Here is a 57124-nt window from a genome sequence, read left to right on the forward strand (position 1 = left end):
ACAGGACCGTGAAACAACTCTGCGCCGATGATAGTGCTGCAACCAGTGTGAAAGTAGGTTATCGTCAAGCTAGTTATTATGAAAAAACCCCGCTGACTTTTGTGTTGGCGGGGTTTTTTTTCGTCCCGACATTGCCGGGACGAGGTCTCTTGATCAGAACTTGAAGTTGCCGTCGTTCCGAGAGATGGTGCCGCTGCAGCTGGCCGGCGTGCTGAACTCGCGATTACCCGAACTGGTGCCCTGATTGCTCTCCCAGGTCGCGGTCGAGCCATTCCATTTCACGAACTTGTATTGCACCGCCGTGTTGGCCGGCATGGTGACGGTGCCGCTCCATGGCTCGTTGGCGCCACTGCCCTGGATCGTCAGCGCAAAGCCGCTCGCCGGCGACCAGTTGCCTATCGTGGTCTGGTTGCCCACCACGTACAGGTTCTGGCCCATCACCGTGTTCGCGTTGGCGATCGTGAACGCGATCTGGCAGGCGCCGTCGGCGGGCGTCGTCGTGACGGCCAGCGCCGTGCTGGCGGCGGAGACGTTGGCGGCGGCATCGAACGCCATCACCGTGTACCTGTAGCTGGTGGACGCCGCGACAGTGCTGTCGGTGTAGCTGGTGCCCGTCGCCACGCTGGCGATTTGCACGCCGTTGCGATAGACGTAGTAGCCGGTCACGCCAACGTTGTCGGTCGATGCGGTCCAGCTCAGCGTGACAGCGTTCGCGCCGATCGCGCTGGCCGTCAGGCCCGCCGGTACGGCAGGCGCGGTGGTATCGGCGTTACACGGCGTGACGCCAACGGACACCGTGCCATCCGCCACGTCCGAGGTTCCCGTTCCCAGTGCGTAGTTCTTGCCGCCGTTGTTGTCCCAGGTGCCAGAACCGTTGTTGAACACGGCCTGCAGCCCGGTCGCGCTACCCAGATTCGCCGTATAGACGGTCCAGCCGGCGCACGCCGACGACATGGCCACACCGGGCACCGTGGTCCACGTGCCGCCGGTGGGCGAATAGTGGATGTTGGCCCCGCTCCAGCCGGAAGGCAGCTTGTAATACACCTTGGCCACGTTGCCGGCCGCCGTGGTGACGGCGCGCACCGGCGACAGCGGCGACAAGTTGCCGGCCGCATCACGCGCCTTGACCGTGTAGCTGTAAGACGTCGATGGCGACAGCCCGCTGTCGTTGAAGCTGGTGGTGACGCTGCCGCCGACCTGCACGCCGTCGCGGTAGAGCAGGTACTGCGCCACGCCGTAGTTGTCGGTGGCCGCGCTCCACGTCAGCGTGAGCGTGGTGGAGGTGATGGCCGAAGCGGCCGGTTGTCCCGGCGCCGTGGGCGCCACGGTGTCCGGCGCCTGCGTCGTCACGGTGGCGCTGGCGGACATGGCCGACAAATTGCCCGCCGCGTCATAGGCTTGCACCGCGTAGGTGTAGGCGGTGGAGGCGGCCAGGCCGCTGTCGCCGTAGCTGGCCGACGGCGTGCTGCCCACCATCACGCCGTTGCGATAGACCTTGTAGCCGGTGACGCCGACGTTGTCGGTGGCGGCGGGCCAGTTCAGTTTTGCCGAGCGGTCCGTGATTTGCGTGGCGCTGATGGCACCCGGTGTGCTGGGTGCCGTCGTGTCGCTCACGAGGAACGGATAGACGCCCTTGACGGCGCCGTTGCTGTCCTCTACGAAGCCCGAACCGGTGGCCGATGGCGAGTAGGTGCCGGCGCCCACGTAGACTTGCTGGATCTCGGAGCGGGTGACGTTGCCGGCGTTGTCCGTCATCTCGACGTAGTAGTCCAGCAGCTGATTGCGGTAGTTGGACAGGTAGGCGTAGTACAGATCGCCGATCTCCTGCGCCGGCAGCACCGACAGCGTGTCGCGCGTGGTCGGGATCCAGGCCACGCCGTTCATGTCCGGCTGCAGGTCGCGCACCTGCATCGGATATTCTTCCCACGCGCCCACGTTCGACGGTGTGATCGACAGACCCGCCACGCCCGTCATGGCGGCAGGATCATAGACCTTGTAGGTGTCGTCGCTGGCGTCGATGTTGTTGCTGGTGTGGACGCGCACCATGACCTTGGCGCTGGCGATGCCGGAGACATCGTAGGCGTAGGTGTAGATGGCGAAGTCCTTGCTGTAGTGCTGCACGGTCCAGCCCTCGGCTTTCGATGCGTTCACGGAGCCCGGGTTGTAGGGATAGCGCTGCGGCCACCAGACGGACGGGCCGGTGCGGTCCTGCGCCAGGTTGGCCTGCACATAGGGCTTGGAGAATGCCAGCGAGTTGTTGAACGCCAGCGTGGGCTTGACGTCGTCGTCCTTGTTCTCGTCGTAGTAGCCGAAGCCGGAATCCATGGCCGGCAGCAGGAAGTACCACGCCAGTTCGGCCGGGTTGGCGCCGCCCGCGTAATCGGCCGCCGGGTTGCCCTTGACGGGATAGGACATCATCCACGGATTGAGCTGGTTGCCGTTGTAGGTGATCTGGTGATCGAGCGTGGTGCTGGGCGACCAGTAGTTCGGATGGCCGTCGAGCCAGATTTGCTCGGCTGTTTTGGCGTAGTTCATGGACGCCTGCAGCAGCGCGAAATTGCGCTCCAGGTAGTGCCAGCCATATTCGAACGACACGGTGGCGCCTTCCTGCACGCCCTTCAGGTTGGTCTTGGGCGCCAGGTTCAGGCCATTGATGCGGTTGAAGTCGGCGAACTGGCCCTTCCAGATCATGAACGGCAAATGCCAGTGATACCAGGTGGGGTCGGACGAGGAATCGCGCGTATCGACCCACGAGCCATCCTGCACGTGCTGGACGTCGGCTGCGGGGATGGGGAACTGGTGCAGGTATTCGTCGATGCCGAGGCAGTAGCCGTTGCCGGTGCAGGTGGTGTTGTAGCCGGCTTGCCAGGTGCTGAGCGCGCCGGCGCGGCCGCCGGAGTTGTCGCCGTCGTGGGCGACCACGAAGAACTGGCGCGGCTCCAGCGCCGCGTAGGGCGCGATTTCATCGACCGTGGTCGAGCCTTCCCAGCCTTCGAGCCAGGAGCCGTTCTGGCTGACGGGCACCCCGGCCAGTTTGCTGACGGCGCCCGTGGCCGGATCGACGTAGCGCACCCAGTGCGGCGTGGCGGCGAACGGGAATTTGTTGACGATCACCTGCTGCTCGTGTGCCATGCCGTTGGCCACCCAGCTGCCGCTGCCGGACGTGTTCTGCAGGTCGGCCCGGTTGGGCGGCGAGACGATGGTGTCGCCGGCGGCGTCGTAGGTGGCGTAGGGGTAGTCCTTGAGCGTGCGCGAATAGTGGTTGTTGCCCAGCACGGACCACTGCACGCCCAGTTTGGCCAGCGTGGGGATCAGCCGTTCGGAAAAGCCCAGCTCGGTGGGGAAGTAGCCTTTGGACGAGACGAAGTTCCCGCCCAGGAAATAGGACTGCGCCAGCGTGGCGTTCTGGAACAGCAGGTCCTTGAGGAAGTAGTCGGCCCCGACCAGTGGCCCCATCGAATGGTGGCCGCTGAAGTGGATGGTGTCGAGCGTGCGGAAGTTGTTGGCCGTCTTCAGCGTGCTGAAGGTGTTGGCCCAGCTCTGGCCCCAGTTGGGGTTGGCGTAACCGGCCACGTTCTGCAGCGTCTCCAGGCTTTGCACGTTGTTGATGACGGCGCCCGACATCGTCACGTGCACCTGGCCCTTGGCGCCGGACCAGTTTTGCAGCTCGTTCGCCACCTGCATCGGCCAGTACTGGTAGGCGCCCGTCTTGGCGTCCGGGGTGTAGTAGGTGGCCAGGTCGTCGTGCGGCATGATGCCGCCGCCCAGCGACGCCGGCAGGTAGTAGCTGTAGCCGGACGGCGGGCTGTTTTTCATGTTGATCACCTCCGCGTCGTACAGGTAGCGGATCGGCGCGCCGACGGCGGTGGCGTTGTACCTGGCCTGCACATCGACCGCGTAGAACGGCCAGAAGTTGGGCATGTGGTTGTGGTAGACGTGGGCGGCCGGGATGGTGCCGGCCAGCGGCGCGCCGGGCAGGCCGGCGGCGCACAGGGTGGCCAGGCAGACGGCCAGCGGTTTTCTACGCAAATGCATGGGTGTATCTCCTTGCAGGTTGAGGTTGCGGTGGGACTGCGGGGATGACAGCGCAACGACGCCACCGCGCATCGGTCGCACGGACGGATGCGCGCCGCCGCGCCGGGCCTTGCCGGACCGGTGCGGAGGACTGCGGTGACGATGGTTGCGGGACTGCGTTTGGCGTGGCCGCCGCACGACGCTGCGCGGGCGGCGCGTGCGGCGGGTGGCCAAGGGTGAAGCGAACGTCTGGAACGCCGCGATGGAATGGCCTGACTACGCCTCAGGCCGGCGGCGGAACTACCTCGATCCTATTTGGCGATCAGCACCAGGGTGCCGCGGCCGCACACGCCGTAGGACGTGTTTTCGCCGCCGATCACATCCTCCGTGCCGGGCGCGCGCACCTGGTTGGCGCCTTCGGCCCAGCCGCAGGTGTCGGTGACGCGGTACCAGATCTTGCCGGCGCCCGGCCACGGCAGCACGAAGTTCACCGGCGAACTCCAGGCGTTGTAGGCCACGTAGATGGCCGGGGCGCTGTCGCCGAACTCGGTGCCGTCGATGCGCCAGGCGATGGCGTGGTTGCCGCCGTTGTCGAAGTAGTTGGCGTCGGCCACGGCGCCGCTGGGCTGGAACCAGCGCAGCTGTTCCATCACGTTGCCATTGTTGTCCACGCTCGAATAGAAGTTGGTCGGCCGCAGCGCCGGGTGGGCCTTGCGGAACGCGATCATGCCCTTGGTGAAGGACTGGAAGTTGCTCTGGTCCGTGGTCCAGTTCCAGTTCAACCAGTTGCCGATGGAGTCGAGGTTGTACGGGTTGTTGTTGCAGTTGATCGTGCGCAGCATCTCGTCGCCGCCCGTCATCATCGGCACGCCGCCCGACAGCATCATCAAGGCCAGGCCGTTGCGGGCCGCCTTGCGCTGGTCGGCCGCGATGCCGCCCTGGTACCAGCTGTCGTTATTGTCGTTGCCGCCGTCGCTGGGGCCGTAAGGCCAGGCCTGGTTGTTGTTCTTGCCGTTGCAGCTATACACGTCCTTGAGCGTGAAGCCGTCGTGCGCGACGATGAAGTTGACCGAGTTCCACGGCTTGCGGCCGTCGTCCGCGTACAGGTCGCTGGAGCCGGCGAAGCGGGTGGCCATGGTGCCGGTGGTGACGGTGACCGAGCCCAGTCCGTTCTGGCTCTGGCGCACGGTGTCGCGGTACAGGCCGTTCCACTCGGACCAGCCGCTGGGGAAGCCGCCCACCTGGTAGGAGTTGCCGCCGATGGCCCACGGTTCGGCGATCAGCTCCACGCCGCTGCCGCCCGTGGCCGGGCGCGGCGGCAATTCGTTGACGATGCGGTTGAGGGCGTTGGCCGGGTCCATCTTGTCGAAGTTGTAGCAGCCGTTCTCGCAGGTGTTGCCGAGCACGGAGGCCAGGTCGAAGCGGTAGCCGTCCACGCCCAGCGTGTCGCGCCAGTAGGCCAGCGAATCGACGATCAGGTTCTGCGCCACCGGGTTGTGGGTGTTGTAGTTGCCGCCCACGCCGGTGTTGTCCCACGAGGACTGGTTGTCCGAGGTCAGCTCGTAGTAGGTGGGGTTGTCCAGGCCGCGCATGCCGTACAGGTTGTAGGTCGAGGTGTCATTGGCGTTCCACGCGCCGCCTTCGCCCGTGTGGTTGTACACCACGTCGATCAGCACCTTGATGCCCTGGTCGTGGAAGGCCTTGACCATGGCCTTGAATTCGCGCGTGGGGCCGCCCGGCGTCTTGTCGGCCGCGTAGCGGCGGTCGGGCGCGAAATAGTTGAGCGTCATGTAGCCCCAGTAATTGTCGCCCGTGTCGTTGGCGCCGTTGACGTCGTTGGTGTCGTTCTGGGTTTCCTGCACCGGCAGGAACTCGACCGCCGTCACGCCCAGGCTGGCCAGGTAGGCCGCCTTCTCGCCGGCGCCCTTGTAGGTGCCGCGGTCGGCGGCCGGGATGCTGGCGTCGTTCATGGTCAGGCCGCGCGCGTGCACCTCGTACACGACGTCGTCCTTGAACGCGCGGGTCGGCTTGACGCCGATCGACTGCGTGTCGCCGGCCAGCACGATGCCCTTGGGCGCGACGGCGCCCGTGTCGAGGTTGCGGTACAGGGCGCCGCTGGCGTACACGGTGCCGTCCGTCATGGCCGGGTTGAGCGGATCGTGGCTCAGTTCGAGCGCGTACGGGTCGGCCAGCAGCTTGTTGGGGTTGAAACGGTTGCCGGCCGCGTCCACGTCGCTGATGAAGCCGGTGGCGCTGCCCTTGGTCCAGGCGGCGTCGTAGGGCCAGTTCGGGCCCCAGGCGCGGTAGCCGTAGTAGACGGTGCCCGCGAGGCCGTAGCCGCTCAGCGCGCTGGACGAGACGGTGCTGCTCCACACGCCGCCTGCGCCCTGGGTCATGACGATGCGGGCCAGTTCCTGGCTGCCGCTGGCGCTGCCGTACAGGTACAGCTCGATGCGGGTGGCGCGGCTCGAATAAATCCTGAAGTTGATGTTGCTGTGGGTGGCGTCATAGCTGGCGCCCAGTTGGCTGGCATTGATGGCGGCAGTGGCGGGGGCACCGGCCAGCGAACAGGTGAACAGGGCGGCGAGGGCGAGGCGGCTAAGTTGCATGAATGTCTCCGGTCGTCTTTATCGTGTGTTTATAGTCGGGAACGCGGGATGGGGGCGGCGAGGGCGGCGGACGATGTGACAGACGTGACGCGGCCTCGCGCGGGGCGATAACTTTTTTCGGTGGGTGCTGATCTCCGTTGTGCTTGCCCCTGTGCGGGGTCATGCATTCTTTTTATGTACTTTTACTACCAGTTGATTTCGAAAATGCCTGAAAGTGTGCTGGTGTGGAGGGAATCTACGCCGATGTGTAGTGGATGTCAACGAGTGCGCACTCTATTTAACGTAGTTTTGTTACTTCACTGGGTGCTAGTCAGTCGGCCCGAGGCGCTGATGTGACGCAATGCAACGTCCAGTCACAATTGCCGCGCATGCCGGCCCGGGCGGTTGTATGATGCAGCAGGGCACCGTGCAAGGTGTGGCGAGTACGTACTTTCTACAAAGGGTCTTTCCATGTCAGCTGAAGTAAAAAAATATCGTCTGGTAACCCGTAGCGACTTCGACGGGCTGGTGTGCGCCGTGTTGTTGAAACACCTGGATATGATCGACGACATCCTGTTCGTGCATCCGAAGGACATGCAGGACGGGAAGATTGCCATCAGCGCCAACGACATCACCACCAACCTGCCGTTCGTGGCCGGCGTGCACCTGGCGTTCGATCACCACCTGTCCGAGACGATCCGCAACACGGGCGAGCGCCCCAACCACATCATCCATCCCGAGGCGCCGTCGGCCGCGCGCGTGGTGTATGACTATTACGGCGGCACCAAGGCCTTCCCGGCCGGCTGGGCCGACATGATGGCGGCCGTGGACAAGGGCGACGCCGCCCGCTTCAACGAGCAGGAAGTACTCAACCCCGAAGGCTGGGATTTGCTCAACTTCCTGATGGATGCGCGCACCGGCCTGGGCCGCTTCCGCGAGTTCCGCATCTCGAACTACAACCTGATGATGGACTTGATCGACTACTGCAAGAACCACACGATAGACCAGATCATGGCGCTGCCCGATGTGAAGGAGCGCAAGGACCTGTACTTCGAACACAGCGAGCAATGCAAGGAGCAGATCCGCCGCTGCGCCACCGTGCACGGCAACCTGGTGGTGCTGGACTTGCGCAACGAGGATGTGATCTACGCCGGCAACCGCTTCATCATCTACGCGATGTTCCCGCAGACCAATATCTCGATCCACGTGCTGTGGGGCCTGAAGAACCAGAACACGGTGTTCGCCACCGGCAAGTCGATCCTGAACCGCAGCTCGCGCACCAACATCGGCGCGCTGATGCTCGAATACGGCGGTGGCGGGCATGAGAACGCCGGCACCTGCCAGGTCGACAACGAGCGCGCCGACGAGGTGCTGGGCGCGCTGATCGCCCGCATCAACAAGGACGGCTGAGCGCGGCGCGGCGCAAAGCAAAAACGGCGCAGTCCGCGTGGACTGCGCCGTTTTCATTTCCGCTTGGAAATTGTCAAGACTGATTAGAATTCTTTCTCAGGCAAGGCAACTTCATTGTTGACGCTGAACTGGTAGTCCTTGAACACGTGTTCCGCGCTCAGCAGCTGGTACTCGCCGTTCGGCATCTTGTGCGTGGTGTCCTTCAGGCGGTAGGTGTAATGGCCGCAGGTCCAGCAGTTGAAGTTGCGCATGTGGGTGCACAGGCAGGTCTTGTCCATCACCACGATGTTCTTCTCGTCCGGATGGGCCGCCACTTCGCGGTTGTAGGCGTTGATGTAGGCGCAGTTGCCGGTCGCGTCGAGCAGGTAGCCGTACGATTCGCAGCCGGGACGGATGCCCGAGCCGATGGCCGGCGTGTTCTTGAGCATGCGCATCGGGTAGCCGGTGGGCGAGATGCCGTTGACGATGATGTCGTCCTCGGTGGCCTTGATGTATTCCTGCTTGACCTTGTCCGGCAGGCCGCATTCCTTGGCGATGGTGAAGCGGGTCGCCACCTGCACGCCGGCGCAGCCCGCCTCGAGGAAGCTGACGGCGTCCGAGCCGGTGAAGATGCCGCCGGCCGCGATCAGCGGGATGTCCAGGTTCTCGGCCTTCAGGTAGGCCAGCACCTCGGCCACGATGGTGTGCAGGTCGTACTCGGCCCAGTCCATGCCGAAGCCCAGGTGGCCGCCGGCCAGCGGGCCCTCGACGATCACGTAGTCGGGCAGGCGGTCGAGCTTGGCGTTCTTGCGCAGGAAGATCTGCAGCGCGCGCACGGACGAAACGATGATGCCCAGCTTGGCGTCGCGGAAGCGCGGGTGGTCGGCCATCAGCGCGAACGAGCCGAAGTGCAGGCCGGCCGACAGCGTGATGCCGTCCACGCCCGCGTCCAGCGCCGCGTTCAGGCGCACGCGCAGGGTTTCCTTGGGGCCGTTCATGGTCAGCTTTTCCATGCAGTTCACGAAGATCAGGCCGGGGCCTTTCTTCGCTTCCATGGTCCTGCCCACGTGCAGGCGCTGGGCCTCGGCCAGGCGGCCCAGGTCGAACTGGACCACGGCCTTGTCCATGTTGTTAATGTTGAACTTGTAGAGCTTGGTCTTTTCCTTGACGAAGCTGGTATCGAAGCGGCGGTCGGACACGTCCTCCACCATCGCGTCCGAGATGTGGCCGATGCCACCGAGGCGGGCCGCCTCCAGCGCCAGTTCCGAAGTCGAAATATCGACACCCATTCCGCCGACCATGATGGGCACGTACTCGTTTTTGCCAAATCGCAGGCGGAAATCATCAACACGTTTCATTGCTATCCTTAGACTACCGAGGTTGGTCGCTGGGCTGAGCGCCCAGGGCTGTTGCGGTCGCGCGGCAGTACCGGCATGGAGCTCCATCCATTCTACTCCATGCGTACTACAGCTTTGTGACGGCGCGCGCGGGCGCCGGAGGGCAGGGATCAGTCGCGGAAGTTGTTGAACTCGAGCGGCATGTCGGGCACATCCTTGCGCAGCAGGGCCATGGCCGCTTGCAGGTCGTCGCGCTTGGCGCCCGTCACACGCACCGCATCACCCTGTATACTAGCCTGCACCTTCATCTTGCTGTCCTTGATGACACGCACGATTTTCTTGGCGGCATCAGATTCAATCCCGTTCTTGATCTTGATCACTTGTTTGACCTTGTCGCCGCCGATCTTCTTGACGTCGCCATCCTCGAGGAAGCGCACGTCGACCTTGCGCTTGGCCAGCTTGTTGGTCAGCACGTCGCGCACCTGGCTCAGCTGGAACTCGGAATCGGCGAACGCGGTCAGCTCATTTTCCTTCTGTTCGACGCGCGCATCGCTGCCCTTGAAGTCGAAACGGGTGGAGATTTCCTTGTTGGATTGATCGACAGCGTTCTTCACTTCGATCATATCGGCTTCGGAGACTACATCAAACGACGGCATGGTTCATTCCTCAATGGTGTGGCGGGCCGCGCACGGCCTCAAAGACTGACATTTTAACGGACAAAGCGGGATGCGCCCCCATACAGGCGCTGGTTTTTTGTCCGTTTCGCTCTATAATCGTCCAAATTGTCCGGTTTTCTTCATGTATCCATATCCCGCCCTCGAGCACCAGTTTCCCCTGCAGTCCCTCAACACTTTCCGCATCGCCGCCCGTGCCCAGGCTTACCTGCGCGTGGAGGCGCTCGACCAGCTGCGCGCCGCGCTGGCCGATCCGGCCGTGGCCGCGCTGCCGCGGCTGGTGCTGGGTGGCGGCAGCAACGTGTTGTTGACGGGCGACGTGGCCGGCCTGGTGCTGCACATCGCGCTGGCCGGACGGCAACTGGTGGACAGCGACGCCGGCCACCATTACGTGAAGGCGGCGGCCGGCGAGAACTGGCATGACTTCGTGCAGTGGACGCTGGCGCAGGGCTGGGGCGGGCTGGAGAACCTGTCGCTGATCCCCGGCACGGTGGGCGCGGCGCCGATCCAGAACATCGGCGCCTACGGCGCGGAAACCAAGGACCTGTTCCACAGTCTGACCGTGTTCGACCCGGCCACCGGCCAGACCCGCGTGATGGACGCCGCCGCCTGCCGCTTCGGCTACCGCGACAGCGTGTTCAAGCACGCCGAGGGGTGCGATCTGATCATCGTGGATGTGACGTTCGCGCTGCCGCGCGCGTGGCAGCCGAATCTGCGCTATGCGGAGCTGGCCCAGGCCGTGGCGGAGCAAGGCCTGGCCGCGCCCACGGCGCGCCAGGTGGCCGACACCGTGATCGCGATCCGGCGCCGCAAATTGCCGGACCCGGCCGAGATCGGCAATGCCGGCAGTTTCTTCAAGAACCCGGTGGTCGACGCGGCGCGCTGCGCGGACCTGCTGGCCCGTTTCCCCGCGCTGGTGCACCACCGCCAGCCCGACGGCAGCGAGAAGCTGGCCGCCGGCTGGCTGATCGACCAATGCGGCTGGAAGGGGCGCAGCCTGGGGCCGGCCGGCGTGTACGCCAAGCAGGCGCTGGTGCTGGTCAACCATGGCGGCGCCACCGGCGCCGACGTGGTGCGGCTGGCGCAGGCCATCCAGGCCGACGTGCAGGCGCGCTACGGCGTGCTGCTGGAGCCGGAGCCGGTGTTCGTGTGACGGCGTGGCCCGGCGCAGGCCGGGCAATCCCGGCGGCGTCGTGTCGGCCGCCGGATCAGCCGCACGGTATCAACCGAAGTGGCAGACGTAGTCCAGCGTTTCCACCGTCTCGATGTCGAAGTGGGTGTTGGCGCCCACCTGGAACTGCTGGCCCGCGCCATAGGTGTTCCATTCGGTGGCGCCGGCCTGGCGCACCTTGCACACGCCGCCGAGGATTTCCATGGTCTCGGGCGCGCCCGTGTTGAAGGTCAGGCTGGACGGGAAGATCACCCCGATGGTCTTCTTGCTGCCGTCGGCGAACAGCACCGTGTGCGACACGCACTTGCCGTCGAAGTAGATGTTCGATTTCTTGATGACGCTGACCTGGTCGAATTGTGCACTCATTGCGGTATTCCTTAAACGTTGGGGGAGACGCCTTGCAGGTCGGCCGCGCTCACGACGCGGTTGCGGCCGGACCGCTTGGCGGCGTACAGGGCCTGGTCGGCCAGTTCCAGCAAGCCCTCGGCGCTGCTCAGCGACGACGGCACCAGGCAGGCCACGCCGGCCGACAGGGTGACGCAGCCATAGTTCGGCGCTTGCGGGCTGGGGATGGCCAGCTGTTCCAGATGGCGGCGGCATGATTCGGCGACGGTCAGTGCGCCGGTCAAATCCGTTTCGGGCAGGATAATGGCGAATTCTTCGCCGCCGTAGCGCGCGACCAGGTCGGCCGGGCGCTTCAAATGTTCGGTCAGGACAGCGGCCACCTTCTTCAGGCACAGATCGCCGGCGGGGTGGCCGTGGCTGTCGTTGTAAATCTTGAAGTGGTCCACGTCGCACATCATCAGCGCCACCGGTTGGCGGTCGCGCTGGCTGCGCAGCCATTCCAGCTGCAGGGCCTCGTCGAAGCGGCGCCGGTTGGCGATGCCGGTCAAGCCGTCCAGCGCGGCCAGCTTCTGCAGCTCGACGTTGGCCGCCGCCAGCTGGCGCTGGCTCTCGCGCAGGAAGCGGAACGCCTGGTCGCGCTGCAAACGGTTGATGTAGCCGCTGGCGTGGTAGCGCACGCGCGCCAGCAATTCCAGCCGGTCCGGCAGCTTGACCATGTAGTCGTTGGCGCCGGTGGCGAAGCTGTGGGCCTTGAGCTTGGGATCCTCCTTGGCCGACAGCACGATCACGGGCACATGGCGCAGCGTCTCGTCCTCGCGGTACTGGCGGATCAGCGTGAAGCCGTCCGTGTCGGGCATCACCAGGTCCTGCAGGATCACGGTCGGCTGCAGCTGGCGCGCCACCTCCAGCGCGCGCGCGGCGCTGACCTCGTGGTGGAGTTCGACGTCGGGCTGGTCGCCCAGCATGCGCCGCACGGCTTCCGCGATGATCAGCTGGTCGTCCACCAGCAGCACCCGCACCTTGTAGGCGGTGAGGGCCGGTTCCTGTTCTGCGGCGGGTGGGATCACATCGGACATTGTCTATCTCGTGGCGGTTCTGGTTGCGGATCCATGGGTTACGGCCGGGCGCCGGTGGTGCTGCGCAGCAGGGCGCCGATGCGGTCCAGCGGCAGCACCAGCTGGGCCGCTTCCAGTTCGGCCGCCGCGCGCGGCATGCCGTACACGGCGCTGCTGGCCTGGTCCTGGGCCACGGTGGCGTGGCCGGCGCGGCGCATGGCCAGCAAGCCCTCGGCGCCATCGCGCCCCATGCCCGTCAGCAGCACGCCGATGGCCGCGCCGCGCCAGTGCCGGGCCACGCAGTGGAAGAACACATCCACCGAGGGGCGGTAGGCATAGTCGCGCGGAGCTGCATCGTACCCCAAGCGTCCGTTTTGATCCAGCGTTAAGTGGTCGTTGCTCTTGGCGATGTGCACGGTGCCCGGCTGCAGATCGTCGCCATCGGCGATCACGCGCACCGGCATGGCCAGCTGCTCGCCCAGCCATTTGGCGAAATTGTCGGCGAAATTCTGGTCGATGTGCTGCACCACCACGATGGCGCAGTTGGACGGCGCCCGCCAGCCGGCCAGCATCGCGGCCACCGCCGCCGGGCCGCCGGTGGAGGCGCCGATGGCCACCAGCGTGGTGATGGCCGCCGGCGCGGCCGGCTGGCCGTTGACGATCTTCGGTTGCATGGCCTGGCTGCCGCCGCTGTGGCGTATCAGTTTGTCCATGGTGTGGATCTTGGCCAGCAGCTGGGCGTCGCCGCCCGCGCCGCCCTGCAGCACCGGGGTGGCCGTCACGTCGAGCGCACCCGCGCCCAGCGCGCGGAACACCTGGTTCACGTTGTCCTGCGGCTGGCTGGTCACCACCAGGATGGCGCACGGCGACTGTTCCATGATCTGGCGCGTCGCCTCCACGCCGTCCAGTTCCGGCATGTTCAAGTCCATCAGGATCAGGTCGGGGCGGCTGGCCGCGCACAGCTGCACCGCCTCCAGCCCGGTGCGGGCGATCCACAGCACCTGGTGCTCGGCCGTGCTGGCCACCACGCGGCGCAGCGCCTCGGCCGCCATCGGCACGTCGTTGGCGATGGCGATCTTCATAGCGGCGCCTCGCCGATCAGGTCCGCGACGGCGTCCAGCAGCGTCTCGTCGTGGAAGCTGCCCTTGGTCAGGTAGTAGTCGGCGCCGGCAGACAGGCCGCGCGCGCGGTCCTCCGGCCGGTCCTTGTAGGACACGATCATCACGGGCAGCCTGTGCAGGTGGACGTCCTTCTTGATCAGCGTGACCAGCTCGATGCCGTCCATGCGCGGCATGTCGACGTCGGTGATGACCAGATCGTATTCGCCGCTGCGCACCACGTTCCAGCCGTCGATGCCGTCGATGGCCACGTCGACCAGGAAGCCGCGCCCCAGCAACAGCTTGCGTTCCATCTCGCGCACGGTGAGCGAATCGTCCACCACCAGGATGCGCTTCATGCGGCGCCGGCCCGCGTGGTCGGCCCGCGCCAGCTGGTGCAGGCCGCCCTCGTGCAGCAGTTTGTCGATCGACAGCAGCAGATCCGGCACGTCCAGGATCAGCACCGGCTCGCCGTCGTCGAGCAGGGCGGCGGCCGAGATGTCGCGCATCTTGCCGAAGATGGGATCGATGGCCTGCACGGCCAGGCTTTGTTCGCCACGGATGGCGTCCACCACCAGCGCGTAGCGGCGCGCGCCGCTGCCGACCACCACCACCGCCAGGTCGCCGCCGCCGGTCTCCATCTCGCCCAGTTCCAGCACCTGCGCCGCCGACACCAGGCCCAGGTGCTCGCCGCCGAAGTCGAAGAACTGCTTGTTCTCGAGCGTGTGGATGGCCGCCGGCGGCACCTTGAGCACGCGCTCGACCTTGACGATGGGGATGGCGTAGGCCTCGCCCTTGATGTCGGCCACCAGCGCGCGCACGATAGACTGCGTGAGCGGCAGCGTGATCGAGGTGCGGAAGCCCTGGCCCAGTTCCGATTCCAGCCTGACGGTGCCGTTCTGCTCGCGGATGGTCTCGTGCACGATGTCCAGCCCCACGCCGCGGCCCGAGATTTCGTTGGCGCTTTCCTTGAGGCTGAAGGCGGGCAGGAACAGGAATTCCAGCAGTTCTGACGGCGACAGGGCGGCCGCCATCTGCGGCGCGGCCATCTTGCGGGCGATGACGGTGGTGCGGATCTTTTCCAGGTCCACGCCGCGCCCGTCGTCGTGGATTTCGATGCTGAGCATGCCGGCGCGGTGGCGCGCCTCCAGCACGATGGTGCCGGTGCCGGGCTTGCCGGCGGCGATGCGCTCGGCCGGCGTCTGCATGCCGTGGTCGACGGCGTTGCGCAGGATGTGGTTGAGCGGGCTTTCGATGCGGGCCAGGATGTCGCGGTCCACCAGCGTGTCCTCGCCGACGATCTCCAGGTGCACCTCCTTGCCCATGCCGCGCGCCAGGTCGCGCACCATGCGCGGGAAGGCCTGCACCCCGTCGCGGAACGGGCGCATGCGCAGCGTGAGCACTTCGTCCACCATGTTCTGCGACACGGCCAGCATGCGCCGCTCGTAGGCCTCGATGTCGGCGATGTGCTCGAGCAGGAACTGCTTGAGCGGGTGGGTCTTTTGCAGCGCCAGCAGCGACTTTTCCTTCAGGCCGGCGTCGCTGCTGTTGGCGATGGCTTCATGCAGTTGCTCCACCAGCGAGAACAGGCTGCTCTGGTTGCGCTTGAAGCGTTGCAGGTCCTGGATGAATGGATGCAGCTGGTGCGCGTTGATGCGCGCCTCGCTGGCCAGCGACAGCAGGCGGTCGAAATTCTGGGCCGCCTTGAGCGTGGCGGGCAGGCGCGTGGCGGGGAGGGCGGTGCCATCGTCCTGCGGCAGCGGAGGCGCGGCGCTGGCTGTGGATGCGACCGCCGCCACAATTTCTGCGTGCGCGGTGGAGGTGGCGATGGCGATGGCGTCCGGCCTGGCCGGCGCTGGCGCTGGCATCGGCGTCGGCGCTTGCGTGACCGGGGGCGCTGGCGTGGCCAAGGGCGCTGGCGCGGCCATGGGCGCGGCGACTGCCGGCGGCGTGCCAGCCGGCTCGGGCAGGAAGGCGATGTTGGCGATCAGATCCAGCGTGGTCCTGATCGGGGCGCCGTTGGCGGCCAGCCAGGTGTCGGCGTTGGCATCGTCGAGCCGCGCGATTTGCAGGATCAGGTCCACCCCGGCCAGCAGGGCGTCGACCCGGTTCGGCGTCAACTGCATCCGGCCCTGCTGGGCGGCGACGAAGCTGTCCTCCATGCCATGCGCCAGCTGCACCACCAGGTCCAGCCCGACGATGGCGGCCGCGCCCTTGATCGAATGGGCGGCGCGCATCATGGCCTCCAGCGCGCCGGCGTCGCCCTTCAGGCGTTCCACCGCCAGCAGACCGTCCGTCAGGATCTGGGTCTGGGTGTCGGCCTCCATGCGGAACAGGTCGCGCATGGAGAACTGGCTCAAATCGCCTTGCTGGTCGTGGCTCATCGTAGCGTCCTTGCGAGTTGGTGGCCGATCAGGGGCGCGTCCAGGCAGCCGATGTGCAGGTCGGCGTGGGACAGCACACCGGACAGGTAGCGCTGCAAGCCCTTGTTGATGGTGGCGGCCGGCGGCTGCACCGTGGCCGATGCGTAGCGCACGATGCCGTGCAGGTCGGCCACCGGCAGCGCGAACGATTGCTCGTCCCAGCGCACCACCAGCAGCCGCGGGAAGATGTGGCGGCCGGCGGCGGCCACGGTTTCCGATTCGTCGATGCCCAGCAGGGCGCCCAGCGACATGCACGGGTGGAGCGTGCCCCCGACGTTGACGATGCCGCGCAGTTCGGGTGCGTGGCGGTGCGGCAGGCGGTGCGGGGCGGCTTGCGGCGCCACCGAATCCAGCATGGCGGTGGGCAGCGATAGCCATTCGCGGCCGATGCGGAACACCAGGCACGAGGCGTCGAGCAGGGCGCTGTCGTCGTCGATGCGGCGGAAGTGCTCGGCCCATTCGCGCTTGTAGTCGTCGCCCACGGCGCGCTGCATGTTGGCCTGGGCCGCGTCGGCATAGACTTCGCAGTTGCGGCAGTGGACGTGGCGCGCCAGTTTGTCGCAGCTCTGGTCGCCGGAAACGCCGATGCGGTTCCAGCAGTTGACGAGGATGGGGCTGTTCGGGGTCATCGTGTCTCCGTCAAGACGCTTGCTGGCGCTGGTAGACGCGCGCCGCGCGGGCCTTCAGCGCGGGGGCGGCCGGGTCGCCAATGTGCTCGGCCAGCAGGGCCAGATGGCACAGCGCTTCGTAGTGGTCGGGGCGCAGGTAGATGCAGCGCCGCCAGTGCTGCTCGGCCTTGGACAGCTGGCCGGCCTGTTCGCCCAGCAGGCCGAGGATGAACCAGGCGTCGGCCGCGTCGGGCGCTTGCGCCAGGCAGGCCTGGCACGCGCTTTCCGCTTCCGCGAAGCGGCCCTGGTCGGCCAGCGTGCGGGCTTGTTCCAGCAAGGCGGCCGTGGCGTCGGCTGCGGACGGCGGCGGTGGCGCTGCCGCAGTTGCAGGTGCCGGTGCCGGTGCCGGTGTGTTGGGCAGGCCCGGGCCAGATTGCGTGGCGCCTGCAGGCGTGCGTTCAGCGACTCCACGCCGCGCTGGCGCTGCTGCTGCCGCGCGCGCAGGCGCAGGCGCAGGCACATGCGTGGGCGTGGGCGTGGGCATGCGCGTGCGCGTGCGCGTGGGCGACGTCACCTCGGACGCCGCGACCGGACCCGCCGGAACCGATGCGGTGCCTTCCTTCTTCAGGCCGAACGCGCGCGGGAACTGCAGCGGCGCGAAGCCGTGCTGGCAGAACGCCGGCACTTCGGCGTAGCCGGCGAACAGCAGGCCGTCGTCGGCCAGCAGGGCGTTCAGGCGGACGGCGGCATCCCTGGTGGTCGGCTTGTCGAAATAGATCAGCAGGTTGCGGCAGAAGATGATGTCGTATTTCGGCAGGCGGCCCGCGTCGAGCGCGAACAGGCTGGCCTGGCGAAAGCGCACCCTGCCGCGCAAGGCCGCGTTGATGGTGTACTCCTCCTCGCCCGTGCGGATGAAGTGGCGCTCGCGGAAACGCAGGTCGTCGCTGCGGAAGGCGTTGCGGCCGTAGACGCCGGCCTGCGCGCGCGCCACGCACACGGGGCTGATGTCATACGCGTCGATGGTGTAGCGGTCGGCGTCCACGCCGGCGTCGCTGAGCGCCATGGCCATCGAATACGGTTCCTCGCCGCCCGCGCACGGCACCGACAGGATGCGCGCCGTGCGGGCCGCGTCGGCGCCCGCCAGGATCGCTTTCACATGGACGACGGCGGCCTGGAACGCCACCGGGTCGCGGAACAGCCACGATTCGGGCACCACCACCAGTTCCACCAGCTGCGCCAGCTCGTCCGGCGACAGCGTGGCCAGGTAGGCGTCGCGTCCGGTCACGCCCAGCCGTTCCATGCGGCTGGCCATGGCCCGCTCGGCCACGCTCTTGGTCAGGTTCAGGCCCGTGGCCTGGCGCAGGATGGCGTGCACGTTCATGGCGCGGCGGCCTCCGGCTGGAACAGGATGGCGCGCAGTTCGGGCGACAGCAGCTGGTCCGGCTCGACCAGCTGCACGATGCCGGCCGCGTCGCTGGCCACCTGGCCGAGGAAGGGCGCGGCGCGCACGCCGCTGTCGGCCAGCGCGGCCGCGTCCACCTCGGCGATGCCCAGCACGCGCTCGGCCTGCAATCCCAGCAGGTGGGTGGCGCCGTCCGGTCCGTGGTGGTGGACCAGCAGGATGCGGGTGTCGAAATGCTGGCGGCCCGGCGCCGCGCCGGCCAGCAGGCTCAGGTCGATCACGGGCACCGACTGGCCGTGGAAATCCATCAGGCCGGCCACCGCGTCCGGCGCCAGCGGCAGCCGTTTCAGTTCCAGCAGCGGCAGCACCCGCACCACGTCGCGCAGGCGCAGCGCGTAGCGGTCGGCGCCGATGTGAAAGAGCAGCTGTTTCATGGCTGTCCGTTCCCGCCTCAGGCGGCCAGCGTGAAGTTGCCCACGCCGGCTTGCAGGTCGCCGGCCGCGTACTGCAACTGGCGCACGGCCTCGCTGGTCGCCTTCAGCGATTCCACGCTCTGCTGGGTGGCGTCGTTGAGCTGGGCCATGGTGCCGGAGATCTGCTCGGCGCCCACGGCTTGCGACTGCATGCCCTGCAACACGGCGTCGAACTGGGGCGCCAGCTTCCGCACCTGGTCCATCACGCCCGACAGCTGGTCCGTCACCTGCCGCACCTCGCCCACGCTGCGCCGGATCTCCTCGGAGAATTTGTCCATCCCCATCACGCTGGCCGAGACGGCCGACTGCATCTCCTTGAGCATCTGCTCGATGTCCCAGGTGGAGACCGAGGTCTGGTCGGCCAGGCGCCGGATCTCGGTCGCCACCACCGAAAAGCCGCGCCCCGCCTCGCCGGCCTTCTCGGCCTCGATGGCCGCGTTCAGCGACAGGATGTTGGTCTGGTCGGCCACCTTGGTGATGGTCACCAGCACGCTGTTGATGTTGCTGGCCTTCTCCGACAGCGCGGCCAGCTTGGCGTTGATGGAGTCGGTGGCGGCCACCATGTGCTGCATGGTGCCGTCCATGCGCTGCAGGTTGGCCTGGGCGTCGGCCGTGGCGCTGGTGGTGTAGTCGGCCACGGCGGTGGCCTGCTCCATGGTCTTGAGCAGGGCGCTGGTGTTGGCCGAGATCTCCTTGGTGGTCGACAGGATCTCGACGCTGGTCTGGGCCTGCTCCATGCCCGTGGCCTCCTGCTGGCGGGCCGATGCCGCGATCTCCGTGGCCGAGCTGGCGACCTGGATGCCGGCCTTCTGCACGTTGTTGATCAGGGCGCGCAGGTTGCCCAGCATGGTGGCGACGCCGTGCCCGAGCTGGCCCACGGCGTCGTCGCCCGTGACGCCGACCTGGCCCGTCAGGTCGCCGGCGGCGGCCTTGGAGACCACGGCCAGCAGCGCGTCGACCTTGGCGCGCAGCGCGTTGGTGGTGGCCAGCTCGCGCGCCAGGTTGTCCTCCACGGCTTGCGCCATGCGGTTGAATTCCTGCGTCACCTGTCCCAGTTCATCGCGCCCCAGCACGGGCGCGCGGGCGCCGGCCTCGCCGGCCGCGATGCGGCCCACCACCGTGGTCAAGCGGCCCAGCGGCGTGAGCAGGGCGCGCGCCAGCAGCCACGCCACCAGCGCGGACAGCGCCAGGCTGGCCAGACCGCCCAGCGTCAGCACCAGCGCCATCGCGTGCTGTTGGCGGGCCGCGTCCTGCGAGCGTTCGGCCAGCAGGCGCTTTTCCTCGGCGCGGGCCTTGTCGAGCAACAGGTTCAGGTTGACGGTGAGGGGACTGCCGTGCGCCAGTTCCGGCATGCGGGCGATGGCGAGCGCGGCGTCGGGCCGGTCGCCCAGCGCGCGGCGGCGCTCCAGTTGCGGTTCCAGCACGTCCCTGAACCACGCTTGCAGCGACGCGTCGAACTGGTTCATGTGGGCTTGCTGGCCGGGGTTGTCCGCCGTCAGCGCGCGCAGCCGCTGCACCGAGGCGGGCAGGTCGGCCCGCTCCGCGTTGGCGCGCACCAGGCGCTCCTCGGCGCCGGTCAGGTAGTAGCCGCGCGCCTCCACCTGCACCTGCAGCAGGTCCGTTTGCAGCCGGTCCAGTGCCTGCAGCACCTCCATCGAATGGCGGTCCAGCCGGCTCGCCTCGGACAGGCCGATGAAGTTGACGTAGGCCGTGGCCAGCAGGGCCAGCACGATGGCGACGATGGCGCCCAGGCTGATATACAGTTTTTTGCGGATGCTCAGGTCGTTCAGCATGCTCGGCATGAATTGCTCCAGGAGGGGGAAGGGCGCCGCGTCAGGCGGCGAGGGCGAAGCTGGCGACGCTCGATTGCAGGTCGCCGGCCGCGTACTGCAGCTGGCGCACGGCCTCGCTGGTCGCCTTCAGCGATTCCACCGTCTGCTGGGTGGCGTCGTTGAGCTGGACCATGGTGCCGGAGATCTGCTCGGCGCCCACGGCCTGCGACTGCATGCCCTGCAACACGGCGTCGAACTGGGGCGCCAGCTTCTGCACCTGGTCCATCACGCCCGACAGCTGGTCCGTCACCTGCCGCACCTCGCCCACGCTGCGCCGGATCTCCTCGGAGAATTTGTCCATCCCCATCACGCTGGCCGAGACGGCCGACTGCATCTCCTTGAGCATCTGCTCGATGTCCCAGGTGGAGACCGAGGTCTGGTCGGCCAGGCGCCGGATCTCGGTCGCCACCACCGAGAAGCCGCGCCCCGCCTCGCCGGCCTTCTCGGCCTCGATGGCCGCGTTCAGCGACAGGATGTTGGTCTGGTCGGCCACCTTGGTGATGGTCACCAGCACGCTGTTGATGTTGCTGGCCTTCTCCGACAGCGCGGCCAGCTTGGCGTTGATGGAGTCGGTGGCGGCCACCATGTGCTGCATGGTGCCGTCCATGCGCTGCAGGTTGGCCTGGGCGTCGGCCGTGGCGCTGGTGGTGTAGTCGGCCACGGCGGTGGCCTGCTCCATGGTCTTGAGCAGGGCGCTGGTGTTGGCCGAGATCTCCTTGGTGGTCGACAGGATCTCGACGCTGGTCTGGGCCTGCTCCACGCCCGTGGCCTCCTGCTGGCGGGCCGAGGCGGCGATCTCCGTGGCCGAGCTGGCGACCTGGATGCCGGCCTTCTGCACGTTGTTGATCAGGTCGCGCAGGCTGGCCAGCATGGTGGCGATGCCGTGCCCGAGCTGGCCCACGGCGTCGTCGCCCGTGACGCCGACCTGGCCCGTCAGGTCGCCGGCGGCGGCCTTGGAGACCACGGCCAGCAGCGCGTCGACCTTGGCGCGCATGGCGTTGGTGGTGGCCAGCTCGCGCGCCAAGTTGTCCTCCACGGCTTGCGCCATGCGGTTGAATTCGCGGCCCACCTCGCTGTACTCGTCGTTGCCGCGGACGTCGGCGCGCACGCCGGCCCGGCCGGCCGCGATGGCGCCCACGGCCTGGATCAGGCGCGCCAGCGGATCGAGCACGGCGCGCGCCAGCAGCCACGCCACCATGAAGGCGGCGGCCACGCACAGCACGCCGCCGGCCGTCAGCGTCAGCTGCATGTTCTGCTGCAGCCGCGCCGACTGCTGCGCGCGCACGGCCAGCAGCTTTTCCTCGTCGCCGCTGAGTTCGGCCAGCAGGCCTTCGATGGCCGTCACGTGGCTCAGGCCGGCCGCGATCAGGGGCGCCACCTGCTTCTGGTCCAGCGTGACGCCGCTCTTGTCGGCCTCCGCGCGGCGCGCCACGACCGGCCGCACCACCTCCGTCAGCCAGCCATCGAACAGCGTGGTCAGCTTGGCGATGCGCTCCTGCTGGACCGGATTGTCGGCCGTCAGCGTGCGCAGCTTGTCGAGGTGCTGGCGCAGTTGCGCCTCGTTGCCGGCGCTGTCGCGGAAGCGCTGTTCGCCGGTCAGCAGGTAGCCCCGTTCGTTGACCTGGATTTCCAGCGCGAGGATGTCGACCTTGTCGCTCTCGTGCAGCACCTCCAGCGTGTGGCGGTCCCACCCGTTGGCCTCGGACAGGCGCTGGAAATTGGCGTAGGCCATGATCAGCAGAATCAGGATCACGCCGAGGATGGCGGCAAAGCCCAGATACAGCTTGCTTTTGATGCTCAGGTCTTTGGTCACGATGGCTCCGGTGCGCGGCAGGGGGGAAGATGATGGCAATGTAACATTTTGCCGGGCGCGGCGCGAGGGGCGCGAGGACCGCGCAGGTGCGCCCGCGTGCGCGGCGCAAAAAAAAACGGGCCGCTGCGATAGCGGCCCGTGGTGGCGGGAGCGCGTGGCGCTCCGCAGCCCGGCGGCGGCTTACTGGCCGCGCTTGAGGCGGGCGTTGGCGGCGATGCGCATGCGCAGCGCGTTCAGCTTGATGAAGCCGCCGGCGTCGGCCTGGTTGTAGGCGCCGCCGTCCTCGTCGAAGGTGGCGATGTTCATATCAAACAGGGAGTCGGTCTTGGAGTCGCGCGAGACGACGATCACGTTGCCCTTGTACAGCTTGACGCGCACCCAGCCGTTGACGGTCGATTGCGTGTGGTCGATCAGCGTCTGCAGCGCCACGCGCTCGGGCGCCCACCAGTAGCCGTTGTAGATCATCGAGGCGTAGCGCGGCATCAGGTCGTCCTTCAGGTGCGCCACTTCGCGGTCCAGCGTGATCGATTCGATGGCGCGGTGCGCCTTGAGCATGATGGTGCCGCCCGGCGTCTCGTAGCAGCCGCGCGACTTCATGCCGACGTAGCGGTTCTCCACCAGGTCCAGGCGGCCGATGCCGTGCTTGCCGCCCAGGCGGTTCAGCTCGGTCAGCACGGCGGCCGGCGACAGGCGCACGCCGTTCAGGGCCACGATGTCGCCCTTCTCGTATTCGATGTCCAGGTATTCCGGGGCGTCGGGCGCCGCTTCCGGGCTCACCGTCCAGCGCCACATCGATTCCTCGGCCTCGGCGCTCGGGTTCTCCAGGTGGCGGCCTTCGAACGAGATGTGCAGCAGGTTGGCGTCCATCGAGTAGGGCGCGCCGCCGTTCTTGTGCTTCATGTCGATCTCGATGCCGGCGTCCTCCGCGTACTTGAGCAGCTTCTCGCGCGACAGCAGGTCCCATTCACGCCACGGGGCGATGATCTTCACGCCCGGTTTCAGCGCGTAGGCGCCCAGCTCGAAGCGCACCTGGTCGTTGCCCTTGCCGGTGGCGCCGTGCGAGATGGCGTCGGCGCCGGTCTCGTTGGCGATCTCGATCAGGCGCTTGGCGATCAGCGGACGCGCGATCGAGGTGCCCAGCAGGTATTCGCCCTCGTACACGGTGTTGGCGCGGAACATGGGGAACACGAAGTCGCGCACGAATTCCTCGCGCACGTCGTTGATGTAGATGTTCTCGGGCTTGATGCCGAACTTGAGCGCCTTGGCGCGGGCCGGTTCCAGCTCCTCGCCCTGGCCCAGGTCGGCCGTGAAGGTGACGATTTCACACTGGTAGTTATCCTGCAGCCACTTGAGGATGACGGAGGTGTCGAGGCCGCCCGAATAGGCCAGCACTACTTTTTTGATGTCGCTCATTTTCGATTCCAATCTACGGTTCTACGGTTATTCTTTGCTGTCCAGGCGGCCCAGCAGCAGGTATTCGATCAACGCCTTCTGGATGTGCAGGCGGTTCTCGGCCTCGTCCCACACCACCGACTGCGGGCCGTCGATCACGTCGGCCGCCACCTCCTCGCCACGGTGGGCCGGCAGGCAGTGCATGAACAGCGCGTCGGGCGCGGCGCGCGCCATCTTGGCCGCGTCCACGATCCAGCCGTCGAAGGCGGCGATGCGGGCCGCGTTCTCGGCCTCGTAACCCATGCTGGTCCACACGTCGGTGTTGACCAGGTGCGCGCCCTCGCAGGCGTCGGACGGGTTGGCGAAGAAGGTGTAGCGGTCGGTCGACACCAGCGACATGTCCATGTCGTAGCCCTTGGGCGTGGACACGTTGACGTGGAAGCCGAACACCTCGGCCGCCTGCAGCCACGAGTACAGCATGTTGTTGGCGTCGCCGATCCAGGCCACGGTCTTGCCGGCGATCGGGCCGCGGTGCTCGTAAAAGGTGAAGATGTCGGCGAACACCTGGCACGGGTGGTGCTCGTTGGTCAGGCCGTTGATCACCGGCACGCGCGAGTTGGCGGCGAAACGCTCGATGATGTCCTGGCCGAAGGTGCGCACCATGATGATGTCGCACATGCGGCTCATCACCTGGCCCGCGTCCTCGACCGGCTCGCCGCGGCCCAGCTGCGAGTCGCGCGTGTTGAGGTAGATGGCGGCGCCGCCCAGCTGGTGCATGCCGGCCTCGAACGAGAGCCGGGTGCGGGTGGAATTCTTCTCGAACACCATCACCAGCGTGCGGTCGATCAGCGGGTGGTAGATCTCGTAGTTCTTGAATTTCCGTTTGATCAGGTGCGCCCGCTCGATGACGTACTCGTATTCGGCCAGCGTGAAGTCGGAAAACTGCAGATAGTGTTTGATCGGTTTTTGGATAGACATAGTCACAACGAGTCACAACGAATTGGGGCGTGGCGCGGGGCGGTGTGCCTGGGCGGCCAGCATAGCCGATCCATTATAAAGGGAATTTGGTGCAACGGTCTAACGGCGGCAGATTATGCTGTCTATACAGGTTGCGGCCGTCAGTGGTAGATGCGCTCGGCGCTGGCCGCGTCGTGCTGGGGCGCCGTCAGGGGCAGGTCGAGGGTGAACACGGTGCCGCCGGCGCCGCTGGCCACGCTGATCTGGCCGCCCAGCAGCGAGGTGACGATGTTGTAACTGATCGACAAGCCCAGGCCGCTGCCGCCCTGGCCCAGCTTGGTCGTGAAGAACGGGTCGAAGATGCGCGACAGGTGCGCGGGCGCGATGCCGCCGCCGTCGTCGCCGAAGGTGACCAGCACCCGGCCCTCGACGGGCGTGGCCGCGCGCAGCCACATGCGGCCGGTCTGGCCGCGCCCGAACGCGTGCAGCAGGGCGTTGTTGATGAAGTTGGCGATCACCTGGCCGAACGGGCCGGGGTAGCTGTCGAGCGCGATGCGCGCCGGCACGTCCGACTCGATGCCGTGGCCGGAGGCGCGGATGCGGTTCATCATGGTGGCGATCAGCTCGTGCGCCACCTGGTGCAGGTTGAACATGCGGCGCTGCTCGGTGGTGCGGTCCATGGCCACCTGCTTGAAGCTGTTGACCAGGTCGGCCGCGCTGGTCAGGCCGCGCATCACCAGCTCGGACGCCTTCCTGGCGTCGGCCACGTAGGCGCCGAGGTCGGAGCGGCGCAGGCCGGGGCCGTTCATGCGGCGCTCCAGTTCGTCCGTCTTCTGGGCCATCGTGCTGGCGATCAGCAGGCTGTTGCCGATCGGCGTGTTCAGTTCGTGCGCCACGCCGGCCATCAGCGAGCCGAGCGCGGCCAGCTTCTCCTGCGACAGCAGCTGGGCCTGGGCATCCTTGAGCTGGCGGTAGGCCTGGGCGTTGTCGATGGCGATGGCGCCGTAGGCGCACAGCGTGCGGAAGATCAGCCGTTCCCGCTCGCCATAGGCGCACGGGCGCAGCGCCTGCACCGTCATCACGCCCAGCGCCCGTTCGCCCACCAGCATGGGCGCGAACAGCGCCGACAGGTTGGCCAGGGTGCCCGGCGTGAGCGTGCTGGGGCCTTCGCTGGGCACGTGTTCGATCACCACCTCGCGCCGCTCGCGCAGGCTGCGCACGGAATGGGCGTGCGGGTGGTCGAGCGGAATGGTGTTGACGGGCAGCGGCCGGCCCGACTCCACCCCGAACGCCCGGCTCAGCGAGGCGCCGCCCGGATCGGTCAGGTAGATGGCGAAGGTGTCGGCCGGCAGCAGCGCCTGCACGTGGCGGTCCAGCGCCTGGAACACGGCCTGCGCGTCGAGGTGGGTGGTGATCTCCTGGCCGATGGCCGACAGCCGTTCGAGCGTGTCGCTGGTCTGCTGCAGCACCTCGGCCCGGCGCGCCTCGGAGGCGGCCAGTTCGCGGTGGTGCTGGCCCTCGGCCCGCGCGTGCTCGGTCTGGTGGTGCACCTGCATGGCGATGGCGCGGTTGGTGGCCTCCTGGCTGTGGGTCTTGTCGCGCGCGGCGCTGGCGCCCAGCGCCGCCTCGTAGGCCTGGGCGTAGTTGCCCACGCGCGCGTACTCGCGCGCCAGCGCGTCGAGCAGGTCGCCGGGCAGGGTGTAGCCGTCGATGGTGGAGGCCACGGCCAGAGCCTGGTGCAGGTAGTGCAGGGTGGCGTTCTGCTCCGTCATGCCGTCCGGCGCGGGCAGCCGGTGCTGGCTGTGGATCAGCGACAGCACGCGCAGCGCGGCGATGTGGTGGTAGGTGTTGGCCTGGGCGGCGGCCAGCGCCACGGCCTGCTGCGCCGTCGCCAGGGCCGCCTCGCCCTGGCCGAGGAAGCACAGCGCGTGCGCCTGGCCGCGCCGGGCCACGGTCTGGAAGTCGGCCTGCCGCAGGGCGTCGGCCCGTTGTTCGAGCTGGCGGAAGGTGTCGAGCGCGCGCTCGTAGCGGCCCTGGTCGAGCGCCAGCTCGCCCAGGTACAGCAGCGCCACCGCGTAGCTGCGCGCGCCCGACAGCGGCGCCAGGATGGCCAGCGCCTCCTGCAGCAGTTCCTCGGCCGCGTCCAGCCGGCCCAGGCGGCGCATGGTGTCGGCCGTGTGCATCATGCACGCGCCCACGCTGCGCGGCCAGCCGGTGGGGCGGGCCAGATCGAGCGCGCACTGCATCCATTCGAGCGCCGCGTGGTGGTCGTTCAGGTTGGTGAAGTCCTCGCCGATGTTGGTGGCGGCCGTGATGGCGGCGCGCACCTGGCCCGTGCGCAGGGCCGCCTCGTAGCACTGGATGTAGTGGCCGGCGGCCGCGCCGAACTGGCTCAGCAGGCTGCCCGACAGGCCGTGGAAGTCGCTGATCCAGGCGGCGGCGGCCGGCGCCGCGCCGGCGCCCAGTTGCGCCATGCGCTGGCCCCAGCGCCGCTGGGCGGCGCGGGCGTCGCGCAGCACGTCCCAGCGCGCCATGGTCGCTTCCAGCACCGTGGCGCGCACCGCGTCGCCGGCCTGCCGGGCCGCTTCCAGCCCCTGGTCCAGTTCCTCGTCGCAGCGCAGGTGGTCGCCGCGGTCGATGGCGATCCAGGCCCGCAGCCAGTGGGCGTCGGCGCAGCCGGCCCGGTCGTCCAGCGCGCACAGCGTGGCATGGGCTTCGTCGGCCAGCGCTTGCGCGCCTTCGAGGTCGCCCTGCAGCCACAGGCTCTCGCCGCGCACCAGTTGCAGCCGGGCCAGGCCGGCACGGGCCGGCTCCGGGGCGGCGCCGGCCAGCAGGTCCTCGGCTTCGTCGGCCAGGATGGCGGCGCGGGCCGGGTCGCGCTGGCGCAGGTGCCAGGCCAGCCGCAGCAGCGGCAACAGGCGCGCCGGGCCGCGCAGGGGCAGCAGGGCCACCTCCCATTGCGCTACCGCTTCATCGACCGCGAACATTTCCATCGTCTACCTCGGACCGGGGGGATTCATTGCCTCAAGGCATTGTAATACCGAGTGGTGGCGTTTGTGCAACCGGCAATGATGATTTTTTTACGGGACTGGCGCCCGGCCGCCGGGCCGCTGCCGGCCATGATCGGGCATGCGGTTCTGGCTGGCAATCCTGCGATTTTTACGTTCTGTGCCGCTCATCGTGCAGGCTGTCTGAAACCGGGGTGGTCTTGCCGGCCTGCCGCGTACACTGGCCCGTCTGGTTTGATGCGCGCGGCGCGGAAAGGTGGGGCGGATGGCGGAGGGGCGAACTTTGCGGCGGCTGGCCGCGTGCTTGCGGTGGCTGGCGCCGCTGGCCGGGGTGTTGGTGGTGCGGCTGGCGGCGGCGGCCGCGCTGGGGCCGGAGCTTGGCCCGGAACCGCGACCGGAAGCGGGGCCGGAGCCGCGACCGGAAGCGGGGGCGGACGTGGACGCCCTCGTGCTGCGGGCCGCCGCCCGCTTCATGGCCGCGCCGCAGGCGGTCGGGCTGTCGGTCGCCGTCATCCACGCGGGCGGCGCGCACCGTTACCACTTCGGCACGGTCAGCAAGGCTCGCCCGCGCCGTCCCGACGACGCGACGATCTATCCGATCGCCTCGCTGACGAAGACGTTCGCCGGCGCGCTGCTGGCGCAGGCCGCGCTCGATCACAAGCTGGCGCTGGACGACGACGTGCGCCGCTATCTCGATGCCGGCTACGACAACCTCAGCTACGGGCAGCAGCCGGTGCGGCTGTACCACCTGCTGAACCACCGCTCCGGGCTGCCCTTCGTGCTGCCCAACAAGCCCGAGGCCGCGCCAGGCTACGGCCATGACGCCGTGCCGTTCCCGCAGCGGATAGACGCCATCATGGCCGGCAGCAGCCGCGAGGAGTTTTACGCCGACCTGCGGCGCGTCCAGCTGACGGCCGCGCCGGGCAGCCACTTCCAGTATTCCAACGCGGCGGCGCAACTGGCCGGCTATATTCTGGAGGGCGTCTACGGCAGCAGTTTCGAGGCCTTGGTCCGGCAGCGCATCGCCATCCCGCTCGGCATGCGCGACACGGTCATCGTCCCGGACAGCGGCCAGCAAGGCCGGCTGGTGGTCGGCTACGACGAGGCCGGCGCCGTCCAGCCGTACGGGCCGGTCCAGGCGCAGGCGGCCGGCGCGCTTAAGTCGAGCTTGCCCGATATGCTCGCGTATGCCCGCTGGCAGCTGGCCGAGCGCGATGCGGCCGTGGTGCTGTCGCATCAGCCGACCTTCGCCAGCGATGACTATGCGGTCGGCCTGAACTGGCAGATGCTGCGGCGGGGCGCGCAGCGCGTTATCTGGCAGGATGGCGCCATTCCCGGCTTCGCCAGTTTGCTGGTGCTGCAGCCGGAGGCGGGCAATGCCATTGTGCTGTTGTCCAACGAGCTCGATAGCGGCACGCTGGGCCGCCTGCGCACGCTCGCCAACAGCATCGCCCTGGGCCTGGATCCGGGCAGTCTTGCTGTTCCCTGATGGATAGGGCGGGCATCCAACGCGGCGTCAGCGGGCAAATAGTTGCAAAGCGCCGAGCAGGCGGCCAGTGGCACGGCCGTTTGGCCCGTTTTAACTTCCCTATTCATTCTCCCTTCCGGAGTTGTCTCGTTTTGTCTCGTTCTGTCTCTTGAGGCACGGAAATTCGTGTCGAGTTCAAACGAGACAAAAAGAGATAGAACGAGAGAGGCAAATGAATAGCGTAGTAAAAAGGGGCCGGACGCGCCTACCATAGCTCCCATGGACGGCAGTTCTTTGCGGTATTAGCCGGGCCGGCGATCAATACAGGGTCTGCGACGATTCGTGCAGCAGTTGCCCGTACAGCGTATGGCGCATGCGCGCGATCTTGCCTTCCTCGACGGCGGCCAGCACCGCGCACTGCGGCTCGATCAGGTGCCGGCAGTTGTAGAACTTGCAGTGGCCGAGGTAGGGCGCGAACTCGACGAAGGCCCGCTCCAGCATGCCTTCGGTCAAATGGTATAAACCGAATTCCTGGAAGCCGGGCGAGTCGATGATGGACGAGCCTTCCCCCAGCGCCGGCAACTGGTACAGGCGGGTGAAGGTGGTGGTGTGCTTGCCCGTGTCGAGCGCGGCCGAGATTTCGCGCACGGCGATGTCGGCGTCCGGCACCAGCAGGTTGATCAGCGACGATTTTCCCATGCCGGACTGGCCGATCAGGATCGACGATTGCCCCGCCAGCAGCGGCGTGAGCATGGCCACGGTTTCCTCGGGCCGGCCCTTGGCCGACACTTCGTGCACGGGATAGCCGAGCGCCGCGTAGGGCCGCAAGCGGTCGCGCGTCTTGTCCAGCGAGGCCGTCACGTCCGTCTTGTTGAGGATGAGGCGGGCCGTGATGCCGGCCGCCTCGGCCGCCACCAGCGCGCGCGACACGAGGTCGTCGGCGAAGCCCGGCTCGGTGGCCACCACGATGAACAACTGGGTCACATTGGCCGCCAGCAGCTTGGACTTGTACTGGTCGGAGCGGTAGAGCAGGGTGTCGCGCTCGTCGATGCGGTCGATCACGCCCTGGTCGGGCGAGGTCAGCGTGACCTGCACATGGTCGCCCACGGCCACGTTGGTCTTCTTGCCGCGCGTGACGCATTGCAGCCGCAGGCCGTCCGCGTCGGCCAGGTAGTGGCGGCCGTGGGCGGCGATGATGGTGGCGCGGACGGTGGTGGCGCCGCGGCTCATGGCTGCACCGCCCCGGCCTGCGCCGTCGCGTCCTGCGCCAGCACGCTGGCCTTGGCCGCGCAAATGAAATCGTTGTGGGACAGGCCGCCGCGCCCGCCGTTGACGGAATGGGTGTGGTAGCGTACCCGGCAGTTGTTATAGGTCACGGTCAATTCGGGGTGATGGTCTTCGTTGTGGCTGAGCCAGGCCAGCGCGTTGACGAAGGCCATGGTGCGGTAATAGTCGGCGTGCGGGAAGTCGCGGCACAGCCGGCCGTCCTCCAGCCGCCAGCCGGGAATCTGGGCCAGCAGGCGCGTGACGTCGGCCGCGTCGAGCGCGTCCGTCTTGTGGGCGCAGCGCGCCTGCAGCAGGTCGGCCGTGGTGAGCAGGGCGTTCTGCATCATGCCGCCTGCTTCAAGTGGCGGATGCGCACGCTGGCCGGCGGGTGCGAATCGTAGAACGCCGAGTGCAGCGGGTCCGGCGTCAGCGTCGAGGCGTTGTCCTCGTACATCTTGACCAGCGCCGACACCAGGTCGTTGGCGTCGGTGTGGCGGGCCGCGAAGGCGTCGGCCTCGAACTCATGCTTGCGCGAGCTGAGCGAGGTCAGCGGCCCCAGCAGGAAGGTGAACACGGGCAGCACCAGCATGAACAGCAGCAGCACCATGGCGTCGTTGTTCTGGCCCGGCAGCAGCAGCGGGTCCACGCCCAGGCCCGTGTAGAACCACAGCTGGGTCTTCAGGTAGCCGAGCAGGGCCAGGAAGGCCAGCGACAAGGCGAACATGATGGCGATGCGCTTGATGATGTGCTTGAGCTTGAAGTGCCCGAGTTCGTGCGCCAGCACCGCCTCGATCTCCTGCGGCGCCAGCCGGGCCAGCAGCGTGTCGAAGAACACGATGCGCTTGTTGGCGCCAAAGCCCGAGAAGTAGGCGTTGCCATGCGCGCTGCGCTTGGAGCCGTCCATCACGAACAGCCCTTTGGAGGCGAAGCCCACGCGCGCCATCAAGCCTTCGATGCGGGCCTTGAGCGCCTCGTCGGCCAGCGGCGTGAACTTGTTGAACAGCGGCGCGATCACGGTCGGGAACAGCACCATCATCAGCAGCTGGAAGGCGCTCCACACGAACCACGCGTACAGCCACCACAGGTCGCCGGCCTTGGCCATCAGCGTCAGCACCACCCACACCAGCGGCAGGCCGATCGCGGCGCCCAGCGCCACGCCCTTGAGCAGGTCGGCGAAGAACAGGCCGGGCGTCATCTTGTTGAAACCGAAACGCTGCTCCATGCCGAATTGCTTGTAGTAGTCGAACGGCAGGTCGATCAGGCCCGAGATGATGGCGAAGCCGGCCATCAGGGCCAGCTGGTAGGTCATGCCGGGGCCCGTGTGCTGGTACACGGCCACGGACAGCCATTGCAGGCCGCCCAGCAGCGTGAAGCCGACCAGCACCAGGGTGTTGACGAGCAGGCCCAGCAGGCCGAACTTGGTCTTGGCCACCGTGTAGTCGGCCGCCTTCTGGTGGGCCGCCAGCGGGATGGTTTGCGCGAATTCGGGCGGCACGGCGGCGCGGTGGCGCAGCACGTGGCGGATGTGGCGCGAGGCGAGCCAGAAGCGCACCGCCAGCGTCAAAATGAGGAAGGAGACAAACAAAATCGAAAACGCGAGTGAATACATGCTGGGCCTGTGAGAAAATGGCGGATTGATTTCGCCACAAGAGAGAATTATGTCACAAGCTACCGCCTCCGCAGCAACCCAAGGTGTCGCCCCCGCGCCCCAGCGTCCGAATGAACTCAACCTGGTGTGGGTGGACATGGAAATGACGGGCCTGGAGCCGGATACCGACCGCATCATCGAGGTGGCCGTGGTCGTCACGGACATGCACCTGAACGTGCTGGCCGAAGGCCCCGTGTTCGCCATCCACCAGAGCGACGAGACGCTCAACAAGATGGACGCCTGGAACAAGGGCACCCACGGCCGTTCCGGCCTGACCGAGCGCGTCAAGGCCTCCACCGTCACCGAAGCCCAGGCCGAGGCCGACCTGATCGCCTTCCTCAAGCAGTGGGTGCCGGCCGGCAAGTCGCCCATGTGCGGCAACACCATCGGCCAGGATCGCCGCTTCATGGTACGCTACATGCCCAAGCTGGAAGCGTTCTTCCATTACCGCAATGTCGACGTGTCGACGCTGAAGGAGCTGTGCAAGCGCTGGAAGCCCGAGATCGTGTCGGGCTTCAAGAAGCACCAGATGCACACGGCCATGGCCGACATCATCGAGTCGATCGAAGAACTCAAATACTACCGCGAGCACTTCATCAAGCTGTAAGCGGACCTTCATTCAAGGAGCGCCATGCAAGCAGAGAACTTCGTATTGCAGGATTACCTGGACCGCATCGGCTACGCCGGCGCGGCCAACGCCGACCTGGCCACAGTGACGGCCATGATGCGGCGGCAGTTGTTCACGGTGCCGTTCGAGAACCTCGACGTGCAGGCCGGCAAGATCGTGTCGCTGGTGCCGGAGGAGATCGTGGACAAGATCGTGGCGCGCCGCCGCGGCGGTTATTGCTACGAGGTCAATGGCATCTTCGCCATGGCGCTGCAGGCGCTGGGCGTGCCCTACCAGCTGGTGGCGGCCCGGCCCATGTTCTATCCGGCAAGGCGGCCGCGCACCCACATGGTCATCGTCGTCACGCTCGACGGCGTGCAGTGGTTGTGCGACCTTGGCTTCGGCAGCTACGGCATCCGCGCGCCGATGCGGCTCGACCTGCTCGACACGGAACTGGTGCAGGATGACGATGTGTTCAAGCTGAGCAAGCCCAACGAGCGCGAATTTCTCGTGCAGGCGCGCGTGGGCGGGGAGTGGATGAACCAGTTCGGCTTCGACCTGTCGCATCAGGAGTGGATCGACTTCATGCCGGCCAACTACCTGAACTCCACCCATCCCGAATCGATCTTCGTCAAGACGCTGCTGCTGGTGCAGCACCGCGCCGATGGCCGTTCCATCCTGTTGGGCGACACCTTGAAAACCATCACCCGTGGGGTGGTCGAGCAGCGCAGCATGGGGCCCGAGGAGCGGGGCGCTGTGGTGCGCGAGGTGTTCGGTTTGACCTTGCCATCCTCCGGCGCGACGGCCTGAGGCGAGGCGGGCGGGGGCGCGGCATTGCGCGCCGCCCGCTGTGATCAGCCCGCACGCGCGGGCTGATATCTTCTCTTTAATGCTTACTCGGCGGCCGTGTCGGCGGCGCCGTGGCACTTCTTGTACTTCTTGCCGCTGCCGCAAGGGCAATCGTCGTTGCGGCCCACTTTCGGCTCCTCGCGCTTGACGGTGGTGACCGGCGCTTTGCGGCGCGGCACCCAGAACTTGTGGATGGCCGGCAGGTTGGCCTCCAGTTCCAGCGCCAGCTTGTGCGCCAGCACCGGGTCCTCCACCAGCGGCAGTTCGTCCTCCTCGATCTCGTCGGCGCCCAGCAGGTAGACCGGGCGCATCAGGTCGCCCACCTCCGAGTCCCAGATCTCGTCCCACGAACCGGGGCGCAGCTCCATGCCTTCCCAGAAGCCCCAGCACCAGGCCTCGGCGTCGATCAGGGTCTGGCCCTCGTGCTCGTGCTCGACGAACAGCGGCTCGAATTCCTTGGGCGCCACCTCGAACGTCACCAGCACCTCGTTCATGAAGCGCATGATCAGGTTGACGATGCGTTCCTCTTCCTTGGCGTTCTTGAACTTGGGCACGTCCTTGCCGTCCTGGCCCCAGATCTTGGGCAGCCATTCGGCCGGCATGATGGTTTCCGGGCCGATCGCGATGGCCGTCAGGAAGCCGTGCAGGGTGTCCATCGTCATCGCGTCCTCGGGGGCGCGGTCCGACAGCAGGAAGTTATCGAGTTCGTTGAATTCTTTTTCGCTCAGAGGCTGATCGAGTTGCATATTTAGCTCTTTTTATGGGGTTGAAGGCGACAGTATACGCTGCGCGGCGCCGCGCCGCCCAGTTGTTTGCGCGGGGTGGAGGAGGGCCACGTACAATGGCGCCACGCACTTCAATGAACGGATTTCGCTGTGAACACCCAAGCCATCGACCACGACACGCCCTACGCCGACCTGACCCCCGAGTCGGTGCTCAACGCCATCGACAGCCTCGGCTGGTATTGCGACGGGCGGCTGCTGCAACTGAACAGCTTCGAGAACCGCGTGTTCCAGGTCGGCCTGGAGGATGGCGGCCTGTGCGTCGCCAAGTTCTACCGGCCCGGCCGCTGGAGCGACGCGGCCATCCTCGAGGAGCATGCGTTCACGCTCGAACTGGCGGCGCAGGAGATCCCGGCCGTGCCGCCGCTGCGGATCGACGGGCAGACCCTGCACCGCCATGGCGAGCACCGCTTCGCCCTGTTCGAGCGGCGCGGCGGCAGGGCGCCCGAGCTGGACCGCGAGGACGTGCTCGAATGGATGGGGCGTTTCCTCGGCCGCATCCATGTGGTCGGCGCCGGCGCCGCCTACCAGGTGCGTCCCGCGCTCGACGTGCAGAGCTTCGGCGTCGATTCGCGCGACTTCCTCGTCCAGGGCGACTGGCTGCCGCTGGAGTTGCGCTCGGCCTGGATCAGCGTGGCCGACCAGGCGCTCGACGCCGTGCGCCATGCGTATCAGCGCGCCGGCGCCGTGCAGACGCTGCGCCTGCATGGCGATTGCCATCCCGGCAACGTGCTGTGGACGGACGACGGTCCCCACTTCGTCGACTTCGACGACAGCCGCAGCGGGCCGGCCATCCAGGACCTGTGGATGCTGCTGTCCGGCGATGGCGCGGCCATGCGGCGCCAGCTGGCGGTGCTGCTGCGCGGCTATGAAACCTTCCGCGACTTCGATGACCGCGAACTGCAGCTGGTCGAGGCGCTGCGCACGCTGCGCCTGCTGCACTACAGCGCCTGGATCGCGCGCCGCTGGCACGACCCGGCCTTCCTGGCCGCGTTCCCGTGGTTCGGCAGCGTGCGCTACTGGCAGGACCGCGTGCTGGAGCTGCGCGAGCAGGTGGCGATCATGCAGGAACCGCCGTTGGGCTGAGCGGCGCCGGCGGGGTTGTTGAAATGAATAATATTTAATGAAATTGATTAAATTGATTTAAGTTAAATTTAAGCAAATTTAACGAAAGACCCGCATGGAATCAGGGATTTGTCGTGTTGCCTCCATGCTTACAGGAAAAATATTTTGCATTTGGCTAATTTAAAATCGTCAAAATCGGTATAATTGAGTTCATTGATCACGCTGTTGCCGGAGCCGACGATGAACATGCTGCGAAAAATCCACACCGACCAGGTGCGCACCGGGATGTATATCCATCAGATCGGCATGTCCTGGCTCGACAGTCCGTTCTGGAAGACGTCCTTTCTCGTTGACCGGCCGGAGACCGTCGACAAGGTGCGCAGCTGCGGTTACACCGAGCTGTGGATAGACACCAGCAAGGGTGTCGACGTCGAGCCCGCCAAGGGCGGCGCGCCGCAGCCCGGTGCGGCTGGCGCGACCGCCGCGGCCGATGGCGCCGCCGCGCCGTTCCGCTTCACGCCGGCCGCGCCCGTTTCCGTCGGCGAGGAATTGCAGCGGGCGGCCCGGCTGGTCGACAAGTCGCGCAAGGCCGTGGCGTCGATGTTCCACGAGGCGCGCATGGGCCGGCTGGCCGACATGGCCACGGCCTTGCCGGTGGTCGACGACATCGCCGGGTCGGTGCTGCGCAATCCGGGCGCGCTGATCAGCCTGGTGCGCCTGAAACAGGCCGACGACTACACGTATATGCACTCGGTGGCCGTGTGCGCCATGATGGTGGCGCTGGCGCGCCAGCTGGGCCAGGACGACGCCGGCGTGCGCGCCTGCGGCCTGGCCGGCCTGCTGCACGACGTCGGCAAGATGGCCATCCCGGCCGAGATCCTGAACAAGCCGGGCAAGCTCAGCGACGCCGAGTTCAACACCGTCAAAGGCCATCCGGCGGCCGGCCACGCGCTGCTGCTGACCGGCAGCGACGTGCCTGCCACGGCGCTCGACGTATGCCTGCACCACCACGAGAAGTTCGACGGCAGCGGCTATCCGCACGGCCTGAAAGGGGAGGCCATCAGCCTGCAGGCGCGCATGGGCGCCGTCTGCGACGTGTACGACGCCATCACCTCGAACCGGCCGTACAAGGCCGGCTGGTGCCCGGCCGAGTCGCTGCGCAAGATGGCCGAATGGACCCGCAACGGCCATTTCGACCCGGCCGTGTTCGACGCCTTCGTGCGCTGCATCGGCATCTTCCCGATCGGCACCTTGCTGCGCCTGAGCTCGGGGCGCATGGGCGTGGTGGTCGACAACAGTGGTTCCTTGCTGCAGCCCAAGGTGCGGGTGTTCTTCTCCGCCAAGTCGATGAACTACATCATGCCCGAGACGGTGGACCTGGCCGCGCCGGGCGCGCGCGAGACGGTGGCCGCACGCGAGGACGCGGCCAAATGGGGCCTGAAGGACATCAGCCGCCACTGGGCGGAATGAGTTCTGCCATTTGAACTTTGTATCACCGTCGCTGGGTGATATGTTTTATATTGCAATGCATAACAGGGAAATAGCGGGTATTTCCCGCTCTCCTTGCCGCTCTGCTTGTCCGGGCCATGTTTGATAATGGCAACTCAGAAGTCCCGGTTGGTGCCGGGACGCAGCGGAAAGCGAGAACTCTCATGCAAGCACAACTGGCTCAGCGCGAAGGCGCCAACCTCACCGTCGCATTCTCGGCCGATGACGCGCCAGCGTCGGCGGCGCACGACCACGACCAGTTGAGCGCCACGCCGCCGCAGCCGCCGCGCGCCGCGCTGGAGATGCGCGCCATCCAGGAAGCCATCGCCCGCGTGGAGGCGGAAGCGAAAGCGGCGTGCGCCGCCGAGAGCCGGGCCCACGCCGAGGCGCGCGCCCGCGCCCTGGCCGAGGACCGCGCCGCCATGGACGCCGCCGCCGCCGCCGTCGCGCTGCAAAACGCCCAGGCGGCCGAGGAAGCCATCGCCGCCAACCGCGATCGCCTCGAATCGCTGCGCGCCGCCGCCCAGGCCAGCGTGGCCCGGCTGGACGCCGTCAAGCAGGAGACGGCCGAACTGCGGGCCCGCGTCGAAGCCGACAACGCCATCCGCCAGGCCGCCGAGCAGCGCGCCCGCGCCGAGGAGGAAAGCCGCAAGCGCGCCGCCGAACAGATGGCCGCCGAATCGGAACTGGCCGCCCAGGCCGCCCGCGCCGCCGAGGAACTGCAGGCGCAGACGGAGCAGGCCCGCCTGCAAGCCGTCGAGCGCGTGGCCGCCGTGCAGGCCGCCAAGGAAGAAGTGGTCGGCATCGCCGAGGCGGACGCCCGCGTGGCCACGCTGGCGCGCGAGCGCGAGCGCCACGCCCACGCCGCCCGCCAGACGGCCGAGAACCTGGCCAAGGCCGAAGCGGAAGCGCTGGAGCTGACCATCGAGCGCGAGCGCGCCGACCAGATCGCGCTGGAATCGGCCTTCAACCGCGCCGCCGCCGAAGTGCGCGCGCTGGAGGAAGCCCGCGCGCTGGCCCACCTGGAGCAGGAGCGCGAACAGATCGCGCTGGCCCAGGCCGAATCGCAGCGCAGCGCCGCCCAGTCGCTGCACCTGCGCCTGCAGACCGAAAAGGAAATCCGCGACGCCGCCCTGCAGCGCGAACGGCTGGAGATGATGGCCGCCACCACCGCCCAGGCCCGGCGCGACGCCGAAGCCCGCATCCTGCAGGCGACCGAGGCGCGCATCGAAGTGGACCGCCAGTTGCGCGCCGTGGCCGAAGCCCGCGTGCAAGCCGAGGAGGAAGCCGAGCTGAAGACGCTGGCCAAGGTGGAAGCGGAAGCGCACGCGCTGGAGCAGACCAAGCTGCGCCAGGCCGCCGACGAGGCGGCCGCCGAAGCGGCCCGCGCCGACAGCCTGGAACAGCAGCGCGCCGCGCAACAGGCCGACGAGCGTGCCGCGCTGGCGCGCGCCGCCGCCGAACTGGCCGCCAGCCAGAACGCCGCCGAGCAGCGCGAGGTCGCCCTGCTGGCCGAGCACGTCGAGGCGCAAAGCCAGGCCCAGGCCCTGGCCGAGCGGAAAGCGGCCCGCGCCGCCGAACTGCTGGCCGCCGAGCAGGCCCGCGCCGCCGCCGAACAGCAAGCGCTGGCCGCCATGAAGGACAAGATGGAGACGGAGCGCATCGCCGCCGCCGCCGCCGAGCACCGCATCGCCGCCGAGCAAGCCCAGGCCGCCGCGCTGCGCCAGCAGCACGACGCCGACGCGCGCCTGGCCGCCGCCGCCGAGCAGGAAGCGGCCGCCGCCCGCATGGTCGCCGAGCAGACGGCGCAGGAAGCCGAACACAAGGCCGCCGCTGCCGCCGCGTTGACCGCGCAAGCGCGTCTGGCCGTCGAGCTGGGCGTGGTGCAGGCCGAGCGCGCCCGCGTGGAACAGGAGAAGGCCGCCGCCGCCGAAGCGCTGCTGCAGGCCGAGCGTGAATTCGTGGCGGCGGAGCGCGAATCGCTGGCGCTGATCGACCAAAAGCTGGCCCAGCAGCGCCAGGCCACGGCGGCCGAAGCGCGCGCCACCAAGGCCATCGCCGGCCGTCTGGAAACGGAAAAACAAGTGGCCGCCGAAGCGCGCGCCCGCGCCGAAGCGGAGCAGGCCGCGTTGGAAGCGATGCGTCAGCGCGAACAGGCCGAGCACGCGGCGCGCATGGCCGCCGCCGACAAGGCGCAAGCGCAGCAAGCGTTGCTGGCCGCCGCCATGGAGCACGCCGCCATGCAGCGCAAGGTGGCCGACACCACGGCCGCCATGACGGCCGCCAAGCGTCAACTGCTGGAACTGGAAACGCGCCGTCAGCAAGCCGCGCGCAACGCGCTGGCCGCGCTGCAAGCGAAGGTGGAAGCGGAGCAGGGCGTATGCCAGCAAGCCGAAGCCCAGGCCCGCGTCGCCTCGCTGGACGCCGCCCGCGCCCGCAAGGAGCGCGAGCAATCGGCCAGCATCGCCCGCGACGTCATCAGCCGCCTGACCCCGGTTTTAGGTTTGTTACTGGCTGATCTGCACTTTGGCGATGTAGTACTCGGTCTCGCCGAAGCAGGCGGTGGGCACGCCCTTGTGCTGTTCGTAGGTGAGCAGCACGCGCTTGCCGGTGGCGGCCAGCAGTTGCTGGGCCACGGCGTCGTCGCGCACGCTGAATTCAAACTTCTCCGGGATCGCGCCCGGCATCGACGTCAGCAGGATTTCGCCTTCCCACGTCTTGCACACCCAGCCCCGCTTGGAGAATTTCTGCAGGTAGCCGGCCCGCTCGCCTTCCGAGTAGGTCAGGTGCAGCGTGATCCAGGTGTAGGCGCAGAACGCCAGCACGGCGGCGGCCACCAGGCCGATCATGGACAGCAGGATGCGTTTGGATGTGGTCATGTAGTTCGGGTTGAGGTTGAAGCAAGGTTGGACATCTTATCACCGGACGGCCAGCGCGGCGATCAACGCTCCCGCCGCCGCTTGTACAGGATGGACGACCACAGCGAGATGGCGATGAAGGCCACGCCCGACAAGCCGGTGAACCATTCGGGGATGTCGTATTTGACGCTGGCCAGCATGATCAGGGCCAGGATGCCGATCGCGTAATGGGCGCCATGCTCGAGGTAGACGAATTCGTCGAGCGTGCCCTTGTGCACCAGGAACACGGTCAGCGAACGCACGAACATGGCGCCGATGGCCAGCCCCAGCATGATCACCACCACGTCGCTGGTGATGGCGAACGCGCCGATCACGCCGTCGAAACTGAACGAGGCGTCCAGCACTTCCAGATACAGGAAGGCGCCGATGCCGCCGCGCGTGGCGGCCGACAGGGCCAGCGCGGCCGCGCCGGCGCCCACCGCCTCCACCCCCGTCTCGGTGGCGTCGCTGTCGTCCTCCGGTTGCGGGTCCTCCTCCAGCAAGGTGCTGATCCAGTGCACCGCCAGGTAGGTGGCCACGCCCGTCACGCCGGCCGTCAGCACGCCGAATTGCTCGTCCTTGCCGGCCACGCCCATGCAGGCGAACACGGCCAGCAGGGCCAGCAGCACGGCCAGGCTGTCCGTGCCGTGCTCGCCCATCTTCTTCTCCATCCAGCCCAGCCAGTGCAATTCCTTCTCCTCGTCGAACAGGAAATTGAGGAACACCAGCAGCAGGAAGGCGCCGCCGAACGCGGCCACCTGCGCGTGCGAGGCCGTCAGGTGGGCCGCGTACACGTCGGGCGTGGTGGTGGCCATGTGCCACACTTCCACCAGCCCCAGCCCGGTGGCGAAGGCGACGATGAGCAGCGGGAACAACAGCCGCATGCCGAACACGGCCACCACGATGCCCACCGTCAGGAACAATCGCTGCCAGAACGGGTTCCAGTGCCGCAGCACGGAGGCGTTGACGACGGCGTTGTCGAACGACAGCGACACTTCCATCACGCCCAGCACGGCCGCGATCCACACGGCTTGCAGCACCCCGGCCGCGCCATCGTGATGGTAGCCCCACCAGGCGGCCAGGCCCAGCAGGATGGCGGTGACGGCGAACGAGAATTTGAAATGCTGCATGGATGTTCCTGGGTTCTGGCGGGTGGACGTGGCCCGATTTTATATTACTTGCTTATGCGACAGCATGGTGTTCTGCGATAATGGCCGCCAATTCGCCCCCACGGGCACCCTTAAGCCACGTTTTTCATGAAGGACACCGCGATGGACCTCGCCTACCTCGTTACCCCCTTGCTGACCTGGATCACGGTCGGCCCGATCAAGTTCCTGATCAACAGCGTGCGCGCCCGCAAGTGGGCGTTCAACCTGGTGGGCAACGGCGGCTTCCCCAGCAACCACAGCGCCGTCGTGTCGAGCATGGCGACCCTGATCGCGCTGCGCGAGGGCATCGGCCATCCGGCCTTCGGCGTGGCCGTCACGCTGTGCTTCATCGTCATCATCGACGCCAACAGCCTGCGCCAGCACGTGGGCAAGCAGGCGGCCGCCATCAACCGGCTGGCCAAGGGCGACAGCGGCCACACCTGGCTGCGCGAGCGCATGGGCCACACGCTGGTCGAGATCGGCGGCGGCCTGGCCACCGGCATCGCCATGGGCCATGTGATCTTCGCGCTGTTCGGCCGCGGCTGACCGCGCCCCCGGGGCGCCGGCCCGGCCACGCCGGTCCGCCCCGGCGCCCGCCACCCATCCCCCCATGGGTGGCGGGCGCCACACTCTCACCAATTCTCACTCCCACCCCCCGTTTATCCGCCGATTCCGCGTTCCAGCCATGGAAACCGGCAATCCAGCCATTGTGCGATTGACGGCTGGGCGGCGCTGGTGAATACTCTGCGCCTTGCAGTTTTAACAAAAATTCCAACCGCACCGACGTTCAATTCATTCGGAGATTTTTTATGTTGCGCAAAACCTTAGTTGCTCTCGCCGTCGCCTCGGCCCTGGTCGCCTGCGGCAAGTCCACCAAGGCGCCGGACAAGGCTGGCAAGGACGGCAAGGGTGCGGTGACCCTGCAGGTCGCGCCGGAGGACTTGCTGACGGTCGACACCAACGCGCTCGCGTCCGGTCCCGTCATCACCGGCTCGATCCAGCCCGAGCGCCGCGCCGACCTGCGCGCCGAGGTGAACGCCGTGGTGCTGCAGGTGCTGAAGGAGAACGGCGAGGTGGTGCACCAGGGCGACGTGCTGGTGCGCCTGGACGAGACGGCCATCCGCGACAGCCTCAATTCGGCCGAGGAGGCCACGCGCGCCGCCGCCCAGAGCCTGGAGCAGGCCGAGCGCGCGTTCCAGCGCCAGAAGACGCTGCGCGCCTCGGGCATGGTGTCGACCCAGGCCCTGGAGGACGCCGAGATCCGCCGCAACAATCTGCAGAGCGAACTGGCGGCCGCGCGCGCCAAGTCCGTCTCGGCCCGCCAGCAACTGAGCCGCACCAGCGTGCGCGCGCCGTTCGACGGCATCGTCAGCGACCGCAAGGTGTCGAGCGGCGACACGGCCGCCGTCGGCAAGGAGTTGATCAAGGTGATCGACCCGGCCAGCATGCGTTTCGAAGGCCTGGTGTCGGCCGACAAGATCGGCGTGGTCAAGGTCGGCCAGCCGGTGCGCTTCCGCGTCAACGGCTACGCCAACCAGGACTTCGCCGGCCGCGTCAAGCGGGTCGACCCGTCGGCCAACCCGGTCACGCGCCAGGTCGAGGTGCTGGTCGAGTTCGCCGACAAGCGCCTGCCCGGCGTGGCCGGCCTGTACGCGGAAGGGCGCGTCGAGTCCGACGTGACGGACGCGCTGATGATCGCCGACTCGGCCCTGGTGCGCTCGGGCGACCAGTCGTACGCGTGGCGCCTGAACGGCAAGACGCTGAGCAAGGCCATGCTCAACATCGGCGTGCGCGATCCGCGCACCGGCCAGTGGGAGGTGCGCTCGGGCCTGGCCGCCGGCGACCGCGTGCTGCGCGTGCCCAACGCCGGCTACGCCAACGGCCAGCTGGTGGAACTGCTGGTGCCCAAGGTGGTGGCCTCGGCCGCGACCCCGGCCGCCACCGCGACGAAAGGGAACTGATCCATGTTCTTATCCGATTTTAGTATCAAGCGCCCGATCGCCACGCTGGTGCTGATCGTGGCCATGATGTGCCTGGGCCTGCTGGCGCTGAAGAAGCTGCGCGTGAACCAGAACCCCGACGTCGAGGTGCCGTTCATCATCGTCAACGTGCCGTATCCGGGCGCCTCGCCCGACACGGTCGAGCGCGAGATCGTCAACCGGCTGGAGAAGCCGTTGCTGGCCATCTCCGGCGCCACCAAGATCGAGAGCACGGCCAATGAGGGCTCGGCCTCCATCTTCATCGAGTTCAGCTTCAAGAAGAACCTGATCGAGGCGTCCGACGAGATCCGCAACGCCATCGGTTCGGTGCGCTACAAGCTGCCCACCGAGATGCGCGAACCCATCCTGCAACGGATCGACCCGGCCTCCGACCCCGTGATGCAGATCGCGCTGTCGTCCACCAGCCAGACCCACGCGGAGATCTCGCGCCTGGCCGAGGACACGCTGTCGGACCGCTTCCGCGCCGTCGACGGCGTGTCGCAGGTGCAGGTCAACGGTTCGCTCAAGCGCGAGCTGTCGGTGCTGCTCAAGGCCGAGAAGCTGCGCGAATACAATGTGTCGGTGGGCGATGTGGTCAACGCGCTGCGCAACCAGAACACCAACGCCCCGGTGGGCAAGGTGCGCGGCACCTTGGACGAGAAGAGCATCCGCCTGGTCGGCCGCATCGAGACGCCGCGCGAATTCGAGCAGGTGGTGGTCAAGCGCAATGGCGACGAGATCGTGCGCCTGGCGCAGGTGGCCACCATCGCCGATGGCTTCGCCGAGATCAACGGCCTGAGCATCCGCAGCGGCAAGCCCAACGTCGGCATCGCCATCTCGCGCTCGCGCGACGCCTCCACCGTGGCCGTGGCGGCCCGCCTGCGCGACGAGATCAAGGCCATCAACGCCACGCTGCCGGCCGGCACCAGGCTCGAGATCACGCGCGACGGCGGCGACGAGTCGCAGCGCAGCCTGAACAACGTGATCGAGTCGCTGGTGTTCGGCGCCGTGCTGACCATCTTCGTGGTGTACGCCTTCCTCAACTCGTGGCGCTCGACCATGATCACGGCGCTCAGCCTGCCGACCTCGGTGGTGGCGGCCTTCATCGCGGTCTGGCTGTGCGGCTTCACGCTCAACTTCATGACGCTGCTCGGCCTGTCGCTGGCGATCGGCGTGCTGATCGACGACGCCATCGTGGTGCGCGAGAACATCGTGCGCCACATGCAGATGGGCGCGGACCGCCGCACGGCGGCCCTGAACGGCACGGCCGAGATCGGCCTGGCCGTGGCCGCCACCACGTTCTCCATCATCGCCGTGTTCATCCCGGTGGCCTTCATGCCCGGCATCTCGGGCGAGTGGTTCCGGCCGTTCGCGCTCACCGTCACCTGCTCGGTGCTGGTCAGCCTCGGCATCTCGTTCACGCTCGACCCCATGCTGTCGGCCTACTGGGGCGACCCGGTCGACCACCACACGGCGCCGAAGAAGGGCCTGGGCAAGCTGCTGCAGCGCTTCAACGACTGGTTCGACCACCAGTCCGACCGCTACGGCCACGTGATCGCGTGGGCGCTGCACCACCGGCGCTGGATGGCCGTGATCGCGCTCGGCACCTTCGTCGGCGCCATCGTGCTGCACGCCAAGTTCGGCGGCTCCTCGTTCCTGCCGGCGGCCGACCGCAGCACCATCGCCATCGACGTGCGCACGCCGCCGTCGAGCAGCGTGGAATACGCGCGCCTGAAGATGGAGCGGGCCGCCGAGCTGGCGCGCGCCATCCCCGAGGTCAAGGACACCAACTCCAACATCAACGCCAACGGCGGCCGCATCTACCTCGACATCGGCAAGCGCAACACGCGCAAGCGCACCGCGTTCCAGATCGGCGCCGAGCTGCGCGAAAAGCTGAGCCACGTGGTGGGCGCCGAGATCTCCGTGGTCGACGACCTGGGCAACCAGGGCAAGCCGGTGCAGATCGAATTCACCGGCCCCGATTCGCGCCGCCTGATGGAGATCACCAGCGCCTACATGGACAAGCTGCGCCAGGTGCCGGGCGCGGTCGACGTGGGCCTGTCGCAGCAGGATCCGAAGAACGAGCTGCAGATCGAGCTCAACCGCGGGCTGGCCAACTCGATGGGCATCTCCGTCAACGACGCGGCGCAGTCGCTGCGCGTGGCGTTCGCCGGCGTCGAGGTCGGCGACTGGGTCGATCCGACCGGCGAGTCGCGCGACGTGGCCGTGCGGCTGGCGCCGGAGGACCGCGTGAGCGCCGAGAACATCGAGCGCCTGCCGATCTCGGTGACCGGCACCAACCAGATGGTGCCGCTGGACCAGATCGCCACCATCACGATGGGCAAGGGCCCGTCCACCATCGAGCACAAGAACGGCAAGCGCACGGTGACGGTGTCGGCCAACGTGCAGGGCCGCTCGCCGGGCGAGGTGACGGACGACGCCATGAAGCTGGCCAAGGCCATCGACTTCCCGCCCGGCTACGGGCTGGACCTGGGCGGCGCCGGCAAGGACCAGGCCGAGCTGTTCACGGAGATGGCGATCGCGCTGGTGATGGGCATCGGCCTGATGTACCTGATCCTGGTGATGCAGTTCGGCTCGTTCACGGCGCCGGTGGCCGTGATGCTGTCGCTGCCGCTGTCCTTGATCGGGGTGGTGCTGGCGCTGCTGGTCACGGGCAGCACCCTGAACCTGATGAGCTTCATCGGCGTGATCATGCTGATGGGCCTGGTGGCCAAGAACGCCATCCTGCTGCTGGACGCGGCCCGCAAGCGCGAGCAGGAGGGCTACGGCCGCGAGGACGCGCTGATGTACGCGGGCCGCATGCGGCTGCGCCCGATCCTGATGACCACCTTCGCGCTGATCGCCGGCATGTTCCCGGTGGCGCTGGGGCTGGGCGAGGGCGGCGAGTTCTACCGTCCGCTGGCGATCGCCATCATCGGCGGCACCATCACCTCGACCATCCTGACGCTGCTGGTGGTGCCGACCTTCTACGACAGCATCGAGATCGCCCGCGACCGCGCGCTGGCCAAGTTCCGCCGCCGCGAACTGCGCTGGACCACGGTGCCGGCGCTGCTGATGACGCTGGTGGAGGCGCTGCTGACGCTGGTGTTCGTGCGGCTCGTGTTCCGGCTCGTGTTGTGGGGCGTCAACAAGGCGCTGGGACGCGGCGGCAAGGCCGTGCCGCCGGGCCCGGCGCTGGATGCGCACTGATCGCATACTGATCGCGCATTGATTGCACAATGGAAAAGGGCCTGCGGGGCCCTTTTCCATTTACAACACATCGTTGCCTGCGTCCGGTTTGATAGCGTGCGGAAATGGCAATCTTTCCATCCTCGTAGCATAATTAGTACTGTTACTCTACTTTAATATTTTATTGCTGGTGTATGCTACTTGCCACCCAGCATCATGCCCGCTACGCAGGCCAGCGCGATGCCGGCCACCAGAATAATCTGACGTCGATCAGCCATCACCTATAAAGCGAGACCACCTTGAAACAAAAATACCTGCCCCTCATCATCGCCGTCGCCCTGAGCTCCCTGTCCGCCAGCGCACTGGCATCCGGTTACCGCTTCGGTTCGCAAAGCGTGGCCGCCCAAGGTACGGCCGACGCCAACGCCGCCGAGGCGAACGACGCATCGACGATCTTCTACAATCCGGCCGGCATGTCGCGTCTGGATGGCACGCAACTGAACTTCGGCGCCACCGTCGTGGTGCCGCACTCGACCTTCCAGGACACCGGCTCCACCCACTTCACGGGCGCGCCCACGGGCGGCACCGCCGCCCATGGCTACGCACCGGACAACGTGACGGCGCCGTCGCTGTACGCGAGCAAGAAACTGAACGACCAGTGGGCCGTGGGCCTGGGCCTGTTCGTGCCTTACGGCGCCAAGCTCAACTACGGCAACACCTGGACCGGCCGCTACGCCCTGACCGACGTGAAACTGGAGGCGGTGACCCTGAACCCGTCCGCCTCGTTCAAGCTGAACGAGCACCACGCGTTCGGCTTCGGCATCATGGCTGAACACTTCAACGCCGACCTGGGCCAGGCCGTCGACGTGCCGGGCACGGTCGCCGCGCTGTCCAGCCCGGCCGCCGCCGCCACCCGCGCCCAACTGATCGGCACCATCGTCGCCCTGGGCGGCAACCCCGCCGTGCTCGGTTCGGCCCACGACGCGCACGCCTCGATCACGGGCAAGGACTGGGGCTACGGCTTCAACCTCGGCTACATGTTCACGCTGGACCAGAACACCCGCTTCGGCTTCGCCTACCGCTCGTCGGTGGCGCACAGCCTGAAGGGCGACGCCGTGTGGGACTTCTCGATGGTGACGACCGACCAGATCACCAACAAGGTGCTGGCCGCCAGTGGCCACCGCCAGAACTCGGCCTCGATGGTCAAGCTGCGCACGCCGGAAACCCTGTCGGCCAACGTGTTCCACCAGTTCGATTCGAAATGGGACGGCATGGCCGACCTGACCTGGAGCCGCCACTCGCGCCTGAGCGACCTGCACATCCAGTTCCCCAACACGGTTGAGGGCGACCTGGTGATCAACCAGCAGTGGAAGAACACCGTGCGCGTGGCCGTGGGCGCCAACTACCGCTACGACGACAAGGTGACGCTGCGCGGCGGCGTGGCCTACGACCAGTCGCCGGTGCCGAGCGCCCAGCTGCGCGATCCGGCCCTGCCAGACAGCGACCGCTACCAGTTCTCGCTGGGCGCCGCCTACAAGCTGAGCCCGAAATCGACCATCGACGTGGCCTACAGCTTCCTGCACTTCAAGGATGCCGACACCACCTACACCAACAGCTGCAGCCCGCTGATCCCGACCTGCACCGGCAACGGCGAAACCACGCGCGGCACCTACAAGACCCATCTGCAACTGCTGGGCGTGGCGTACAACTACAAGTTCTGACCGCTACCGCGGCGGCACCAATGAAAATGCCCGCGTGATGAACGCGGGCATTTTTTTGCGCGTCAGGCTTGTGGGACGCGCGGCCACATTTTGAGTTAGGTCCCCATTTTTACGGGCTCAGGCCACCAGGCGGTCGTCGTCGCCCGGTTCCTCGTCGCGCTGGAAGACGGCCATGTCGGTCTGGCCCAGCACGCGGCTGGTGACGGTGCCGGCCGTGATGGCGCCACTGACATTGAGGGCGGTGCGGCCCATGTCGATCAGCGGTTCGACCGAGATCAGCAGGCCGGCCAGCGCCACCGGCAAGTCCATCGCCGACAGCACGATCAGCGCCGCGAACGTGGCGCCGCCGCCCACCCCGGCCACCCCCACCGAACCGATCGTGACGATGGCCAGCAGCGGGCCGAGGAAGTGCAGCGTGAACGGGTCGATGCCGACGGTGGGCGCGATCATCACGGCCAGCATGGCCGGGTAGACGCCGGCGCAGCCGTTCTGGCCCATGGTGGCGCCGAACGAGGCGGCGAAGTTGGCGATGCCCTCCTGCGTGCCCAGGCGCTGGGTCTGGGTCTGCACGTTCATGGGGATGGCGCCGGCGCTCGAACGCGAGGTGAAGGCGAACGTGAGCACCGGCAGCACCTTCTTCACATAGCGCAGCGGATGCAGGCCGGCGGCCGCGATGATGGCCAGGTGCACGCCGAACATCAGGATCAGCGCGCTGTAGGACGCGACCACGAAGTTGATCAGCTTGAGTATGTCGGCGTAGCTGGAGGTCGACACCACCTGCGCCATCAGCGCGAACACGCCGTACGGGGTCAGGCGCAGCACCAGCGTCACCATGCGCATCACGACCGCGTGCGCGACGTCGATGAAGCGCTGGAAGGCGGCGAACGCCTCGGGCTTCTGGCTGTGGATGCCGGTGGCCGAGACGCCGATGAAGATCGAGAAGATGACCACGGCGATGGTGGAGGTCTTGCGCCCGCCCGTCATGTCGAGGAAGGGATTGGTGGGGATGAAGCTGAGCACCATGCCCGGCACGCTAAGCGCCTTGGCCGCCCCCAGTTTGCCCTGCAGGTATTCGCCGCGCGCCACCTCGGCCGCGCTGGAGGTGAGGCCGACGGCGCTCAGGCCATATGCCTTGGCCATCAGGATGCCGATACCGGCCGCAACCAGCGTGGTCAGCATCAGCGTGCCGATGGTCAGCACGCTGATCTTGCCCAGCGACGAGGCGCCTTGCAGCTTGAGGATGGCGGCGATGATGGACACCATGATCAGCGGCATGACGATCATCTGCAACAGGTTGACGTAGCCGCTGCCGACGATGTCGAGGTAGTCGCTGGTGGTCTGCAGGGCCGGCGCGCCGGCGCCGTAGATCGCCTGCAGGGCCGCGCCCAGCAGCACGCCCAGGCCCAGGCCGGTGAACACGCGCACGGTGAAGGTGGCGTTGCGCCGTTGCTGGCCGACCATGAAGCCGAGCAGGGCCAGCGCGGCCAGCAGATTGAGGATGACGTGCAGTACCATGGACAGCCTTTATACGCGGTTGGGTAGAGTGACCGAGCGCACCATCCGCTTCCCGGCGCAGGCGGGTCGCCGGGCCAGGCTGCGGCGGTGCACAGCAAAAAAGCCATTCTATCGGGCTTTAACGTGCGCTGCACGCGCCCGCGTCCGCGCTGGCGACGCTGTTGCCTTTTAAGCTATGCTGATACGATTGCAACGCCTGGCGTCATGCCATCCGGTCCGATCCCTTGTTTCCTTGAAAGAGCTGCGATGAAGAATCACCTGGTTCTGCTGTTCGTTGCCGGCGCCTGCCTGTCCGGTGCCGCGTCGGCCGATGATGGCGCGCTGCTGCGCTGCCGCGCCCTGTCCGATGTGTCGGCCCGCCTTGCGTGCTACGACGCCATTCCCGCCGTCGCCGCCATCGCTGGCGCGCCTGTGTCCAGCGCCGTGCCTGCCCGCGCTGCGCCGGTCGCCGCGCCGGTCGGCTATGTGATGCCGGTGCCCGGCCGCGCGGAAATGGAGCAGATGTTTGGCAAGGAGCCGTCCGCGCTGCAAGCGTATCGGCTGGAATCGATCGAAAGCCGCATCGACGGCAAATTCGACGGCTGGGTCGCCGGGCAACGCATCCGCCTGGCCAACGGCCAGGTGTGGGCCGTGGTCGACGATAGCGATGACGTGCTGGACGCCGATCATCCCAACGTCACCGTCAGGCGCGGTCTGCTCGGCGCCATCTTCCTCGATATCGACGGCGCGCACCGCGCGCCCAGGGTGCGCCGCGTGCAATGAGGGCGGCCGCGCGCCGCCTGCCGGGGCGCGCCCGCCATGGCCGGAAGCGACCGCGCCGGGCGGTGTCAGAGCGTCACGCGGGGTGGGGCGTGTCGTCGCCGTCGCCGTCGTGCCAGGCAACGCGGCCGCCGCCGGCCTCGTTCAGGCGGACGATGAGTGCCGGGGCCGCGTCGTCGGGCAGGTTGAAGCTGAAGTCGACGGCGTCGCCATGGCCGACCTCCAGCAGCTGGGCCTGCACGGCGGCCAGTTCGCGCCGCAGCCAGCCCTCCAGCGCGTAGGGCACGGCGCAGCGCAGGATGCGCGTCTTGATGATGGCCACCTTGGGCGCCGTCAGCAGCGCCTGCGCCACGCTGTCGGTGTAAGCGCGCACCAGGCCGCCCGCGCCCAGCTTCACGCCGCCGAAGTAGCGCACCACGGTGGCCAGCACGCCCTCCAGGTCCTGGTGGCGCAGCACGTCGAGCATGGGCCGGCCGGCCGTGCCGCTCGGTTCGCCATCATCGACGGCCGCCGACTGGCCGCCGGCCAGCAGGGCCCAGCACACGTGGGCCGCGTCCGGATGCTGCGCCTTCAAGCCCGCCACCACCTGCTGCGCCGCCGCCCGGTCCGTCATGGGCTGGACGCAGCCGATGAAGCGGCTCTTCTTGATCAGCAGTTCGCTGTGGGCGGGGGCGGCGAGGGTGGACGGCATGGCGCGGCAGGGACGATGGGGCAAGCGGGATCCGCATTATAGGCGCTGGCGCCGTTCCGTCGGTGGCGCCGGCATCCGCGCAGGCTTTGCCCGGCACACTGGTTGGACATACAATCACGGGCTGCCGGGAATTATCCCTTGCAATAATTAAACAAGGAACGCAATGACTTTACCTCAATACATCACGATCAACGGCACGTCCTACGCATCCGACAAGCTGAGCGCCGAAGCGCAATCGCAGGCCGCCAACATCCTGGTCGTGGACGCGGAACTGGCGCGACTGCAACAGCAGATCGCGATCGCGCAAACGGCGCGCAATGCCTACACCGCCGCCCTGATCGAGGCCGTGAAAGGCCGTGGCGAAGCGACCGCCGAGAAGCCCAAGAAGCCGCGTGCACCGCGCAAGCCGAAGGCCGCCGCCGAAGCCAAGTGAGCATGCCGGCTGCCGCAGGTCTGTGACGCCGCCGTCCGGCGGCGTCACGCCAGGCGCCGCGCTCGCCTGTGCCGGGGTGCGCTGGTGTGTGCTGGTGCGTGGATGCGCGCGATCTGGCGCAATCCCGGCTTGCAAATTTTTTTTAGCCCTGTAAGATAGTAACCAATTACTAGCTAAATGGAGCCATGATGCACACCCCCAGCGGCAAAATGCCGGCCGACGAGCGGCGCGCCGTGACCGTCGAAGCCGTCGTCCAACTGGCCAGCGTCCAGAATCCGAGCGACATCACGACGGCGGCCATCGCCAAACACATGCACGTCACGCAGGGCGCCTTGTTCCGCCATTTCCCCAGCAAAGGCGCGATCTGGCAGGCGGTGATGGAATGGGTGGCCGAGCGCCTGCTGTCCCGGCTCGACCAGGCCAGTGAAGGCGTGGCCTCGCCGCTGGCGGCGCTGGAAGCGATGTTCATGGCCCACATCGACTTCGTCGCCGCGCACCCGGGCGTGCCGCGCGTGATGTTCGGCGAGTTGCAGCAACCCGAATCGACGCCGGCCAAGCGCATGGTGCAGGTGCTGCTGGCGCGCTACCGCGAAAGGCTGCTGGCCTTGTTCGAACGGGGCAGGGCGTGCGGTGAGTTGTCGCCCGCGCTGGATGTCGACGCGGCCATCCTGCTGTTCATCGGCATGGTGCAGGGGCTGGTGATGCAATCGTTGTTCGCCGACGACGTGGAGCAGATGCGCCGCCAGGCGCCGCGCATGTTCGCCGTCTTCCGGCGCGGCATTGTGAGCGCGTCATGAGCCGCTGGTTGCCACAGCGGCGCACGCTGATGCTGGCCGGTGGCGGGGCCGCGTTGCTGGTCCTGTTCCTGTGGGTCGCGTTGCGCTCCGGCCCGCTGGCGCCGGTCGCGGTGACGGTGGCGACGGTCGAATCGCGGGCCATCACGCCGGCCTTGTTCGGCATCGGCAATGTGGAGGCGCGCTACAGCTACAAGATCGGGCCGACCTACGCCGGACGCATCAAGCGTCTCGATGTGCACGTCGGCGACCGGATCAGGGCCGGCCAACTGCTCGGTGAAATGGACCCGGTCGACCTGGACGAACGCGCCAGCGCACAGGACGCGGTGTTGCGCCGCGCCGAGGCGGCGGTGCGCGAGGCCGAGGCGCGCCAGGCCTACGCCCAATCGCAACTGCGGCGCTACGAGCAGCTGGTCGCGGTGCGCATGGTCAGCGAGGAGGTGGGCACGGCCAAGCGGCAGGAAGGGCAGGTGGCCGACGCCGCGCTGGCCGGCGCGCGCGAGGAGCTGGCCCGGGCCCGCGCCGACCGTGGCGCCTTGCGCGCGCAGCACGGCAACCTGCGGCTGGTGGCGCCGGTCGACGGCATCGTGGTCGCGCGCGACGCCGATCCCGGCACCACCATCGTCGCCGGGCAGGCGGCGGTCGAGGTCATCGACCCCGGCAGCCTGTGGATCAATGTGCGCTTCGACCAGGTCCACGCGGCCGGCCTGGCGCCCGGCCTGCCGGCCCGGATAGCACTGCGCTCGCGCGCCGGCCAGAGCCTGGCCGGCCACGTGGCGCGGCTCGAACCGCTGGCCGACACCGTGACCGAGGAGACGCTGGCCAAGGTGCGCTTCGACGCCGCGCCCGACGCCCTGCCGCCCATCGGCGAGCTGGCCGAGGTGACGGTGAGCCTGCCGACGCTGCCGGCCGCCCTGGTCATCCCCAACGCGGCGATCCAGCGCCGCAGGCAGGCGCTGGGCGTGTGGCGGGTCGTGGCCGGACAGGCGCAGTTCACGCCCGTCACGCTGGGCGACGCCGATCTCGATGGCTGGGTGCAGGTGCGCGCCGGCCTCCGGCAGGGCGACCAGATCGTCGTCCACAGCGACAGGGCGCTGACGCCGGACAGCCGCATCCGCATCGTGCCGCGCCTGTCCGGGGTGCCGCGATGATCAGCCTGGCGGGGCGCGACATTCTCCACTCGTGGGGCAAGTTCGTGTTCACGGGCGTGGGACTGGGGCTGCTGATCGGCGTGACGCTGGTGATGGCCGGCGTCTACCGGGGCATGGTGGACGACGCCAAGGCGCTGCTGGACAACAGCGGCGCCGACCTGTGGGTGGTACAGCGCGACACGCTCGGTCCGTACGCCGAATCGTCGAGCGTCAGCGACGACGCATGGCGCGCCATCCGCGCCATGCCGGGCGTGGCGCAGGCGGCCAACGCCACCTATCTGACCATGCAGGTGCGCCAGGGCGAGCGCGACGTGCGGGCGATGGTGGTCGGCATCGCGCCCGGCGCGCCCGGCGAGACGCCGGGCTGGCCGCCGCAACTGGTGGCGGGTCGCCACATCACGCGCGGCCATTACGAGGCGGTGGCCGACGTTGCCGCCGGCATGCGCCTGGGCGAGCGTATCGCCATCCGCCGCAACCTGTACACGGTGGTCGGCCTGACGCGGCGCACGGTGTCGTCCAGCGGCGACCCGATGATCTTCATCCCGCTCAAGGATGCGCAGCAGGCCCAGTTCCTGAAGGACAACGACGCGATCTGGCAAAGCCGGCGCCGCACGGCGGCCAATCCGGCCCTCAACCGCCCCGGCGTGCCGGGTCTGCTCGACGCCGTGATCGCCGCGCAAAGCGCCAACGCCTCCGTCAACGCGGTGCTGGTGACGCTCAAGCCCGGCCAGCCGGCCGACGACACGGCCGCCGAAATACGCCGCTGGAAGCGCCTGACCGTCTACACCCGCCCCGAGATGGAGCGCATCCTGGTGGGCAAGCTGATCGCCACCTCGGCACAGCAGATCGGCATGTTCCTGGTGATCCTGGCCATCGTCTGCGCCGCCATCGTCGCCTTCATCATCTACACGCTCACCATGGACAAGCTGCGTGAGATCGCCGTGCTCAAACTGATCGGCACGCGCAACCGCGTGATCGCCGGCATGATCCTGCAGCAGGCGCTGGTGCTGGGCGTGATCGGCTTCGTCGTCGGCCGCATCGCGGCCGGCCTTTCCGCGCCCCTGTTCCCGAAATACGTGCTGCTGGTGCCGTTCGACACGGTGGCCGGCTTCATCGCTGTGCTGGTTCTGTGCGCGCTGGCCAGCCTGGTCGCGATCCGCGTGGCGCTGAAGATCGACCCGGCCGAAGCGATCGGAGGCTAAGATGGCTAACTTGAACGAACGCGGTACCGGACCAGACGCGCGGGGCAAAGGCATCCGCATCGAAGGCTTGCGCAAGCGTTACGGTCATGGCGACACCGCCGTCGACGCGCTCAGGAATGTCGATATGCAGGTGGCGCCGGGCGAGGTGGTTGGACTGATCGGTCCATCCGGGTCGGGCAAGAGCACGCTGCTCAAATGCCTGGGCGCCGTGGTGGACCCGACGGCCGGCCGCATGACGCTGGGCGACGACGTGATCTACGACGAGGGCTGGCGGGTGCGCGATCTGCGCGCGCTGCGGCGCGACCGGATAGGCTTCGTGTTCCAGGCGCCTTACCTGATCCCGTTTCTTGACGTGACCGACAACGTCGCCTTGCTGCCCATGCTGGCCGGGATGGCCAATGGCGCCGCACGCGCGCGCGCGCTCGAACTGCTGGCGGCGCTCGACGTGCAGCACCGCGCCACGTCCATGCCATCGCGGCTGTCGGGCGGCGAGCAGCAGCGGGTGGCGATCGCGCGCGGATTGATCAATCGTCCGCCCGTGATCCTGGCCGACGAGCCCACCGCGCCTCTCGACAGCCAGCGCGCGATGGCCGTGATGCGCATCCTGAACGACATGGCGCAGCGCTACCAGACGGCGGTCATCGTCGTCACGCACGACGAGAAGATCATCCCGACCTTTAAACGCATTTACCACATCCGTGACGGCGTCACGCATGAAGAAGCGGGCGAAGGCCGCCCCATAGATTGACACTTTGAACCAGGAGGCAACGATGAAATATGTGAGCATGGCCGTGATGGCGGCGGCACTGATGATGGCCGGCGCGGCGCCGGCGGCCGATACCCAGGCGCAGGCGAAGGCAGGGGGCGGCGTCAAACCGCTGGCCCTGCGCAAAATCATGCAGGGACTGGACGCGGACATGCAGGCGATTGCTGGCGGCATCGCGCGCGAGGACTGGCCGATGATCGCCAAGCTGGCGCCGCGCATCGCCGAGCATCCGCAACCGCCGGCCGCCGAACAGGAGCGCGTGCTGTCCTTCGTCGGCAAGGACGCGGAAAAATTCGAACACTACGACGAGCAGACCCACCACGCGGCGGAGGCGATGCACGAGGCGGCGGTGCGGGGCGATGGCAAGGGCGTGATCGCCGCCTATGCGACTATCCAAACCTTATGCCTGGGCTGTCACCAAAGCTTCCGCAAGCCCGTCGTCACGCATTTTTACGGGCAGCGTTGAAGCGGAGACGGCGTGGCCGGCAAGAAAAATCCGGTGTCAGGTCTGTCTTTCGGACAGTCGCCATGTACTTTTGCGTTTTCTCATGGCGCGTGTTTTCGATTATGAAAATGGAGACAAGAGGAGCCTATCTACTACGTTCGACCTCCGCACCCCTTGGTCGATCTCAGGGACATTGTCCGCTTGTCCAAATGCCGGACCTGACATTGGCTCAGGCACCGGCTCGTACGCGGCTTAGACGGCAACCACGACGCGTTGCTACGATGCGCCATCGTTGCCAGAGCTGGTCAGGGATACCGTTGTCGGGTATGGACAACGGCAAGAATTTCTATTGCAGTCGTGCCCACGCGATACACGATGAGGTGGCTTGGATGAATAGTCATCTCATGTGTGTTTGCAACTCGTCCCGCTCGGTACAGATAGGGATGATGCGGGAGCTGGGAAACGGCGTGATCGATTCGGTCGTGCAGATCGGCTGCGGCCTGTAGGTTGCGCTCTGCGATGTAGGCGAGAATCGTCGCCAAATCTGCTTGCGCTTCAGTCCGCCATCGAATCGGAAGCATTGGCGTCACGCTTCGCTTCGATTATCTTCCTCGCGGCAGCCATAACGTCCTCGTGGCTGGCAGTAGGGCGCGTATCGTCGAGCGACTTCTGAACTTTCTCCCGCAACCAACGATCATAGGCCTCGGCTTCTTCAACCGTCGCGAACTCGGACTCGACCCTGGATGGATTTTCACTCATGATCGGTTGATTATAAGGCAGACGGAGTGCGGTATGCCGGGCCGACTTGTTTCATTGAGCCATGTCACACTTGGCGTCGCGTCCCGGTTCCGATTCGCAGAGTCGAATTGAAAGGCCACTGCCAACATCCACCTCAGCCCGCCAAACCTTTTTGCAGCAGCGCGGCGACAACTTCGTTGAGATCAGCACCTTGTTCGGCCGCCAGCGCCTTGATCTGCGCGACGAGGTCGCTATTGAGTTTGACGGCGAAGGGCACCAGGCCAAGCGCCTGGTCGCGACGGCGCTGCTCGCGGCGATCGACCACCACTGCGGTCTTGCCGAATTCGGCGCCACCGGGAACGGACATTTTGCCCATCAGTTTTTTAGCGTCGAATTTCGCCAGATCGGTCTTTCTCATGGAGTTGCTTTCTTGGGTGTGTGCGGTGGAGGAAAGTAAAAAGGACCATGCGCCGAAACGCTTAACCTTTTTTTATACCGCTGAATTTTGGGTAGGCTGTGCGGGATTCGAACCTGCGACCAACGGATTAAAAATCCCTGGAGCGGCAGGCATCATGTTGCGAGATTTTACCATGTCGAGAAGTGCCCCAGCAGGGACTTCCTTGCGCCGACAACCTCTTCACGTCCGGACTGCTGTCATGGGAGGACTACCCCGCGATCAACGGATTAAAATTTCTTCAAGTGGCCCATTCCTTTCAATGCGTCACCTGTCCTGGCGATGGCAGCTCACGCCTTTATAGTTCATGCCGCGCCATCAGTTCGACGATCCAATCAATGAACACGCGGAGCTGCTTGCGAACGTAGCGGTCGGGTGGATATGCCACGTGGAGCGGCATGGACTCGATACGCCAGTCCGTGAACAGAGGTACCAGCGCGCCGCTGTCCACATGCGCCTTGGCCATATATTGCGGCAGCAACAACACGCCG

Annotated in this window: 45 protein-coding genes and 1 pseudogene (1 of these 46 cut by a window edge); 19 read left to right on the forward strand and 27 right to left on the reverse strand. The window is 67.3% G+C overall.

Annotated features, from left to right (window positions below; translation table 11 throughout):
* Positions 1-153 precede the first annotated feature (153 nt).
* Together AC1RQG_RS25150 and AC1RQG_RS25155 are read right to left on the reverse strand one after the other, a co-directional pair.
* Entirely contained in the window at positions 154-4035 is a 3882-nt protein-coding gene (locus AC1RQG_RS25150; protein WP_493135708.1) for a carbohydrate binding domain-containing protein, read from the reverse strand.
* Positions 4036-4325: 290 nt separating this feature from the next.
* Positions 4326-6623, reverse strand: coding sequence for a glycogen debranching protein (locus tag AC1RQG_RS25155; RefSeq protein ID WP_493135710.1), 2298 nt, complete (start codon positions 6621-6623; stop codon positions 4326-4328).
* 450 nt (positions 6624-7073) lie between these two features.
* Here AC1RQG_RS25155 and AC1RQG_RS25160 point away from each other — a divergent pair, with 450 nt between their 5' ends.
* Positions 7074-8012: an exopolyphosphatase gene (locus AC1RQG_RS25160; protein WP_493135711.1), complete on the forward strand. Its 939-nt coding sequence runs from the start codon at positions 7074-7076 to the stop codon at positions 8010-8012.
* A gap of 83 nt (positions 8013-8095) precedes the next feature.
* Here the strand turns inward: AC1RQG_RS25160 and AC1RQG_RS25165 are convergent, their stop codons facing one another.
* Positions 8096-9349, reverse strand: coding sequence for a nitronate monooxygenase (locus AC1RQG_RS25165; RefSeq protein WP_493135712.1), 1254 nt, complete (start codon positions 9347-9349; stop codon positions 8096-8098).
* A gap of 149 nt (positions 9350-9498) precedes the next feature.
* Positions 9499-9984: a YajQ family cyclic di-GMP-binding protein gene (locus AC1RQG_RS25170; protein WP_493135713.1), complete on the reverse strand. Its 486-nt coding sequence runs from the start codon at positions 9982-9984 to the stop codon at positions 9499-9501.
* Between the two features lie 142 nt (positions 9985-10126).
* Here AC1RQG_RS25170 and murB point away from each other — a divergent pair, with 142 nt between their 5' ends.
* Positions 10127-11155, forward strand: a complete 1029-nt coding sequence (murB, locus tag AC1RQG_RS25175) for a UDP-N-acetylmuramate dehydrogenase (RefSeq protein WP_493135714.1) — start codon at positions 10127-10129, stop codon at positions 11153-11155.
* A 69-nt stretch (positions 11156-11224) separates the two neighbouring features.
* Here the strand turns inward: murB and ppnP are convergent, their stop codons facing one another.
* The 12 genes from ppnP to AC1RQG_RS25235 form a co-directional block, all read right to left on the reverse strand.
* Positions 11225-11539 (reverse strand): pyrimidine/purine nucleoside phosphorylase, encoded by a 315-nt coding sequence (ppnP, locus tag AC1RQG_RS25180; protein ID WP_182220913.1) that lies wholly within the window; start codon positions 11537-11539, stop codon positions 11225-11227.
* A gap of 11 nt (positions 11540-11550) precedes the next feature.
* The gene (locus AC1RQG_RS25185) at positions 11551-12594 is read right to left on the reverse strand and encodes a diguanylate cyclase domain-containing protein (protein ID WP_493135715.1); all 1044 of its coding nucleotides are present in this window, start codon (positions 12592-12594) and stop codon (positions 11551-11553) included.
* 38 nt (positions 12595-12632) lie between these two features.
* Entirely contained in the window at positions 12633-13655 is a 1023-nt protein-coding gene (cheB, locus tag AC1RQG_RS25190; RefSeq protein ID WP_493135716.1) for a chemotaxis-specific protein-glutamate methyltransferase CheB, read from the reverse strand.
* Positions 13652-16054: a hybrid sensor histidine kinase/response regulator gene (locus tag AC1RQG_RS25195; protein ID WP_493135717.1), complete on the reverse strand. Its 2403-nt coding sequence runs from the start codon at positions 16052-16054 to the stop codon at positions 13652-13654. The genes cheB and AC1RQG_RS25195 overlap by 4 nt, the downstream gene beginning before the upstream one ends.
* Positions 16051-16722 (reverse strand): chemotaxis protein CheW, encoded by a 672-nt coding sequence (locus AC1RQG_RS25200; RefSeq protein ID WP_493135718.1) that lies wholly within the window; start codon positions 16720-16722, stop codon positions 16051-16053. Before AC1RQG_RS25200 ends, AC1RQG_RS25195 begins: the two co-directional genes overlap by 4 nt.
* Before the next feature lie 10 nt (positions 16723-16732).
* Complete coding sequence (locus AC1RQG_RS25205) at positions 16733-18082, reverse strand: CheR family methyltransferase (RefSeq protein ID WP_493135720.1); 1350 nt, start codon at positions 18080-18082, stop codon at positions 16733-16735.
* Positions 18079-18537: a chemotaxis protein CheW gene (locus AC1RQG_RS25210; RefSeq protein ID WP_493135722.1), complete on the reverse strand. Its 459-nt coding sequence runs from the start codon at positions 18535-18537 to the stop codon at positions 18079-18081. Before AC1RQG_RS25210 ends, AC1RQG_RS25205 begins: the two co-directional genes overlap by 4 nt.
* A 17-nt stretch (positions 18538-18554) precedes the next feature.
* Positions 18555-20369 (reverse strand): methyl-accepting chemotaxis protein, encoded by a 1815-nt coding sequence (locus AC1RQG_RS25215; RefSeq protein WP_493135787.1) that lies wholly within the window; start codon positions 20367-20369, stop codon positions 18555-18557.
* 40 nt (positions 20370-20409) lie between these two features.
* Entirely contained in the window at positions 20410-22221 is a 1812-nt protein-coding gene (locus AC1RQG_RS25220; RefSeq protein WP_493135724.1) for a methyl-accepting chemotaxis protein, read from the reverse strand.
* Between the two features lie 180 nt (positions 22222-22401).
* Entirely contained in the window at positions 22402-23634 is a 1233-nt protein-coding gene (locus tag AC1RQG_RS25225) for an argininosuccinate synthase (RefSeq protein ID WP_493135726.1), read from the reverse strand.
* A 27-nt stretch (positions 23635-23661) separates the two neighbouring features.
* Positions 23662-24591 (reverse strand): ornithine carbamoyltransferase, encoded by a 930-nt coding sequence (gene argF, locus AC1RQG_RS25230; protein WP_493135728.1) that lies wholly within the window; start codon positions 24589-24591, stop codon positions 23662-23664.
* Between the two features lie 140 nt (positions 24592-24731).
* Positions 24732-27563: an ATP-binding protein gene (locus AC1RQG_RS25235; protein WP_493135730.1), complete on the reverse strand. Its 2832-nt coding sequence runs from the start codon at positions 27561-27563 to the stop codon at positions 24732-24734.
* Between the two features lie 280 nt (positions 27564-27843).
* Here AC1RQG_RS25235 and AC1RQG_RS25240 point away from each other — a divergent pair, with 280 nt between their 5' ends.
* Positions 27844-29067: a serine hydrolase domain-containing protein gene (locus AC1RQG_RS25240; protein ID WP_493135732.1), complete on the forward strand. Its 1224-nt coding sequence runs from the start codon at positions 27844-27846 to the stop codon at positions 29065-29067.
* A 297-nt stretch (positions 29068-29364) separates the two neighbouring features.
* On the opposite strand, the gene rsgA is transcribed toward AC1RQG_RS25240, so the two are convergent.
* The 3 genes from rsgA to AC1RQG_RS25255 are packed head-to-tail and all read right to left on the reverse strand — an operon-like array spanning position 29365 to position 31921.
* Complete coding sequence (rsgA, locus tag AC1RQG_RS25245; RefSeq protein ID WP_493135734.1) at positions 29365-30276, reverse strand: ribosome small subunit-dependent GTPase A; 912 nt, start codon at positions 30274-30276, stop codon at positions 29365-29367.
* Complete coding sequence (locus tag AC1RQG_RS25250; RefSeq protein ID WP_493135736.1) at positions 30273-30659, reverse strand: 4a-hydroxytetrahydrobiopterin dehydratase; 387 nt, start codon at positions 30657-30659, stop codon at positions 30273-30275. Before AC1RQG_RS25250 ends, rsgA begins: the two co-directional genes overlap by 4 nt.
* A complete protein-coding gene (locus AC1RQG_RS25255; RefSeq protein WP_493135738.1) occupies positions 30656-31921 on the reverse strand; it encodes a M48 family metallopeptidase in 1266 nt (421 codons plus the stop codon). Before AC1RQG_RS25255 ends, AC1RQG_RS25250 begins: the two co-directional genes overlap by 4 nt.
* 49 nt (positions 31922-31970) lie before the next feature.
* Between AC1RQG_RS25255 and orn the strand changes: the two genes are divergently transcribed.
* On the forward strand, positions 31971-32567 hold the full coding sequence (gene orn / locus AC1RQG_RS25260; protein ID WP_493135739.1) for an oligoribonuclease: 597 nt from the start codon (positions 31971-31973) through the stop codon (positions 32565-32567).
* Between the two features lie 24 nt (positions 32568-32591).
* On the forward strand, positions 32592-33377 hold the full coding sequence (locus tag AC1RQG_RS25265) for an arylamine N-acetyltransferase family protein (RefSeq protein ID WP_493135741.1): 786 nt from the start codon (positions 32592-32594) through the stop codon (positions 33375-33377).
* 83 nt (positions 33378-33460) lie between these two features.
* Here the strand turns inward: AC1RQG_RS25265 and AC1RQG_RS25270 are convergent, their stop codons facing one another.
* Positions 33461-34162, reverse strand: coding sequence for a UPF0149 family protein (locus tag AC1RQG_RS25270; protein ID WP_493135743.1), 702 nt, complete (start codon positions 34160-34162; stop codon positions 33461-33463).
* Between the two features lie 129 nt (positions 34163-34291).
* Between AC1RQG_RS25270 and AC1RQG_RS25275 the strand changes: the two genes are divergently transcribed.
* The 3 genes and pseudogenes from AC1RQG_RS25275 to AC1RQG_RS25285 form a co-directional block, all read left to right on the forward strand.
* Complete coding sequence (locus AC1RQG_RS25275; protein ID WP_493135745.1) at positions 34292-35284, forward strand: serine/threonine protein kinase; 993 nt, start codon at positions 34292-34294, stop codon at positions 35282-35284.
* A 219-nt stretch (positions 35285-35503) separates the two neighbouring features.
* Positions 35504-36733: a cyclic di-GMP phosphodiesterase gene (locus tag AC1RQG_RS25280; protein WP_493135747.1), complete on the forward strand. Its 1230-nt coding sequence runs from the start codon at positions 35504-35506 to the stop codon at positions 36731-36733.
* Positions 36734-36915: 182 nt separating this feature from the next.
* Positions 36916-39210, forward strand: a pseudogene (locus AC1RQG_RS25285) (coiled-coil domain-containing protein); the annotation flags it as partial.
* Positions 39211-39692: 482 nt separating this feature from the next.
* Here the strand turns inward: AC1RQG_RS25285 and AC1RQG_RS25290 are convergent.
* The gene (locus tag AC1RQG_RS25290) at positions 39693-40778 is read right to left on the reverse strand and encodes a DUF475 domain-containing protein (protein WP_493135749.1); all 1086 of its coding nucleotides are present in this window, start codon (positions 40776-40778) and stop codon (positions 39693-39695) included.
* A gap of 141 nt (positions 40779-40919) precedes the next feature.
* On the opposite strand from AC1RQG_RS25290, the gene AC1RQG_RS25295 reads away from it, so the two are divergent.
* From AC1RQG_RS25295 to AC1RQG_RS25310, 4 genes are all read left to right on the forward strand, one after another.
* Complete coding sequence (locus tag AC1RQG_RS25295) at positions 40920-41342, forward strand: divergent PAP2 family protein (protein ID WP_493135751.1); 423 nt, start codon at positions 40920-40922, stop codon at positions 41340-41342.
* Positions 41343-41605: 263 nt separating this feature from the next.
* Positions 41606-42757 (forward strand): efflux RND transporter periplasmic adaptor subunit, encoded by a 1152-nt coding sequence (locus AC1RQG_RS25300; protein ID WP_493135753.1) that lies wholly within the window; start codon positions 41606-41608, stop codon positions 42755-42757.
* 3 nt (positions 42758-42760) lie between these two features.
* Positions 42761-45985 carry an efflux RND transporter permease subunit gene (locus AC1RQG_RS25305; protein WP_493135755.1) on the forward strand — a complete coding sequence of 1075 codons (3225 nt, stop codon included), beginning with the start codon at positions 42761-42763 and terminating at the stop codon, positions 45983-45985.
* A 278-nt stretch (positions 45986-46263) separates the two neighbouring features.
* Entirely contained in the window at positions 46264-47685 is a 1422-nt protein-coding gene (locus AC1RQG_RS25310; protein ID WP_493135757.1) for an OmpP1/FadL family transporter, read from the forward strand.
* 117 nt (positions 47686-47802) lie between these two features.
* Here AC1RQG_RS25310 and AC1RQG_RS25315 read toward each other — a convergent pair whose 3' ends face one another.
* On the reverse strand, positions 47803-49200 hold the full coding sequence (locus tag AC1RQG_RS25315) for an L-cystine transporter (protein WP_493135759.1): 1398 nt from the start codon (positions 49198-49200) through the stop codon (positions 47803-47805).
* 246 nt (positions 49201-49446) lie between these two features.
* Between AC1RQG_RS25315 and AC1RQG_RS25320 the strand changes: the two genes are divergently transcribed.
* Positions 49447-49962: a hypothetical protein gene (locus AC1RQG_RS25320; RefSeq protein WP_493135761.1), complete on the forward strand. Its 516-nt coding sequence runs from the start codon at positions 49447-49449 to the stop codon at positions 49960-49962.
* A 73-nt stretch (positions 49963-50035) separates the two neighbouring features.
* Here AC1RQG_RS25320 and AC1RQG_RS25325 read toward each other — a convergent pair whose 3' ends face one another.
* Positions 50036-50650, reverse strand: coding sequence for an IMPACT family protein (locus AC1RQG_RS25325; protein WP_493135789.1), 615 nt, complete (start codon positions 50648-50650; stop codon positions 50036-50038).
* A gap of 163 nt (positions 50651-50813) precedes the next feature.
* Here AC1RQG_RS25325 and AC1RQG_RS25330 point away from each other — a divergent pair, with 163 nt between their 5' ends.
* The 6 genes from AC1RQG_RS25330 to AC1RQG_RS25355 all read left to right on the forward strand — a co-directional run bounded on the left by AC1RQG_RS25330 (position 50814) and on the right by AC1RQG_RS25355 (position 55462).
* On the forward strand, positions 50814-51083 hold the full coding sequence (locus tag AC1RQG_RS25330) for a hypothetical protein (protein WP_493135762.1): 270 nt from the start codon (positions 50814-50816) through the stop codon (positions 51081-51083).
* A gap of 188 nt (positions 51084-51271) precedes the next feature.
* Positions 51272-51880 carry a TetR/AcrR family transcriptional regulator gene (locus AC1RQG_RS25335; RefSeq protein WP_493135764.1) on the forward strand — a complete coding sequence of 203 codons (609 nt, stop codon included), beginning with the start codon at positions 51272-51274 and terminating at the stop codon, positions 51878-51880.
* On the forward strand, positions 51877-53028 hold the full coding sequence (locus tag AC1RQG_RS25340; protein ID WP_493135766.1) for an efflux RND transporter periplasmic adaptor subunit: 1152 nt from the start codon (positions 51877-51879) through the stop codon (positions 53026-53028). Before AC1RQG_RS25335 ends, AC1RQG_RS25340 begins: the two co-directional genes overlap by 4 nt.
* A complete protein-coding gene (locus AC1RQG_RS25345; RefSeq protein ID WP_493135768.1) occupies positions 53025-54230 on the forward strand; it encodes an ABC transporter permease in 1206 nt (401 codons plus the stop codon). Before AC1RQG_RS25340 ends, AC1RQG_RS25345 begins: the two co-directional genes overlap by 4 nt.
* A 1-nt stretch (position 54231) precedes the next feature.
* Positions 54232-54978 (forward strand): ABC transporter ATP-binding protein, encoded by a 747-nt coding sequence (locus AC1RQG_RS25350; RefSeq protein ID WP_493135770.1) that lies wholly within the window; start codon positions 54232-54234, stop codon positions 54976-54978.
* A gap of 22 nt (positions 54979-55000) precedes the next feature.
* The gene (locus tag AC1RQG_RS25355) at positions 55001-55462 is read left to right on the forward strand and encodes a cytochrome c (RefSeq protein WP_493135772.1); all 462 of its coding nucleotides are present in this window, start codon (positions 55001-55003) and stop codon (positions 55460-55462) included.
* A 284-nt stretch (positions 55463-55746) separates the two neighbouring features.
* Here AC1RQG_RS25355 and AC1RQG_RS25360 read toward each other — a convergent pair whose 3' ends face one another.
* The 4 genes from AC1RQG_RS25360 to AC1RQG_RS25375 all read right to left on the reverse strand — a co-directional run.
* A complete protein-coding gene (locus AC1RQG_RS25360; RefSeq protein ID WP_493135791.1) occupies positions 55747-56022 on the reverse strand; it encodes a type II toxin-antitoxin system RelE/ParE family toxin in 276 nt (91 codons plus the stop codon).
* On the reverse strand, positions 55997-56200 hold the full coding sequence (gene relB, locus AC1RQG_RS25365; RefSeq protein WP_493135775.1) for a type II toxin-antitoxin system RelB family antitoxin: 204 nt from the start codon (positions 56198-56200) through the stop codon (positions 55997-55999). Before relB ends, AC1RQG_RS25360 begins: the two co-directional genes overlap by 26 nt.
* Positions 56201-56333: 133 nt before the next feature.
* Positions 56334-56597 carry a hypothetical protein gene (locus AC1RQG_RS25370; RefSeq protein ID WP_493135777.1) on the reverse strand — a complete coding sequence of 88 codons (264 nt, stop codon included), beginning with the start codon at positions 56595-56597 and terminating at the stop codon, positions 56334-56336.
* Between the two features lie 334 nt (positions 56598-56931).
* Positions 56932-57124: the 3' portion of a LysR family transcriptional regulator gene (locus AC1RQG_RS25375; protein WP_493135779.1), read on the reverse strand. Its footprint extends 704 nt past the window's final position; the window shows 193 of its 897 coding nt (coding positions 705-897); the start codon falls outside the window, past its right edge; it ends in the stop codon at positions 56932-56934.

Source organism: Rugamonas sp. GW822-FHT03B10, assembly GCF_058801745.1.

What these genes read in the sequence shown, in the direction of transcription:
- AC1RQG_RS25215 (WP_493135787.1), bottom strand. Translation starts at nt 20,369, where the DNA reads ATGCTGAACGACCTGAGCATCCGCAAAAAACTGTATATCAGCCTGGGC.
- AC1RQG_RS25250 (WP_493135736.1), bottom strand. Translation starts at nt 30,659, where the DNA reads ATGATGCAGAACGCCCTGCTCACCACGGCCGACCTGCTGCAGGCGCGC.
- AC1RQG_RS25305 (WP_493135755.1), top strand. Translation starts at nt 42,761, where the DNA reads ATGTTCTTATCCGATTTTAGTATCAAGCGCCCGATCGCCACGCTGGTG.
- AC1RQG_RS25355 (WP_493135772.1), top strand. Translation starts at nt 55,001, where the DNA reads ATGAAATATGTGAGCATGGCCGTGATGGCGGCGGCACTGATGATGGCC.
- AC1RQG_RS25255 (WP_493135738.1), bottom strand. Translation starts at nt 31,921, where the DNA reads ATGTATTCACTCGCGTTTTCGATTTTGTTTGTCTCCTTCCTCATTTTG.
- AC1RQG_RS25330 (WP_493135762.1), top strand. Translation starts at nt 50,814, where the DNA reads ATGACTTTACCTCAATACATCACGATCAACGGCACGTCCTACGCATCC.
- AC1RQG_RS25360 (WP_493135791.1), bottom strand. Translation starts at nt 56,022, where the DNA reads ATGCTTCCGATTCGATGGCGGACTGAAGCGCAAGCAGATTTGGCGACG.
- AC1RQG_RS25235 (WP_493135730.1), bottom strand. Translation starts at nt 27,563, where the DNA reads ATGGAAATGTTCGCGGTCGATGAAGCGGTAGCGCAATGGGAGGTGGCC.
- AC1RQG_RS25280 (WP_493135747.1), top strand. Translation starts at nt 35,504, where the DNA reads ATGAACATGCTGCGAAAAATCCACACCGACCAGGTGCGCACCGGGATG.
- argF (WP_493135728.1), bottom strand. Translation starts at nt 24,591, where the DNA reads ATGTCTATCCAAAAACCGATCAAACACTATCTGCAGTTTTCCGACTTC.
- AC1RQG_RS25370 (WP_493135777.1), bottom strand. Translation starts at nt 56,597, where the DNA reads ATGAGAAAGACCGATCTGGCGAAATTCGACGCTAAAAAACTGATGGGC.
- AC1RQG_RS25270 (WP_493135743.1), bottom strand. Translation starts at nt 34,162, where the DNA reads ATGCAACTCGATCAGCCTCTGAGCGAAAAAGAATTCAACGAACTCGAT.
- AC1RQG_RS25160 (WP_493135711.1), top strand. Translation starts at nt 7,074, where the DNA reads ATGTCAGCTGAAGTAAAAAAATATCGTCTGGTAACCCGTAGCGACTTC.
- AC1RQG_RS25240 (WP_493135732.1), top strand. Translation starts at nt 27,844, where the DNA reads ATGGCGGAGGGGCGAACTTTGCGGCGGCTGGCCGCGTGCTTGCGGTGG.
- AC1RQG_RS25165 (WP_493135712.1), bottom strand. Translation starts at nt 9,349, where the DNA reads ATGAAACGTGTTGATGATTTCCGCCTGCGATTTGGCAAAAACGAGTAC.
- rsgA (WP_493135734.1), bottom strand. Translation starts at nt 30,276, where the DNA reads ATGAGCCGCGGCGCCACCACCGTCCGCGCCACCATCATCGCCGCCCAC.
- AC1RQG_RS25155 (WP_493135710.1), bottom strand. Translation starts at nt 6,623, where the DNA reads ATGCAACTTAGCCGCCTCGCCCTCGCCGCCCTGTTCACCTGTTCGCTG.
- AC1RQG_RS25345 (WP_493135768.1), top strand. Translation starts at nt 53,025, where the DNA reads ATGATCAGCCTGGCGGGGCGCGACATTCTCCACTCGTGGGGCAAGTTC.
- ppnP (WP_182220913.1), bottom strand. Translation starts at nt 11,539, where the DNA reads ATGAGTGCACAATTCGACCAGGTCAGCGTCATCAAGAAATCGAACATC.
- AC1RQG_RS25335 (WP_493135764.1), top strand. Translation starts at nt 51,272, where the DNA reads ATGCACACCCCCAGCGGCAAAATGCCGGCCGACGAGCGGCGCGCCGTG.
- AC1RQG_RS25210 (WP_493135722.1), bottom strand. Translation starts at nt 18,537, where the DNA reads ATGAAACAGCTGCTCTTTCACATCGGCGCCGACCGCTACGCGCTGCGC.
- AC1RQG_RS25320 (WP_493135761.1), top strand. Translation starts at nt 49,447, where the DNA reads ATGAAGAATCACCTGGTTCTGCTGTTCGTTGCCGGCGCCTGCCTGTCC.
- murB (WP_493135714.1), top strand. Translation starts at nt 10,127, where the DNA reads ATGTATCCATATCCCGCCCTCGAGCACCAGTTTCCCCTGCAGTCCCTC.
- AC1RQG_RS25325 (WP_493135789.1), bottom strand. Translation starts at nt 50,650, where the DNA reads ATGCCGTCCACCCTCGCCGCCCCCGCCCACAGCGAACTGCTGATCAAG.
- AC1RQG_RS25195 (WP_493135717.1), bottom strand. Translation starts at nt 16,054, where the DNA reads ATGAGCCACGACCAGCAAGGCGATTTGAGCCAGTTCTCCATGCGCGAC.
- AC1RQG_RS25185 (WP_493135715.1), bottom strand. Translation starts at nt 12,594, where the DNA reads ATGTCCGATGTGATCCCACCCGCCGCAGAACAGGAACCGGCCCTCACC.
- cheB (WP_493135716.1), bottom strand. Translation starts at nt 13,655, where the DNA reads ATGAAGATCGCCATCGCCAACGACGTGCCGATGGCGGCCGAGGCGCTG.
- AC1RQG_RS25265 (WP_493135741.1), top strand. Translation starts at nt 32,592, where the DNA reads ATGCAAGCAGAGAACTTCGTATTGCAGGATTACCTGGACCGCATCGGC.
- AC1RQG_RS25350 (WP_493135770.1), top strand. Translation starts at nt 54,232, where the DNA reads ATGGCTAACTTGAACGAACGCGGTACCGGACCAGACGCGCGGGGCAAA.
- AC1RQG_RS25340 (WP_493135766.1), top strand. Translation starts at nt 51,877, where the DNA reads ATGAGCCGCTGGTTGCCACAGCGGCGCACGCTGATGCTGGCCGGTGGC.
- AC1RQG_RS25295 (WP_493135751.1), top strand. Translation starts at nt 40,920, where the DNA reads ATGGACCTCGCCTACCTCGTTACCCCCTTGCTGACCTGGATCACGGTC.
- AC1RQG_RS25300 (WP_493135753.1), top strand. Translation starts at nt 41,606, where the DNA reads ATGTTGCGCAAAACCTTAGTTGCTCTCGCCGTCGCCTCGGCCCTGGTC.
- AC1RQG_RS25290 (WP_493135749.1), bottom strand. Translation starts at nt 40,778, where the DNA reads ATGCAGCATTTCAAATTCTCGTTCGCCGTCACCGCCATCCTGCTGGGC.
- AC1RQG_RS25225 (WP_493135726.1), bottom strand. Translation starts at nt 23,634, where the DNA reads ATGAGCGACATCAAAAAAGTAGTGCTGGCCTATTCGGGCGGCCTCGAC.
- AC1RQG_RS25170 (WP_493135713.1), bottom strand. Translation starts at nt 9,984, where the DNA reads ATGCCGTCGTTTGATGTAGTCTCCGAAGCCGATATGATCGAAGTGAAG.
- AC1RQG_RS25315 (WP_493135759.1), bottom strand. Translation starts at nt 49,200, where the DNA reads ATGGTACTGCACGTCATCCTCAATCTGCTGGCCGCGCTGGCCCTGCTC.
- relB (WP_493135775.1), bottom strand. Translation starts at nt 56,200, where the DNA reads ATGAGTGAAAATCCATCCAGGGTCGAGTCCGAGTTCGCGACGGTTGAA.
- AC1RQG_RS25205 (WP_493135720.1), bottom strand. Translation starts at nt 18,082, where the DNA reads ATGAACGTGCACGCCATCCTGCGCCAGGCCACGGGCCTGAACCTGACC.
- AC1RQG_RS25150 (WP_493135708.1), bottom strand. Translation starts at nt 4,035, where the DNA reads ATGCATTTGCGTAGAAAACCGCTGGCCGTCTGCCTGGCCACCCTGTGC.
- AC1RQG_RS25200 (WP_493135718.1), bottom strand. Translation starts at nt 16,722, where the DNA reads ATGACCCCGAACAGCCCCATCCTCGTCAACTGCTGGAACCGCATCGGC.
- orn (WP_493135739.1), top strand. Translation starts at nt 31,971, where the DNA reads ATGTCACAAGCTACCGCCTCCGCAGCAACCCAAGGTGTCGCCCCCGCG.